Source organism: Ramlibacter sp. GS1-15 (assembly GCF_057785015.1).
In genome coordinates this window covers 169161-221616 of record NZ_JBYNTU010000002.1, presented here as the reverse complement: position 1 = coordinate 221616, position 52456 = coordinate 169161, and the positions used below count along the sequence as shown (strand labels likewise).

At 67.8% G+C, this 52456-nt stretch carries 61 protein-coding genes (1 of these 61 running past the window's edge); 36 read left to right on the top strand and 25 right to left on the bottom strand.

Annotation, left to right across the window (positions count from 1 at the left end; genetic code table 11):
- A protein-coding gene (locus AC3EF3_RS20075; protein WP_488534033.1) for a metallophosphoesterase crosses the window boundary here: on the top strand, positions 1-622 show its 3' portion. The gene continues 203 nt to the left of window position 1, outside the view; only the last 622 of its 825 coding nucleotides appear in the window; its start codon lies off the left edge, out of view; it ends in the stop codon at positions 620-622.
- Between the two features lie 138 nt (positions 623-760).
- The gene (locus tag AC3EF3_RS20070) at positions 761-1312 is read left to right on the top strand and encodes a hypothetical protein (protein ID WP_488534032.1); all 552 of its coding nucleotides are present in this window, start codon (positions 761-763) and stop codon (positions 1310-1312) included.
- A 2-nt stretch (positions 1313-1314) separates the two neighbouring features.
- Here the strand turns inward: AC3EF3_RS20070 and AC3EF3_RS20065 are convergent, their stop codons facing one another.
- Positions 1315-2226: a LysR family transcriptional regulator ArgP gene (locus AC3EF3_RS20065; protein ID WP_488534031.1), complete on the bottom strand. Its 912-nt coding sequence runs from the start codon at positions 2224-2226 to the stop codon at positions 1315-1317.
- Between the two features lie 87 nt (positions 2227-2313).
- Here AC3EF3_RS20065 and AC3EF3_RS20060 point away from each other — a divergent pair, with 87 nt between their 5' ends.
- Complete coding sequence (locus AC3EF3_RS20060) at positions 2314-3642, top strand: D-amino acid dehydrogenase (RefSeq protein WP_488534030.1); 1329 nt, start codon at positions 2314-2316, stop codon at positions 3640-3642.
- Here AC3EF3_RS20060 and AC3EF3_RS20055 read toward each other — a convergent pair.
- Genes AC3EF3_RS20055 through AC3EF3_RS20035 form a run of 5 tightly spaced genes read right to left on the bottom strand, consistent with a single transcriptional unit; the run spans position 3618 to position 8205 of the window.
- Positions 3618-4409, bottom strand: a complete 792-nt coding sequence (locus tag AC3EF3_RS20055) for a molybdopterin-binding protein (protein WP_488534029.1) — start codon at positions 4407-4409, stop codon at positions 3618-3620. The genes AC3EF3_RS20060 and AC3EF3_RS20055 overlap by 25 nt on opposite strands.
- The gene (locus AC3EF3_RS20050; protein ID WP_488534028.1) at positions 4406-5089 is read right to left on the bottom strand and encodes a cytochrome b/b6 domain-containing protein; all 684 of its coding nucleotides are present in this window, start codon (positions 5087-5089) and stop codon (positions 4406-4408) included. The genes AC3EF3_RS20055 and AC3EF3_RS20050 overlap by 4 nt, the downstream gene beginning before the upstream one ends.
- Before the next feature lie 29 nt (positions 5090-5118).
- Positions 5119-6378 (bottom strand): acyl-CoA dehydrogenase family protein, encoded by a 1260-nt coding sequence (locus AC3EF3_RS20045; RefSeq protein ID WP_488534027.1) that lies wholly within the window; start codon positions 6376-6378, stop codon positions 5119-5121.
- A 10-nt stretch (positions 6379-6388) separates the two neighbouring features.
- A complete protein-coding gene (locus AC3EF3_RS20040; RefSeq protein ID WP_488534026.1) occupies positions 6389-7174 on the bottom strand; it encodes an alpha/beta fold hydrolase in 786 nt (261 codons plus the stop codon).
- Positions 7171-8205, bottom strand: a complete 1035-nt coding sequence (locus AC3EF3_RS20035) for a 2,5-dihydroxypyridine 5,6-dioxygenase NicX family protein (RefSeq protein WP_488534025.1) — start codon at positions 8203-8205, stop codon at positions 7171-7173. Before AC3EF3_RS20035 ends, AC3EF3_RS20040 begins: the two co-directional genes overlap by 4 nt.
- A gap of 26 nt (positions 8206-8231) precedes the next feature.
- Here AC3EF3_RS20035 and AC3EF3_RS20030 point away from each other — a divergent pair, with 26 nt between their 5' ends.
- The 3 genes from AC3EF3_RS20030 to AC3EF3_RS20020 are packed head-to-tail and all read left to right on the top strand — an operon-like array spanning position 8232 to position 10127.
- Positions 8232-8765, top strand: a complete 534-nt coding sequence (locus tag AC3EF3_RS20030; RefSeq protein ID WP_488534024.1) for a flavin reductase family protein — start codon at positions 8232-8234, stop codon at positions 8763-8765.
- 2 nt (positions 8766-8767) lie between these two features.
- Positions 8768-9193 (top strand): MarR family winged helix-turn-helix transcriptional regulator, encoded by a 426-nt coding sequence (locus tag AC3EF3_RS20025; RefSeq protein WP_488534023.1) that lies wholly within the window; start codon positions 8768-8770, stop codon positions 9191-9193.
- Between the two features lie 31 nt (positions 9194-9224).
- Positions 9225-10127, top strand: a complete 903-nt coding sequence (locus AC3EF3_RS20020) for a DMT family transporter (protein ID WP_488534022.1) — start codon at positions 9225-9227, stop codon at positions 10125-10127.
- A gap of 4 nt (positions 10128-10131) precedes the next feature.
- On the opposite strand, the gene AC3EF3_RS20015 is transcribed toward AC3EF3_RS20020, so the two are convergent.
- The gene (locus AC3EF3_RS20015) at positions 10132-11235 is read right to left on the bottom strand and encodes a Rieske 2Fe-2S domain-containing protein (protein ID WP_488534021.1); all 1104 of its coding nucleotides are present in this window, start codon (positions 11233-11235) and stop codon (positions 10132-10134) included.
- A gap of 31 nt (positions 11236-11266) precedes the next feature.
- The gene (locus AC3EF3_RS20010) at positions 11267-13231 is read right to left on the bottom strand and encodes an acetoacetate--CoA ligase (protein WP_488534020.1); all 1965 of its coding nucleotides are present in this window, start codon (positions 13229-13231) and stop codon (positions 11267-11269) included.
- Positions 13232-13285: 54 nt separating this feature from the next.
- Here AC3EF3_RS20010 and AC3EF3_RS20005 point away from each other — a divergent pair, with 54 nt between their 5' ends.
- From AC3EF3_RS20005 to AC3EF3_RS19995, 3 genes are all read left to right on the top strand, one after another.
- Positions 13286-13888 carry a TetR/AcrR family transcriptional regulator gene (locus AC3EF3_RS20005; RefSeq protein WP_488534019.1) on the top strand — a complete coding sequence of 201 codons (603 nt, stop codon included), beginning with the start codon at positions 13286-13288 and terminating at the stop codon, positions 13886-13888.
- A 184-nt stretch (positions 13889-14072) separates the two neighbouring features.
- A complete protein-coding gene (locus AC3EF3_RS20000; protein ID WP_488534018.1) occupies positions 14073-14957 on the top strand; it encodes an alpha/beta fold hydrolase in 885 nt (294 codons plus the stop codon).
- A 69-nt stretch (positions 14958-15026) separates the two neighbouring features.
- Positions 15027-16355 (top strand): solute carrier family 23 protein, encoded by a 1329-nt coding sequence (locus AC3EF3_RS19995; RefSeq protein WP_488534017.1) that lies wholly within the window; start codon positions 15027-15029, stop codon positions 16353-16355.
- Positions 16356-16358: 3 nt separating this feature from the next.
- On the opposite strand, the gene AC3EF3_RS19990 is transcribed toward AC3EF3_RS19995, so the two are convergent.
- A complete protein-coding gene (locus AC3EF3_RS19990) occupies positions 16359-16925 on the bottom strand; it encodes a cob(I)yrinic acid a,c-diamide adenosyltransferase (protein ID WP_488534016.1) in 567 nt (188 codons plus the stop codon).
- Between the two features lie 130 nt (positions 16926-17055).
- Here AC3EF3_RS19990 and AC3EF3_RS19985 point away from each other — a divergent pair, with 130 nt between their 5' ends.
- Genes AC3EF3_RS19985 through AC3EF3_RS19975 form a run of 3 tightly spaced genes read left to right on the top strand, consistent with a single transcriptional unit; the run spans position 17056 to position 19384 of the window.
- A complete protein-coding gene (locus AC3EF3_RS19985) occupies positions 17056-17613 on the top strand; it encodes an EF-hand domain-containing protein (protein WP_488534015.1) in 558 nt (185 codons plus the stop codon).
- Positions 17610-17945 carry an EF-hand domain-containing protein gene (locus AC3EF3_RS19980; protein WP_488534014.1) on the top strand — a complete coding sequence of 112 codons (336 nt, stop codon included), beginning with the start codon at positions 17610-17612 and terminating at the stop codon, positions 17943-17945. Before AC3EF3_RS19985 ends, AC3EF3_RS19980 begins: the two co-directional genes overlap by 4 nt.
- 14 nt (positions 17946-17959) lie before the next feature.
- Positions 17960-19384 (top strand): FAD-binding oxidoreductase, encoded by a 1425-nt coding sequence (locus AC3EF3_RS19975; RefSeq protein WP_488534013.1) that lies wholly within the window; start codon positions 17960-17962, stop codon positions 19382-19384.
- Here AC3EF3_RS19975 and AC3EF3_RS19970 read toward each other — a convergent pair.
- Genes AC3EF3_RS19970 through mnmG form a run of 6 tightly spaced genes read right to left on the bottom strand, consistent with a single transcriptional unit; the run spans position 19374 to position 24879 of the window.
- Positions 19374-20291 (bottom strand): ParB/RepB/Spo0J family partition protein, encoded by a 918-nt coding sequence (locus AC3EF3_RS19970; protein ID WP_488534012.1) that lies wholly within the window; start codon positions 20289-20291, stop codon positions 19374-19376. The genes AC3EF3_RS19975 and AC3EF3_RS19970 overlap by 11 nt on opposite strands.
- Before the next feature lie 6 nt (positions 20292-20297).
- On the bottom strand, positions 20298-20837 hold the full coding sequence (locus AC3EF3_RS19965; protein WP_488534011.1) for an RBBP9/YdeN family alpha/beta hydrolase: 540 nt from the start codon (positions 20835-20837) through the stop codon (positions 20298-20300).
- A 31-nt stretch (positions 20838-20868) separates the two neighbouring features.
- Positions 20869-21636: a ParA family protein gene (locus AC3EF3_RS19960; protein ID WP_488534010.1), complete on the bottom strand. Its 768-nt coding sequence runs from the start codon at positions 21634-21636 to the stop codon at positions 20869-20871.
- Positions 21633-22247: a LysE family translocator gene (locus AC3EF3_RS19955; RefSeq protein ID WP_488534009.1), complete on the bottom strand. Its 615-nt coding sequence runs from the start codon at positions 22245-22247 to the stop codon at positions 21633-21635. The genes AC3EF3_RS19960 and AC3EF3_RS19955 overlap by 4 nt, the downstream gene beginning before the upstream one ends.
- 33 nt (positions 22248-22280) lie before the next feature.
- The gene (gene rsmG, locus AC3EF3_RS19950; RefSeq protein ID WP_488534008.1) at positions 22281-22925 is read right to left on the bottom strand and encodes a 16S rRNA (guanine(527)-N(7))-methyltransferase RsmG; all 645 of its coding nucleotides are present in this window, start codon (positions 22923-22925) and stop codon (positions 22281-22283) included.
- 1 nt (position 22926) lies between these two features.
- Complete coding sequence (gene mnmG, locus AC3EF3_RS19945) at positions 22927-24879, bottom strand: tRNA uridine-5-carboxymethylaminomethyl(34) synthesis enzyme MnmG (protein WP_488534007.1); 1953 nt, start codon at positions 24877-24879, stop codon at positions 22927-22929.
- Between the two features lie 146 nt (positions 24880-25025).
- Between mnmG and AC3EF3_RS19940 the strand changes: the two genes are divergently transcribed.
- A complete protein-coding gene (locus AC3EF3_RS19940) occupies positions 25026-25604 on the top strand; it encodes an NADPH-dependent FMN reductase (RefSeq protein ID WP_488534006.1) in 579 nt (192 codons plus the stop codon).
- Between the two features lie 42 nt (positions 25605-25646).
- Entirely contained in the window at positions 25647-26402 is a 756-nt protein-coding gene (locus AC3EF3_RS19935; RefSeq protein ID WP_488534005.1) for a class II aldolase/adducin family protein, read from the top strand.
- Between the two features lie 12 nt (positions 26403-26414).
- Here the strand turns inward: AC3EF3_RS19935 and AC3EF3_RS19930 are convergent, their stop codons facing one another.
- Positions 26415-27698 (bottom strand): AsmA family protein, encoded by a 1284-nt coding sequence (locus tag AC3EF3_RS19930; RefSeq protein ID WP_488534004.1) that lies wholly within the window; start codon positions 27696-27698, stop codon positions 26415-26417.
- A 92-nt stretch (positions 27699-27790) separates the two neighbouring features.
- On the opposite strand from AC3EF3_RS19930, the gene gstA reads away from it, so the two are divergent.
- A complete protein-coding gene (gene gstA / locus AC3EF3_RS19925; protein WP_488534003.1) occupies positions 27791-28399 on the top strand; it encodes a glutathione transferase GstA in 609 nt (202 codons plus the stop codon).
- 10 nt (positions 28400-28409) lie between these two features.
- Positions 28410-29543, top strand: a complete 1134-nt coding sequence (locus AC3EF3_RS19920; protein WP_488534002.1) for an alkene reductase — start codon at positions 28410-28412, stop codon at positions 29541-29543.
- Here the strand turns inward: AC3EF3_RS19920 and AC3EF3_RS19915 are convergent.
- Positions 29530-29898 carry a hypothetical protein gene (locus AC3EF3_RS19915; RefSeq protein ID WP_488534001.1) on the bottom strand — a complete coding sequence of 123 codons (369 nt, stop codon included), beginning with the start codon at positions 29896-29898 and terminating at the stop codon, positions 29530-29532. The genes AC3EF3_RS19920 and AC3EF3_RS19915 overlap by 14 nt on opposite strands.
- 179 nt (positions 29899-30077) lie before the next feature.
- Here AC3EF3_RS19915 and AC3EF3_RS19910 point away from each other — a divergent pair, with 179 nt between their 5' ends.
- From AC3EF3_RS19910 to AC3EF3_RS19900, 3 genes are read left to right on the top strand one after another with little or no spacing between them, the layout of a single operon-like run.
- Positions 30078-30572 carry a Spy/CpxP family protein refolding chaperone gene (locus tag AC3EF3_RS19910; RefSeq protein WP_488534000.1) on the top strand — a complete coding sequence of 165 codons (495 nt, stop codon included), beginning with the start codon at positions 30078-30080 and terminating at the stop codon, positions 30570-30572.
- 25 nt (positions 30573-30597) lie between these two features.
- The gene (locus AC3EF3_RS19905) at positions 30598-31122 is read left to right on the top strand and encodes a DUF1697 domain-containing protein (protein ID WP_488533999.1); all 525 of its coding nucleotides are present in this window, start codon (positions 30598-30600) and stop codon (positions 31120-31122) included.
- Between the two features lie 15 nt (positions 31123-31137).
- Positions 31138-32205, top strand: a complete 1068-nt coding sequence (locus AC3EF3_RS19900) for a flavodoxin family protein (RefSeq protein WP_488533998.1) — start codon at positions 31138-31140, stop codon at positions 32203-32205.
- Between the two features lie 7 nt (positions 32206-32212).
- On the opposite strand, the gene AC3EF3_RS19895 is transcribed toward AC3EF3_RS19900, so the two are convergent.
- A complete protein-coding gene (locus AC3EF3_RS19895; protein ID WP_488533997.1) occupies positions 32213-32755 on the bottom strand; it encodes an acyloxyacyl hydrolase in 543 nt (180 codons plus the stop codon).
- A gap of 232 nt (positions 32756-32987) precedes the next feature.
- Between AC3EF3_RS19895 and AC3EF3_RS19890 the strand changes: the two genes are divergently transcribed.
- The 5 genes from AC3EF3_RS19890 (at position 32988) to AC3EF3_RS19870 (ending at position 37443) form a co-directional block, all read left to right on the top strand.
- Positions 32988-33746, top strand: coding sequence for an endonuclease/exonuclease/phosphatase family protein (locus AC3EF3_RS19890; RefSeq protein WP_488533996.1), 759 nt, complete (start codon positions 32988-32990; stop codon positions 33744-33746).
- Positions 33747-33768: 22 nt separating this feature from the next.
- A complete protein-coding gene (gene clsB / locus AC3EF3_RS19885; RefSeq protein ID WP_488533995.1) occupies positions 33769-35007 on the top strand; it encodes a cardiolipin synthase ClsB in 1239 nt (412 codons plus the stop codon).
- A gap of 4 nt (positions 35008-35011) precedes the next feature.
- A complete protein-coding gene (locus tag AC3EF3_RS19880; RefSeq protein ID WP_488533994.1) occupies positions 35012-36055 on the top strand; it encodes a lysylphosphatidylglycerol synthase domain-containing protein in 1044 nt (347 codons plus the stop codon).
- A gap of 90 nt (positions 36056-36145) precedes the next feature.
- Positions 36146-36838, top strand: coding sequence for a TIGR03915 family putative DNA repair protein (locus tag AC3EF3_RS19875; protein ID WP_488533993.1), 693 nt, complete (start codon positions 36146-36148; stop codon positions 36836-36838).
- Positions 36835-37443, top strand: coding sequence for a UdgX family uracil-DNA binding protein (locus tag AC3EF3_RS19870; protein ID WP_488533992.1), 609 nt, complete (start codon positions 36835-36837; stop codon positions 37441-37443). The genes AC3EF3_RS19875 and AC3EF3_RS19870 overlap by 4 nt, the downstream gene beginning before the upstream one ends.
- Before the next feature lie 3 nt (positions 37444-37446).
- Here AC3EF3_RS19870 and AC3EF3_RS19865 read toward each other — a convergent pair whose 3' ends face one another.
- Positions 37447-37905 (bottom strand): hypothetical protein, encoded by a 459-nt coding sequence (locus AC3EF3_RS19865; protein WP_488533991.1) that lies wholly within the window; start codon positions 37903-37905, stop codon positions 37447-37449.
- Between the two features lie 143 nt (positions 37906-38048).
- Here AC3EF3_RS19865 and minC point away from each other — a divergent pair, with 143 nt between their 5' ends.
- The 5 genes from minC (at position 38049) to AC3EF3_RS19840 (ending at position 40882) form a co-directional block, all read left to right on the top strand.
- Positions 38049-38783 (top strand): septum site-determining protein MinC, encoded by a 735-nt coding sequence (gene minC, locus AC3EF3_RS19860; RefSeq protein ID WP_488533990.1) that lies wholly within the window; start codon positions 38049-38051, stop codon positions 38781-38783.
- 14 nt (positions 38784-38797) lie between these two features.
- Entirely contained in the window at positions 38798-39613 is an 816-nt protein-coding gene (minD, locus tag AC3EF3_RS19855) for a septum site-determining protein MinD (RefSeq protein ID WP_488533989.1), read from the top strand.
- Between the two features lie 4 nt (positions 39614-39617).
- Positions 39618-39881, top strand: coding sequence for a cell division topological specificity factor MinE (gene minE / locus AC3EF3_RS19850; RefSeq protein WP_488533988.1), 264 nt, complete (start codon positions 39618-39620; stop codon positions 39879-39881).
- Positions 39882-39948: 67 nt separating this feature from the next.
- On the top strand, positions 39949-40434 hold the full coding sequence (locus AC3EF3_RS19845) for an SRPBCC family protein (protein ID WP_488533987.1): 486 nt from the start codon (positions 39949-39951) through the stop codon (positions 40432-40434).
- Positions 40435-40519: 85 nt separating this feature from the next.
- The gene (locus AC3EF3_RS19840; RefSeq protein ID WP_488533986.1) at positions 40520-40882 is read left to right on the top strand and encodes a hypothetical protein; all 363 of its coding nucleotides are present in this window, start codon (positions 40520-40522) and stop codon (positions 40880-40882) included.
- Here the strand turns inward: AC3EF3_RS19840 and AC3EF3_RS19835 are convergent.
- Together AC3EF3_RS19835 and AC3EF3_RS19830 are read right to left on the bottom strand one after the other, a co-directional pair.
- Positions 40879-41460, bottom strand: a complete 582-nt coding sequence (locus tag AC3EF3_RS19835; protein ID WP_488533985.1) for an NnrU family protein — start codon at positions 41458-41460, stop codon at positions 40879-40881. The two genes, AC3EF3_RS19840 and AC3EF3_RS19835, sit on opposite strands and share 4 nt — an antisense overlap.
- A gap of 33 nt (positions 41461-41493) precedes the next feature.
- Positions 41494-42486 (bottom strand): Bug family tripartite tricarboxylate transporter substrate binding protein, encoded by a 993-nt coding sequence (locus AC3EF3_RS19830; RefSeq protein ID WP_488533984.1) that lies wholly within the window; start codon positions 42484-42486, stop codon positions 41494-41496.
- 106 nt (positions 42487-42592) lie between these two features.
- On the opposite strand from AC3EF3_RS19830, the gene AC3EF3_RS19825 reads away from it, so the two are divergent.
- From AC3EF3_RS19825 to AC3EF3_RS19815, 3 genes are all read left to right on the top strand, one after another.
- Positions 42593-42994 carry a DUF3175 domain-containing protein gene (locus AC3EF3_RS19825; RefSeq protein WP_488533983.1) on the top strand — a complete coding sequence of 134 codons (402 nt, stop codon included), beginning with the start codon at positions 42593-42595 and terminating at the stop codon, positions 42992-42994.
- A gap of 61 nt (positions 42995-43055) precedes the next feature.
- On the top strand, positions 43056-44519 hold the full coding sequence (locus AC3EF3_RS19820) for a S8 family peptidase (protein WP_488533982.1): 1464 nt from the start codon (positions 43056-43058) through the stop codon (positions 44517-44519).
- On the top strand, positions 44500-44745 hold the full coding sequence (locus AC3EF3_RS19815; RefSeq protein ID WP_488533981.1) for a hypothetical protein: 246 nt from the start codon (positions 44500-44502) through the stop codon (positions 44743-44745). The genes AC3EF3_RS19820 and AC3EF3_RS19815 overlap by 20 nt, the downstream gene beginning before the upstream one ends.
- Here the strand turns inward: AC3EF3_RS19815 and AC3EF3_RS19810 are convergent.
- Positions 44742-45041 (bottom strand): hypothetical protein, encoded by a 300-nt coding sequence (locus AC3EF3_RS19810; RefSeq protein ID WP_488533980.1) that lies wholly within the window; start codon positions 45039-45041, stop codon positions 44742-44744. The genes AC3EF3_RS19815 and AC3EF3_RS19810 overlap by 4 nt on opposite strands.
- 25 nt (positions 45042-45066) lie before the next feature.
- Complete coding sequence (locus AC3EF3_RS19805) at positions 45067-46455, bottom strand: DHA2 family efflux MFS transporter permease subunit (RefSeq protein ID WP_488533979.1); 1389 nt, start codon at positions 46453-46455, stop codon at positions 45067-45069.
- A gap of 149 nt (positions 46456-46604) precedes the next feature.
- Between AC3EF3_RS19805 and AC3EF3_RS19800 the strand changes: the two genes are divergently transcribed.
- Complete coding sequence (locus AC3EF3_RS19800) at positions 46605-47507, top strand: sigma-70 family RNA polymerase sigma factor (RefSeq protein ID WP_488533978.1); 903 nt, start codon at positions 46605-46607, stop codon at positions 47505-47507.
- A gap of 2 nt (positions 47508-47509) precedes the next feature.
- Here the strand turns inward: AC3EF3_RS19800 and AC3EF3_RS19795 are convergent, their stop codons facing one another.
- Positions 47510-48127 (bottom strand): hypothetical protein, encoded by a 618-nt coding sequence (locus AC3EF3_RS19795; protein ID WP_488533977.1) that lies wholly within the window; start codon positions 48125-48127, stop codon positions 47510-47512.
- Here AC3EF3_RS19795 and AC3EF3_RS19790 point away from each other — a divergent pair.
- The 3 genes from AC3EF3_RS19790 (at position 48087) to AC3EF3_RS19780 (ending at position 50507) form a co-directional block, all read left to right on the top strand.
- Positions 48087-48734 carry a 7-cyano-7-deazaguanine synthase gene (locus AC3EF3_RS19790; RefSeq protein WP_488533976.1) on the top strand — a complete coding sequence of 216 codons (648 nt, stop codon included), beginning with the start codon at positions 48087-48089 and terminating at the stop codon, positions 48732-48734. The genes AC3EF3_RS19795 and AC3EF3_RS19790 overlap by 41 nt on opposite strands.
- Positions 48735-48865: 131 nt before the next feature.
- Positions 48866-49801, top strand: a complete 936-nt coding sequence (locus AC3EF3_RS19785) for an HNH endonuclease (RefSeq protein ID WP_488533975.1) — start codon at positions 48866-48868, stop codon at positions 49799-49801.
- A gap of 175 nt (positions 49802-49976) precedes the next feature.
- Entirely contained in the window at positions 49977-50507 is a 531-nt protein-coding gene (locus AC3EF3_RS19780) for a very short patch repair endonuclease (protein WP_488534116.1), read from the top strand.
- Between the two features lie 389 nt (positions 50508-50896).
- Here AC3EF3_RS19780 and AC3EF3_RS19775 read toward each other — a convergent pair whose 3' ends face one another.
- Complete coding sequence (locus AC3EF3_RS19775) at positions 50897-52039, bottom strand: DNA cytosine methyltransferase (protein WP_488533974.1); 1143 nt, start codon at positions 52037-52039, stop codon at positions 50897-50899.
- Positions 52040-52456: the final 417 nt, after the last annotated feature.

Here is a 52456-nt window from a genome sequence, read left to right as displayed (position 1 = left end):
CAACCACGAATACGACAACCTCGATTTCGACGAGGCGCACGCCCGCCTGCGCGACGCGTGCGAGCGGCTGGACATCGTGTGGCTCGAACGCGAGGTCGCCGTGTTCGGCGACACGCGCTTCGTCGGCACGACGCTGTGGGCGGACTTCGACGCGCTGGTCACCGATGCCGATCGCCAGGACCCCGAGCGGCTGGAACACCAACGGGGCAAGGCCTATCGCGCGGCGAACTTCTACCTGCAGAAGACGCTCGCGACCCGCGGCGGCACGCCATGGCTCGCGGAGGGTTGGCGTGAGCAGGCGCTGGTGTGCGGCGCGTGGTTGCGTGAAGCACTCGCCACACCGTTCGAGGGCACGACGGTCGTGGTGACGCATTTCGCACCGAGCTTGCGCAGCGCCGACCCGCGTTACGGCATCACGCCCGCGGCGGCGGGCTTCTGCAACTCGATGGATGAGCTGCTGCGCCGTGCCCATTGGTGGCTGCACGGCCACCTGCATTGTCAGCACGACTACGTTCTGAACGGCTGCCGTGTCGTCGCGAACACCCTGGGCTATGCGTCGAAAGGCGAACAGGCCGGATTTCGCGAACAACTCGTGATCGACCTCTCACAACGCGCGATGTGAGGCGGGGAACCGGCGCGTATCTTGCGTGACGGAACGCAGGCAGCGTTACGTCCACCAACATCTGCCCTGCGGTCTTTACACGCGCGACGTATCGGGCCCATGACCCCTGTGGAACACTGAATGCGCATGGAGGCCACGATGAAAAGAACAATCTGGACCCCGACCTTTTTGTGGCTGGCGGCCGCCAGCGCGGCGCTGCTGTTCGCGTTCGCGGCGCCGGACGAGTCCAGCCTCATGGGGCGCTTGCCGACCATCAGCGCCAAGCGCCTCGACCAGCAGCCCGTCCTGCTGCCGCACCAGTTGCCGGCGGAGCGCACGCTGGCCCTGGTCGCCTACACCAAGCACCAGCGCGAAGAAGTCCAGAGCTGGATTCGCGGCATGGGCCTGAACGACGACACCTCGATCGCATGGTTCCGCCTTTCCGTCGTGAACGATCCCGGCAGCGAGAGCGCGCGCAGCGCCGTCGAGCAGAAGCTGCTGGCCAAGCACGCGCTCGACACCGACCGTTCGCGCCTGGTCCCCGTGTTCACCAACCGCGAAGCCTTCGCGCGCGCCGCCGGCGTGTCGGGCACCCAGCATGCAGCCGTGCTCGTGCTGGATCGCAACGGCCACGTGCTCGCGCGTGCCGAGGGGCCGTACGACGCGGACAAGGCCGACGCGTTGCGGGAGACACTCGCCGGTCGCGACTGAGTTCAGCTCGCGAGTGCGGCGCCGGCCGCATGCGTCAGTGCCGCGGTGAGCGCGTCCAGCACTTCGCTCTCGAGGTTCCAGCAATGCCAGTAAAGCTGCACCGGCACGGCATGACCCGAGCTGACATCCACCAGCTGCCGCTGCTGCACGAGGCCGCGCACCAGCAGCTCGGGCACGATGCCCACGCCCCAGCCGGCCAGCACGGCGCGCACCTGGCCCTCTGAACTCGGCACGAACAACTGGTTGAGGCCGACCCGGCGCAGGCCGAAGGCCCGGCCGACGAATTCGCTCTGCATGTCGTCCTTGCGGTTGAAGGCGACGAACGCATGCTCGCGGAAGTTGTGCGGCGTGAGGCCATGAGGCAGGCGCTCGCGCGCATAACGGGCCTGTGCCACCGCGATGTAGCGCATCGCGCCGAGCGGCACCACCTTGCAGCCGCGCAGGGCCTGCTTGAGCGTGGTCACGCAGCCGAGCACCTGGCCTTCGCGCAGCCACTCCTGCGTGAAATCCTGGTCGTCCGCGATGATCTCCAGCGGCAGGCCTTCGCGCGCCAGTTCGTCGAGCGCGGGCAGCGCCCAGGTGGCGATGCTGTCGGCGTTGACGGCGATCGAGATGCGCTCCTCCTCGCGCATGCCGCCGGTGGAGCTCGGCGCGAGTTCCTTCAGGTCGCGCTCGAGGTCGGCGCGCAGCAGCCGCAACTGCTTGGTGTGTTTCAGCAGCAAGTGACCCGCCGAGGTGGGGCGCAGGGGCCGGCTGCGCACGATGAGCACCGTGCCGACCTGGGCTTCCAGGGCCCGCAAGCGCTGGGATACCGCCGACTGCGTGATCGACAGCCGCTGGGCCGCCCGCTCGAACCCGCCCTCCTCGACGATGGCGGCCAGGCACTCCAGGGCGTCGGGGTCGAAGGTGCTCATGGGCGATTCATTAGCTGAAGTGATGTTTTCCGCTACAGTTTAATTTTGCTTTTGTTACGCGGCAAGCGGCGCGACACTGGCGGGATCATGAAAGTCCTCATCCTCGGCGCCGGAATCATCGGAACCAGCACGGCCTGGCACCTGCTCGATCGCGGCCACGATGTCACCGTGGTGGATCGCCAGGACGCGGCCGCGCGCGAGACCAGCTTCGCCAACGCCGGCCAGATCTCCGTCAGCTATTGCGAGCCCTGGGCCAACCGGCAGGCGCCCGCCAAGCTGCTCAAATGGATGTTCCGCCACGACGCGCCGCTCCTGTTCCGCCCGCAACTGGACTGGCAGCAATGGCGCTGGGGCCTGGAGTTTCTCGCGCAGTGCAACGACGCCGCCTTCGAGCGCAACGTGCGGCAGCTGGTCGCCCTGGGCGCGTACAGCCACGCCGCGTTGAAGGACGTGCTACGCGCCACCGGCATCGAGTACCGGCGGCTCGAGCGCGGCATCGCCCATTACTTCACCGACGCCAGGTCGTTCGAGGATGCGGCGCAGGCCGCCGAACTGATGCAGCGCTACGGCGTCGAGCGCAAGGTGGTCTCGCGCGAGGAGCTGCTGCAGATCGAACCGGCGTTCAAGCCCTTCGCGCATGCGATCGCCGGCGGCACCTACACCGCCAGCGACGAGAGCGGCGATGCGCGCGCATTCACCGAGCAGCTCGCGCTGCGCAGCGCCGATCGCGGTGCCGCGTTCCTGTATGGGCACGACGTCGTTCGGCTCGAGGAGAGCGGCGGCGAGGTCGCGGCCGTGCACGTGCGCGATCGCGCCTCGGGCGAACTGCGGCGCCTGCGGGCCGACGCCGTCGTCGTGGCGTGCGGCTCGTACACGGCGCCGCTGTTGCGCACCGTGGGTGTGGACCTGCCGATCTACCCGGGCAAGGGCTACAGCGCCACGTTCGCCATCAGGCAGCCCGAGCGCGCGCCTTTCGTCAGCACGATCGACGACGAAGTGAAGATCGCGATGAGCCGCTTTGGCAACGAGCTGCGCGTGGCCGGCACCATCGAGCTGGCGGGCTTCGACCTGTCGCTGGACACGCCGGTCGCCCGCGCGCGCTGCCGCATGCTGTGCGAGCGTATCGAGAAAGTGCTGCCCGGCGTGTGCGACACGCGCACTGACGAGGAAGGCGGCAACCCGCGCTTCTGGACCGGGCTGCGCCCGGCCACGCCCACCAACATCCCCTACATCGGCCGCACCCGCGTCGGCAAGCTGTGGGTCAACGCCGGCCACGGCACGCTCGGCTGGACGCATGGCGCCGGCTCGGGCAAGGCGATGGCGGAGCTGATCAGCGGCGAGCAGCCGCAGACGCCGTTCGATTTCTACGGCTACCCGGCGCACGAGCGCCGTCAGATGCCCGCGTACCAGTTGTAGCCTTGGTCTTCCCAGTAGCCGCCCCGGCCGCCCGCGATGCGGCCGAAGTCGGACACCACCTCGATGCGCTGGATGTACTTGGGTTGCTTGTAGCCGAGTTGCCGCTCGATGCGTGCCCGCAGCGGCGCGCCGTTCTCGACCGGCACGGGCTTGCCATTGAGCTCGTACGCGAGGATGGTCTGTTCGTGGAAGGCGTCGTCGAGGTCGACGCTCTCGTAATACATGCTGTCTTCGTCGTCCTCTTCCATCTGGTCGAGGCAGTGGAACACGACGAACTTCGCCCCGGGCTGCAGCTGCGCCAGGCCAAGGACGTGGGACAGGCGCACGCCCTTCCACTGGCCGATGCAGCTCCAGCCCTCGACGCAATCGTGGCGCGTGACCTGCGTGCGCGAAGGCATCTCGCGCAACTGCGCCAGCGTGAACTCCAGCGGCGTCCGGACGAGGCCTTCGACCCTCAGGCGCCAGTCGGCAAAGCCGTTGGCCACCATCGCCGCGTACTCGTCGCCCATCGGCATCAGCGTGCCGTTGGCGCGGAACACCGGCGCGGCCTCGGACGGCGAAAACTCCTGCGCCATCGCGCGGCGGCCCAGCGCCCGGTGCACGCTGTTCGACAGCTTCTCGGCGCTGCGCAACACGTCGACGGCCGTGTCGTTGTGGCTCAGCGCATCGCAGCCGGACAGGGCACTGCCCGCCGCGGCCGCGAGCCCCGCGCGCAACAGCCCGCGGCGTTCGCGCCGGTGCTGGAACGGGGGAACGGGTCGGTTCATTTCGGTACCCTCCAGTAGCCCGTGACCATCGAGCGCAGGTTGTTGACGAGACCCGTCACGATCACCTCGAACACGTGCACCAGCACGAAGACGACGAGCAGCGTCGCCGCGATGAAGTGCAAGGTGCGCAGCGCCTGGCGGCCGCCGAACCAGTCCACCCAGCCGGGCGCGAACGCATCCATCATCGGCGACAAGGCCCAGCCGCCGACCACGATCAGCGGCAGGACGATGAAGATGATGCTGAGGTAGGCCGTGTTCTGCAGCACGTTGTAGCGCCGCGCCTCCTCGCCGTGCGGGTGCTTGAGCTTGAGGTGGTCGAGGATGGAGCGGCCGATGCCCCGCCATTCGCTGCGGGTCGGCACCAGGTCGCGCCGCAAGTGCCCGCTGAAGATCGTCCACAGCACATAGGCGATCCCGTTGATGACGAATATCCACGCGAAGAAGAAGTGCCACAGGCGCCCCATCGACAGCCATTGCGTCCCGGGAATCGTCGCCCAGCCCGGGAATTTCGCGAGCTGCAGCAGCAGCGTGGAGTCGCGCGAATCGGCGCCCCAGTACAGCGCCGGGTGGGCGTTGAAGATCTGCAGCCCGCTGCCGAGCAGCATGAACAGGCACACGACATTGATCCAGTGCATGATGCGCACCGGCAGGCGATGGCGGTAGATGACGTCTCGGTCCATGCCGTCAGTCTGGCGGCAGGGCGCGGACCTTACAAGTCGTCCTTCTCGCCCGGCTCGTACAGTGCTTCCCGGCCCATGCGGTCGAGCACGAGCTCCGCGGTCCAGGGCAGCATGAGCGAGCCGCAGCGGCTGTCGCGGTACAGGCGCTCCAGCGGCAGGTGCTTCATCATGCTCTGGCCGCCGCAGGTGCGGATAGCGAGCCGGCAGATGTCGTTCGCGCCTTCCATCACGGCGTATTGCGCGGCGTACAGGCGCATCCGCACATCCTTCGACGGGTTCGGCGCCGCCTCCTGGATCGCCCGCACGAACAGGCTCTTCATCGACTCGAGCTGGATGCGCATCTGCGCGACGGCGACCTGCTTGGTCGGGTACATGCGCCGCAACACCTTCGGCTCGCCGGGCACCTCGCCGCGCAGGTAGCTCACGGTGAAGTCGTAGGCGGCGTTCGCGAGGCCCAGGTAGGTCGGCGCGAGCGTGAAGAACATCGCCGGCCAGGTCTGCGCGCCCTTGAAGTACACGCCGCGCGGCATGAGCTGCTCGTCGTCGGGGACGAACACGTCCTTGAACGTGAGGTTGCGGCTGACGGTGCCGCGCATGCCGAGCGGGTCCCACTCGCCCGTGATCGCGAAGCCCTCGCTGGTGGCCGGCACGGCCAGGTACAGCGTGTCGCGCGCGTCGGGATGGTGGTCGCCCTTGTCCTCGGTGCACAGCACGCCGTAGTAGTCGGCCGCGCCCGAGAGCGACGCGAAGATCTTGCGGCCGTTCACCAACCAGCCGCCCTCGACCTTGCGCGCCGTGGTGCCGAAAGGTGCGCGGCCGGCGGCGGCGGCGCTGCCTTCGGAGAACGGCTGCGCGTAGATCGCGCCGTCTTTCACCACGCGGGCGAAATGCAGCTCGCGCCGGCGCTCGTGCTCGGCCCGCTGCTCGGGCGTCATCGGGATGCCGTCGGCCAGCACCCCCGTCCACATCGTCGAGCAGATGTGCATGTTCCAGGTAAGCGCCGTGGCGCCACAGAAGCGGCCGATCTCCGCCGCCACCATCATGTAGGTCGTGTAGTCGGCGCCCCGCCCGCCGCTCGCCTTCGGCACGCACAGCGCGAGCAGGCCGGCTTCGCGCAGGTCGTCGTAGTTCGCGAACGGGAAACTCGCCTCGCGATCCCACTGTGCGGCGCGCGGCGCGAACTTCGTGCGCCCGAGTTCATTCGCGAGCGACAGCAACGAGCGCTGCTGCGGGGTGAACGGCAGGTCGCCCACGGCGGGCGTGAAGCTCAGGGCGGGGACGGCATCCATCGGGCGGACCTCAGTGCAGCAGCTCGCGCGGGAGGGCGAGGAAATTGAGCAGGAACCCGTCGAAGTCGTCGGGCGCCTCCAGGTTCTGCAGGTGCCCGATGCCTTTCATCTCGATGTAGCTGCTGCGCGGGATGGCCTCGGCCATCTTCTTCATCACCGCCGGGGGCGCGTTGCGGTCGTGCTCGCCGGCGACCAGCAGCGTCGGCACCTCGATGCGTTCCAGGTTGGCGCGCCGGTCGAACGTCACCAGGGCTTCCAGCGCGCGCCGGTACGTCGCCGGTGGAACCAGCGACATGCAATGGGTCGCGAGCTTCACGCCCTCGGGCAGCGAGCCGGGTCCCACCATTTGCGGCACCAGCACTTCGGCCAGCTGCGCCATCGTCTTGCCGGCGTCGAGCGGCGCGGTGCGCTGCGCGATGAACTCGCGCTGCCACTCGCCGTCCGGCTTGCCGAAGGATGCGCTGGTGCCGCACAGCACCAGCTTGTTGACCAGGTCGGGCCGGCGCGCGACCACTTCCTGCGCCACCATGCCGCCCATGCTGTGGCCGACGAGCGCCACGTTGTCGCACTTCAGGCCCTCTATCAGCCGGATGCAGCTTTCGGCCAGGCCCTTGAACGTGTAGGGCTCGATCGGCGCGCTGTGCCCGTAGCCCGGCATGTCCCAGGCGATCGCGCGGTAGCCGGACGACGCGAGCGTCTCGACCTGCGGCGCGAAGAAAAGGTGGCCACCGCCGATGCCGTGCAGCATCAGCACGGTAGGCCCGCCGCCTAGCGCCGTGAAATTGGGTGCGTTCATGCGAGCAGCCGGCCGGCCTCGATGACGACGCGATCGTCCAGCGCCACGGTGCAGCCCTTGAGCGGCAGGTCGAAATGCCCGCGCGTGTGGCGGCCCGCGACTTCGTTCGCGCCAGTGCTGTAGAGAAAGTTGCCGGCAAACGCGCGCAGCTCGGTGCCGTTGAAATCGCGCCGGTCGTACAGCGCCATGCTGTCCCAGCGCGCTGCGTCGTTCAGCCCGTAACCGACATGGCTCACGGCATAGGCCTCCCGGTCACCCCAGGCCGCGACGTAGCTGCGCATCAGGTCGGCATCGACGCCCTCGCCTTCGATGCCCGTGACGTAGTCGTCTTCGATGCGCAGCAGCACGGGCCGTTCGATGTAGCGTTTGAACGTGAGGTTGACGTCGCCGGGTGCGAGAACGAGCGTGCCGTTGACCGTGCGCGCGGCGGGAAAGGCGAGCGCCAGACCGCCCGGCCAGTGCGTCATGGTGCCGGGCCGGGTCGTGTAGCCCCAGTTGCCGCCGCAGGTAGCTCCTTCGAGCCGGATGGCGAGATCGGTGCCCGCAGAAGAGGTAACGTGGAGCTTCTTTGCGGCACGCAGGCGTTTGACGTGATCCTTGACCCGTGGCTCCAGTCCTTCCTGCGGCACCAGGCGTGCCAGCGCTTCGGGATGCTCGTTGCTCACGTAGAGCACGCGGGCGCCGCCCTTCAGGATCGCGGGCAGCTCGGGAGCGTGCATCAATCCTTCGACAGTGCAATCGACCACCAGCGTCGATGCCGCGAGCGCGGACACCACGGGCGCGAGCTGCTGCAGCGCCGTGCACGCGCCGGTGGAGCGCACCGGCGGGCCGGGCTCGCAAGGCGTCGGCAGCTCGATCGAGAACACGCGGCAGCCCTGCCGTGCGGCGGCCAGGCGCGCCAGCTGCGGCAGCACCGGACGGCTCTGGCTTTCGCTGAGCACGGCCACGATCTCGCCCGCGCCCACCGCGCAGCGCGACAGCACGGCCTCGAACGCGGCGAGCCACGCGGGCTCTGGCTTCTCTTGCAACATGGTCTTGGCGTTCCGGACCATAATACATGAAATTTCATGCAATTGGTCCCGTGAGCCCGCCCACCCAAGCCCGGCCGCCCAGCTTTTCGCCGCAGGAGTTCCGCTCGGCCCTGGCCATGTTCGCCACCGGCGTGACGATCGTGACGGCGCGGGCGGCCGACGGCACCGTGATCGGCCTGACGGCGAACTCGTTCAATTCCGTCTCGCTCGATCCGCCGCTGGTGCTGTGGAGCCTTTCGCAGGCCGCGGGGTCCCTGCCCGTGTTCCGCACCGGCTCGCATTACGCGATCAACGTGCTCGCCAAGGACCAGAAGGAGCTGGCCGAGCGCTTCGCGCTGAAGGGCGCCGACCGCTGGAGCGGCGTGCACTTCGTCGAGGGCGCGGGCGGCGCGCCGCTGCTGGAAGGATCGGCCGCGACCTTCGAATGCTTCAACCGCAGCCGCTATGAGGAAGGCGACCACGTGATCTTCGTCGGCGAGGTGGAGCGCTGCAGCTGGCGCGTGGGCGCCTCGCCGCTGCTGTTCCATGGCGGCCGCTATTACACCGAACATCCGTTCTAGCCGTGCCTGCGCAAAGGTTCGTGGACCACTACCTCGGCTATCTCCTGGGCCAGGCGAACCACGCCCTGTACAAGGAGTTCGACGCGCACGTGCGCGCCGCCGGCCTGAGTTCGATCGAGTGGCGCGTGCTGGCGACATTGCACGACGGGGAGCCGCTCACCGTCAGCCAGCTGGCGCATGAAGTGCTGTCCAAGCAGCCCACCGTGACCAAGCTCGTGCAGCGCATGAGCGAGCAGGGCTGGGTCACGCTGCAGGCCGACCCCGCCGACCAGCGGCGCACGCTGGTGGCGGCGACGGCCGCGGGACGGCGCCTGGTGCGACCGCTCGTGTCCCAGGCCCGCGCGCACGAGAGCGCGATGCTCAGCACGCTCGCGGCCTCCGAGAAGGCCGCGCTCAAGAAGCTGCTGGGGAAAATCGCGGGACGATAGCGGCTTTCGTGTGCAAGCTAACATCGCTTGCATGGTCGTCGAAAGAAAAGCGCATCTGGACTCGCTCGCCGTTTCGCTGCTGCTGGCGTGCTGCCTGTTCTGGGGGCTGCAGCAGCTCCTGATCAAGACCACCGTCGGGGAAGTGCCGCCCCTGTGGCAGGCTTCGCTGCGATTCGTCGGCGCCACGGCGCTGCTGTGGACCTGGTGCGCGGTCAAGGGCGTGAAGCTGTTCGGCCGGGACGGAACGCTGGGCGCGGGCCTGCTCGCCGGCGCGCTGTTCGCGGCCGAGTTCACCTGCATCTATCTCGGGCTGCGCGAGACGACGGCGTCGCGCCTGACGGTGTTCCTCTACACCTCGCCGTTTTTCGTGGCGCTGCTCTTGCCTCGCTTCGTGCCGGCCGAGCGGTTGCGCTCCCTGCAGTGGGTGGGTCTGGTGATCGCCTTCGTCGCCGTCGCGATCGCGTTCAGCGAAGGCTTCACCAGTGCCCGCCAGGCGAGCCATTTGCGCGGCGACGCGCTCGCGCTGGCGGCAGGCATCCTGTGGGGACTGACGACCGTGGTGATCCGGGCCAGCGCGATGGCGACCGCGAGCGCCGAGAAGACGCTGTTCTACCAGGTGGCCGTGACGGCGGTCGTCGCGCCCTTGCTGTCGCTGGCCCTGGGCGAGCCCTGGTCCTTCGCCTATTCCACTTACGCGTGGGGATCGATTGCCGCGCAGACGGCGATCGGCGCGTTCGCGAGCTACCTCACCTGGATGTGGCTGTTGCGGCACTACCCGGCGACGCAGATGTCGTCCTTCACCTTCCTCACGCCGGTGTTCGCGCTGGTGTTCGGCGTCGCGCTGCTCAAGGAGCCGCTCACGCTGCAGCTCGTGCTGGCGCTGTGCGGCGTGGCTGCCGGAATCGTGCTGGTGAACCGGCGCAGGCCGGCATGAAGGGCTAGAACCGCAACAGCAGTTCGTGCGGGCGCACCGGCTCCTTTTCCGCCGGTACGCGCTTCGCCTCGTCTTCCTGCTCCGCGGCGATCAGCTTCGACAGCGTCAGGCGGAAGTGCGACAGCGCCGCGTCGGCCGCGATCGCCTGCATGCGGAAATCGGCATCGGTGTCGAGCAGGTGCTGCTGGTGCTCGATGATGTGCTTGTCTTCCATGAAGCCTTCGATCAGGCTGTCGCGCAGCGAGCGCGACACGTTGCTGTCGCTGCCTTCGAAGTTGTTCAGGTAGACGAAGAAGAAGTGCGTCGTGCGCCGCGTCTCCGGCGTCATGAACTGGCAGTTGCGGTATTCGCGCGTGCCTTCGCGGTTGCCCCTTTCCGAGCCGCTGCCGGCCGGCGAGAACATCGATTCGAGAAAGAAGATGCCGGGGATCAGCATGCGGCCGATGTTGCGGCGGTCCACATGGCAGTCCTTCTCCGCCGCCGGCAGCACCTTGCGGTGGAAGGGCGGCGGCGGCGCGTCCATGTGCCAGCGCTCCACGCGGAAGCCGTCGGTGAGGCGCTCGATCGCCACCGGCTTGGTCTTGTACGCGTACTCCTCCGAGCCGCCCAGCGTATGCGTGTGCACGAACGCCAGGTGCGCGAAGTCGGACAGGTTGTCGACGATCAGCAGCCAGTTGGCGTCGTAGTGCATGTACTCGGGGATGCCCTTCCACTGCGGATCGCGCAGATAGGGATAGTCCACGATCAGCGCGGGATCGGCTTTGTCGGCGTCGCCCATCCAGATCCAGATGAGGTGGTCCTTCTCCACGACCGGGAAGCTGCGCACGCCCAGCTTGGGCGGGATGTTCTCCTGGCCCGGAATCTGGATGCATTTGCCCGACGGGTCGAACTTCAGGCCGTGGTACATGCAGCGCACGCATTCGCCTTCGCGCCGGCCGATGTGCAGCGGTGCGCCGCGGTGGCAGCAGCGGTCCTTCAGTGCGACGACGCGGCCGGTCTCGGCCTTGTACAGCAGCACCGGTTCCTCGAGAAGGGTGCGCGCCAGCATCCTGCCGTCGATCAGTTCGTGGTCCCAGGCGGCCACGTACCAGCAGTTTTTCAGGAACATGGGCCCATGCTCGGCCAGTGCCTGCGCAAGGTCAATGCGGGGCGCCCCTGTAGCGCGCAAGTTCCACGAACCAGTCGAGCGAGGCCGGGTTGGCCATCGCGTCCTTGTTCACCACCTTCTCCACGGGTTGGCCCAGCAGCAGCTTCTTGACCGGCAGCTCCTGCTTCTTGCCGGTGAGCGTGCGCGGGATTTCGGGCACCTGGTAGATCTGGTCGGGCACGAAGCGCGGCGACAAGGCATCGCGGATCGCGCCGTTGATGCGCGACTTGAGCGCATCGTCGAGCTTGTGCCCTTCCCGCAGCGCGACGAACAGCGGCATCCAGCTCTCCCGGCCCAGGTATTCGAGATCGACGATCAGCGAGTCCAGCACTTCGGGCAGCGCTTCCACGGCGCGGTAGATCTCGCTCGTGCCCATGCGCAGGCCGTGGCGGTTGATGGTCGCGTCGCTGCGGCCGTAGATGATGCAGCTGCCGCGCGGCGTGACCTTCAGCCAGTCGCCGTGGCGCCACACGCCCGGGTACGTGTCGAAGTAGCTGGCGAGATAGCGCTGGTTGCCTGGGTCGCCCCAGAAGAACAGGGGCATCGAGGGGATCGGCTTGGTGCAGACCAGCTCGCCCACTTCGTCGATCACCGGCTGGCCCTGCTCGTTCCACGCCTCGACGGCGCAGCCGAGCAGGCGGCACTGCATCTCGCCCGGCACCTGGGGCAGTTCGCGATTGCCGCCGATGAAAGCCCCCGCGAAGTCGGTGCCTCCCGAGATGTTGCACCACCAGATGTCCTCGGTGCCGATGCGGCGGAACTGCCCGGTGCCCCAGGCCTGCACGTCGGCGGAGAGCGGCGAGCCCGTCGTGCCGAGCGCGCGCACCCGCGTGAGGTCACCGCATTGCGCGGCTTCGACGCCCGCTTTCATGCAGTTGGCGAAGAACGCGGCTCCCGCGCCGAAGAAGGTCGCGCCGACCTCGGCGGCGAATCGCCACAGCACCGTCCAGTCCGGGTTCTCCTTGGAGCCCGCCGGGCTGCCGTCGAAGATGCATATCGTCGTGCCGTTGAGCAGGCCCGCCACCTGCGCGTTCCACATCACCCAGCCGGTGGAGCTGTACCAGTGGTAGCGCTCGCCGGCGGTGTTCGGGTGGTAGCTGCAACCGATGTCGTCATGCAGCACCGTCAGCTCGAGGCCGACCAGCACCGTGCCGCCGTGGCCGTGCACGATCGGCTTGGGCAGGCCGGTCGTCCCGCTCGAATACACGATCCACAGCGGATGGTCGAACGGCAGCCACAGCGGCTCGAAAGCCTTGACCGCCGCGGCCGGCGCCGTGGCCGCTTGCGCGAAGTCCTTCAGCCGCAGGACGTGCGTGACGCTGGTCAACGCATCGCGCAGCTGCTTGACCACATCCGTGCGGTCGATGTGCTTGCCGGCGTAGCGCACACCGTCGCAGGCGATCAGCACCTTGGGGGTGATCTGCTTGAAGCGGTCGAGCACGGCGTTCGTGCCCATGTCGGGCGCGCACAGGCTCCACACCCCGCCGATGCTGATCGTGGCCAGGAACGCGACGACAGTTTCGGGGACATTGGGCAGGTAGGCCGCCACGCGATCGCCCGGCTGCACGCCCTGCGCCTGCAGGTGGATCGCCAGCGCCGCGACCTGCGCTTTCAATTCGCGCCAGCCGATCTCGCGCTGCTCGCCCGCCTCGTTGCGCGCGACGATGGCCGGCAGCCCCGCGGCATGCGCGGGCTCGACGTGCCGGAACACCTGGTTCACGTAATTGAACTGCGCGCCTTCGAACCAGCGGGTGCCGGGCATCTTCTCTTCGGCCAGCACCGCGCGCGCGGGCGTGGGCGACTGCAGGTCGAAGTAGTCCCACACGGATTGCCAGAAGGCCGGCAGGTCATCGACCGACCAGCGCCACAGCTCGTCGTAGTTCGCAAAGCTCAGGCCGCGCTGGTCGCGCAGCCAGTCCTGGTACAGCCGGATCTGGGGAATGCAGGGGGCGTTCATGCGCCAAGGATAGGGTCGCTTGTGATTTCGCACGACCGTGCTAATATCTGCGGCATGGACGCCCGGACCCAGAAGAGCGAACTGACGCGCGCCGCGATCGTCGGCGCGGCGCTGGACCTCGCCTCGGCCGAAGGGCTGGAGGCGATCACGCTGCAGGCGGTCGCCGACCGGATCGGCCTGTCCAAGAGCGGCGTGTTCTCGCGCGTGGGTTCGCGCGAAGCCCTGCAGAAGGCGGTGGTCGAGGAGTTCGGGCGGCGCTTCCTGGCGGATGTGTTCGTCCCCGCGATGCAATTGCCCAAGGGCCTGCCGCGGCTGGACGCGATCATGCAGCGCTGGATCGTGCGCACGCGCGACATCGAGGCGAAGAACGGCTGCATCTTCTCTGCGGGCGCGTTCGAACTCGACGACCGCGAGGGGCCGCTGCGCGACCTGCTGCACTCCGAGGTCACACGCTGGCGCGCCGCACTGCGGCGCACGGTCATGCAGGCGATCGAGCAGGGGCACCTGAAGCCCGGCACCGACCCGGAGCAGCTGGTCGGCGAAGCCTGCTCGCTGGTGCTCGGGCTCGTGCACGACGCCCGCTTCCTGCGCGACCCGCGTGCGGCCGAGCGCACGCAGGCGAGCTGGCAGCGGCTGCTTTCCACCTACCGGCAATAACCTCCCACGTCATGGCATGTCGTGATCGCCCGTCTATATTTCGCACGATCGTGCGAAGAAAGGATGTTCCATGCTCTCGCTCTTGATCCTCGCAGCGGCCTACCTCGGCATCCGCGCGCTGACCGGCGCCCTGCGCAACCTGCCGCGCTCCAACGACGACATGATCTTCTACTGAAGGACCGCCATGACCCGCACCGCCTTGCAGGCCACCTCCACCTTCTACCAGGCCAGCCCGGGGATCCGGCTGTTCCGTGCGGCGCTCGCGGCGTCGGAGCGGCTGTGGCCCGCGCTCGCCGTGCGACTGGCCTATCGCCTCTTCCTCACGCCGCTGCCCCCCAAGTGGCTGCACCGGCGCCATGGCTGGCACCGGGCCTGGCACACGGAGCAGTGGGCCTTCGAAGACGCCAGCGTCACGGTCTATTCGCCGGCGGCCGCCCCGCACGCGCCGATCGCGCTGCTGGTGCACGGCTGGGGCGGGAACGCGGCGCAAATGCTGCCGCTGGCCGAAGCGCTCGCCGCGCAGGGCCTGCGTCCCGTGCTGGTCGACATGCCTGCGCACGGGCGCAGTCGCGGCAGCATGAGTGCGCTGCCGCAGTTCGCGCGGGCCATCGACTACGTCGCGGCGCGCCTGCAGCAGCAGGGGTTCGAGCTGCACGCGCTCGTCGCGCATTCGCTCGGCGCCAGCGCCGGGGCTTACGCGGCGAGCCGGGGCTTGAACATCCAGCGCCTGGTGCTGCTCGCGCCGCCCGCCTCGCCGCCCGAGTACACGCGGCTGTTCGCGCAGGTGTTCGGCCTGTCGGAGGCGACGCGCGCCGCGATGCAGAAGCGCATCGAGGCCCGGCAGGGGCTGCCGATGCCGCTGTTCGAGCCCCAGGCGGTGGGTCCGCGCATCCGCGTGCCCACGCTGGTCGTGCATGACCGTGGCGATGCCGTGAACCGCTTCGCCGACGGCCAGTCCTATGCTCACGCGATCCGTGGTGCGCGCTTCGTTCCGACCGAAGGCCTGGGCCACCGCAAGATGCTCAAGGACGCCCAGGTGCTGGGGGAAGTCGCGATCTTCCTCGGCTGACGGCGCGCTTGCGCCGCAGGGACGCAACGCCTAGCATCGCTCCGGTTCTCTCAACACAAGGAGCGAGGAATGCCGATGTTCGACTGGACGCAGCGGTCCCACGACGTGCTGCAGCAAGGCGGGGTGATCGCCCCCGACGAGCGACTGCCCTGGCCGCAGACCGCGGCGATGGGCGTGCAGCACGTGATCGCGATGTTCGGCGCGACGGTGCTCGCGCCCATCCTCATGGGTTTCGATCCCAACATCGCGATCCTCATGAGCGGCATCGGCACGCTGGTGTTCTTCCTGGTCACCGGCGGCAAGGTGCCGAGCTACCTCGGCTCGAGCTTCGCCTTCATCGGCGTCGTGATCGCCGCCAGCGCCTATGCCGGCAAGGGCCCGAACACGAACATCGGCGTGGCCCTCGGCGGCATCATCGTGTGCGGCATCGTGTACGCCGTCATCGGCGGCATCGTCCACGCGATCGGCACGGCATGGATCGAGAAGCTGATGCCGCCGGTCGTCACCGGCGCGGTCGTCGCGGTGATCGGCCTGAACCTCGCCGGCATCCCCGTCAAGAACATGGCCGCCAGCAACTTCGACTCGTGGATGCAGGCCGTGACCTTCGTGTGCGTCGGGCTGGTCGCCGTGTTCACGCGCGGCATGGTGCAGCGCCTGCTGATTCTCGTGGGCCTGGTGATCGCGAGCATCGTGTACGCCATCCTCGCCAACGGGCTCGGGCTGGGCAAGCCGCTGGACGTGTCCGGCATCGCGAACGCCGCCTGGATCGGCGCGCCCTCGTTCGCCGCGCCGGTGTTCGACGGCGGCGCGATCCTGCTGATCGCGCCGGTGGCCGTGATCCTCGTCGCCGAAAACCTCGGCCACATCAAGGCCGTGACGGCGATGACCGGCCGCAACCTCGACCAGTACATGGGGCGCGCGTTCATGGGCGACGGCCTCGCCACCATCATCAGCGGCTCGGTCGGCGGCACCGGCGTCACCACCTACGCCGAGAACATCGGCGTGATGGCCGCGACCAAGATCTATTCCACGGCGGTGTTCGTCTTTGCCGCCGCGATCGCCATCGTGCTCGGCTTCTCGCCGAAGTTCGGTGCCGTGATCCAGGCGATCCCGCTACCGGTGATGGGTGGCGTGTCGATCGTGGTGTTCGGCCTGATCGCCGCGGCCGGCGCGAAGATCTGGGTCGACAACCGCGTGGACTTCTCGCAAAACCGCAACCTGATCGTCGCCGCGATCACGCTGGTGCTCGGCACCGGCGACTTCACGCTCGCGTTCGGCGGCTTCAAGCTGGGCGGCATCGGCACCGCCACCTTCGGCGCCATCGTCCTGTACGCGCTGCTCAATCGCGGCCACATCAACACCGCGCCGCTCGTTGCGGGCGCCGACCGGCCGACCTGATCGTTACTCGCTGGAAGCGCGGGCCAGGCGCTCGCTCTTCCAGTAGACGTCGTCGCCGCCCTGCGCGCGATTGAGCACGCGCGCCAGCACGAACATCAGGTCGCTCAGCCGGTTGAGGTACTGGCGTGGCGTTTCACGCAGCGGCTCGGCGCGGCCGAGTGCGACCACGGCGCGCTCGGCACGGCGCGCGACCGTGCGGCACACGTGCGCTTGCGCGGCCGGGCGATTGCCTGCGGGCAGGATGAACTCTTCCAGCCTCGGCAGCCGCGCGTTGTGCGTGGCGAGCGCGTCGTCGAGCGCGGCCACCGCATCGGTCTTGAGCAATTCGAAGCCGGGGATGGACAGCTCGCCCCCGAGGTTGAACAGCTGGTGCTGAATGTCGACCAGCAGTTCGCGCACCTCGGGCGGCAGCGTCTCGCACAGCAGCAGGCCGAGGTGCGAGTTGAGCTCGTCCACCTCGCCCATCGCGTGCACGCGCAGGCTGTCCTTGGGCACGCGCGTGTTGTCGCCGAGGCCGGTGGTGCCGTCGTCGCCGGTGCGCGTGGCGATCTGCGTGAGGCGCTTGCCCATGGAACGAGTCTCCTGAAGAACGTCCTCACGATTGTGCGCCAGCGCAGGGGAAGGGGTCCTACAGCAACTGGCGGCGTTGGCTCCGCCGCAAGCGATGCGCCCGGAGCAAGCATCCGGCCAGGAGCCGTCCATGAAACCACGCCACCTCAGCGGCATCGCGCTCGCCTGCGCAGTTGCTTTCAGCGTGCCGGTCGCCGACGCGCAGCAGAGAAAGGTCGCGCCGGCGACCCAACCGGCACGCCAGGCTCCGGCACCGGGTGTCAGCACGTTCGGCCTGCCGAATCCCGCCGGCCTGAGGTCGCCCGTCCCCGCCGGCCTGACACCGCCGGGCTCGCCCAGCCTGGCCCCGCCGGGCGCGCCGAACCTGTCCTCCCCCGGCACCGCGCCGGGCAGTCCCGCGATCGACGCCGGCATCGCCGCGCCCACCACGACTGGCGGCGGTGCCGCGGTGATCTTCATCCAGCAGTCGCAGACCGGGGCCAATGCGATGGGCGGCCCGCCGGCGCCGCGTGGCCCGTATTCCGCCGTGGACATCGCGCGGGCGTTTCTTGAGGCGGACACGAATCACGATGGCGAGCTGTCGCGCGCCGAAGCGCAGCGCATCGCCCTCCCGGTGCCCTTCGACGAACTGGACCGCAACCATGATGGCTTGCTGTCCCGCTTCGAATACGAGGATGCGTTCCGATGATGCGATCGCGTCCTGCATTCCTCTTCGCGACGGCCTTCTGCGTGATGGCGGCCCACGCGCAGACGCCGGGCACCGCGGCCGCCGTGCCGCCCGCACCAGCCGCTTCGCAGCCGGTGGCTCCGGCGCCCATGTCGCAACCGCTGCCGCCGAGCCGCTGGACACCGGCGCAGATCCGCGAGGCCTTCGAGCTCGCCGACGTCAACAGCGACGGCCAGGTCACGCGGGCCGAGGCCCAGCGATTGCCCATCCTGCCCCGCAGCTTCGAGGAGGCCGACGCCAACAAGGACGGCGTGCTCACGCTCGACGAGTACGAGGCCTCGTTCTCGCCCTGACTTAAACTGGGCGGATGAACGCTCCCACTGCCCTCACGCATCTCGTGCCCGAAATCCACCCGCGCGAGGTGCCGCCCGCGCTGCTGCAGGCGCTGGCCCGGCGATTCGGCGCGAATTGCTCGACGGCGATGGCGGTGCGCGAGCAGCACGGCCGCGACGAATCGTCGTTCGAAGCCCCGCCCCCGGCCGCCGTCGTGTTCGCCGAAAGCACGCAGGACGTCGCCGACGCGGTGAAGCTCGCGGCGCAGTACGAGACGCCGGTGATCCCCTTCGGTGTCGGCTCCTCGCTCGAGGGCCACCTGCTCGCCGTGCAGGGCGGCATCAGCATCGACGTGAGCCGCATGAACCAGGTGCTGTCGGTCAACGCGGAGGACCTCACGGTCACCGTGCAGCCCGGCGTCACGCGCAAGCAGCTCAACGAGGAGATCAAGAGCACGGGCCTGTTCTTTCCGATCGACCCGGGCGCCGATGCGACCATCGGCGGCATGAGCGCGACGCGCGCCAGCGGCACCAACGCCGTGCGCTACGGCACGATGCGCGAGAACGTGCTGGCGCTGGAAGTGGTGACGGCCAGCGGCGAGGCGATCCGCACCGGCACGCGCGCCAAGAAGTCGAGCGCGGGCTACGACCTCACGCGCCTGTTCGTCGGCAGCGAAGGCACGCTGGGGGTGATCACCGAAGTGACGGTGCGCCTGTACCCGCTGCCGGAGGCGGTGTCGGCCGCCATCTGCTCGTTCCCCAGCATCGAGGCCGCCGTGCGCACGGTGATCCAGACCATCCAGCTCGGCGTGCCGATCGCGCGGGTGGAACTGATCGACCACAACACGGTGCGCATGGTCAACGCGCACAGCAAGCTGAACCTGCGCGAAGAGCCGATGCTGCTGATGGAGTTCCACGGCTCGCCCGCGGGCGTGAAGGAGCAGGCCGAGATCGTGCAGGAGATCGCCTCCGAGCACGGCGGCCAGGCCTTCGAGTGGGCGACGACGCCCGAAGAGCGCACCCGCCTGTGGACCGCGCGGCACAACGCGTACTTCGCGGCCATCCAGTCGCGTCCCGGCTGCCGCGCGATTTCCACCGACACCTGCGTGCCGATCTCGCGCCTGGCGGACTGCCTGCTCGACTCGGTGAAGGAAGCCGACGACAGCGGCCTGCCCTATTTCCTCGTCGGCCATGTCGGCGACGGCAACTTCCACTTCGGCTACCTGCTCGACCCGCACGACCCGAAGGAGCGCGAGACCGCCGAGCGGCTCAATCATCAGCTGGTCACGCGCGCCTTGAGCCTGGGCGGCACCTGCACCGGCGAACACGGCGTCGGGCTGCACAAGATGGATTTTCTGGTCGCCGAAACCGGCGCCGGCGCGATCGAGACGATGCGCGCGATCAAGCGCGCGCTCGACCCGAAGAACATCATGAACCCCGGGAAGATCTTCAGCCTCTGAGCCGGTCGATCAGCCCGTTCAGTTCTTCCAGCGAGGCGAACTGGATCGCGACTTCGCCCATCTCCTCGCTGCGGCCGTTGCGCTTGACGCGCTTCTTCACGCGCACTTCCACTTCGGCCGTGAGCAGGTCCGACAGTTCCTCCTCGACCCGGCGCAGGTCGCGCGACTTCTCGGGCTTGGGCTTCGGCGAGGTCAACGCGAACTCGGCGCCGAGCTTCTTGACGAGCGCCTCGGCCTCGCGCACCGACAACTTCTTCGCGGCGATCTGATTCGCCGCCGTGACCTGGGCGGCGCGCTCGAGCGCGAGCAGCGCGCGCGCGTGGCCCATGTCGATGTCGCCCGCCATCAGCATGGTCTGCACCTGGTCCGTGAGGTTCAGCAATCGCAGCAGGTTGCTGGCGGCGCTGCGTGAGCGACCCACCGCCTGCGCAGCCTGCTCGTGCGTCAGGCCGAACTCCTTCACGAGGCGCTGCAGGCCGTGGGCCTCTTCCAGCGGATTGAGGTCCTCGCGCTGGATGTTCTCGATCAGCGCCATCGCGGCGGCCGACTCGTCCGGCACGTCGCGCACGAGCACCGGCACGCTGTCCAGGCCCGCGATCCGGGCGGCGCGGAAACGCCGCTCGCCGGCGATGATTTCGTACTTGCCCGCGTGGGCGCCGGTCCCGAGCTTGCGCACGAGGATCGGCTGCATGATGCCCTGGGCCTTGATCGATTCGGCCAGCTCGTAGAGCGCGCCCTCGTCCATGCGCGTGCGCGGCTGGTACTGGCCCGGCACCATGTCGTCCAGCAGCAGGGACGCCGGCAGGCCGGGGTTGGTGCCTGGTGCGTCGGCCGCGCTTTCGTTCACCGTGGGGCCGAGCAATGCCTCGAGCCCGCGCCCGAGTCCCTTGGGTTTCTTGGTCACCATCTTCGTTCAGTCTTTCATCAGGTCCTGCAGCAGGACGTGGCCTTCGGGCCAGCTCGCCAGCCCGGACTCGGCATTGAGGTGTCCCGCCGCGCCGTATTCCATGAATTGCGACGCCCAGGCATGCGCGAACAGGCGCGCACGCTCCAGGGCGCAGAAGGGGTCATTGCTGCTGGCGACGGTCACGGTGGGGAAGGCCAGCGGCGCCAGGTCGATCGGCGACCAGGTCGGCAACCGCTCGCGCCACTGGGGTTGCTCGACATCCGCCGGCGCGACCAGCAAGGCCGCCTTCACCCGGTGCGTGTTGAGCGAGCGCGCCGACCACGCCGCTGCGAGGATACAGCCGAGGCTGTGCGCGACCAGCACGCAGGGCTCGTCGCGCGTGAGCACAGCGTCTTCCAGGCGCGCCAGCCAGTCGCCGCGCAACGGCCGCGACCAGTCGTGCTGCTCGACACGGGCGTAACCATGGCGTTGCTCCCACAGCGTCTGCCAGTGGTCCGCACCGCTGTTCTCCCAGCCCGGGAGAAGCAGGACGTTGGAGGATTTCATGCTCTCTTTTTTATAGCAAAGCGCTGGCAGCTCACATCTTCTTGATGCGCTCGACCATCTCGCGCGCGAAGTCCACATAGGACTGGCTGCCGCGCGCGGCCGCATCGAACACCACGCCCGGCAGGCCGTAGCTCGGCGCCTCGGCCAGGCGCACGTTGCGCGGGATCACCGTGTCGAACACCTTGTCGCCGAAATGCGCCTTGAGCTGGTCGCTCACCTGCTGCTGCAGGGTGATGCGCGGGTCGAACATCACGCGCAGCAGGCCGATGATCTGCAGGTCCTTGTTCAGGTTGGCGTGCACCTGCTTGATGGTGTTGACCAGGTCCGTCAGGCCCTCGAGCGCGAAGTACTCGCACTGCATCGGCACGATCACGCCGTGCGCCGAGCACAATCCGTTGAGCGTCAGCATCGACAGCGACGGGGGGCAGTCGATCAGGACGAAGTCGTAGTCCTGCGCGACGGCGGCCAGCGCGGACTTCAGCCGCTGGTCGCGCCGTTCCACTTCGACCAGTTCGACCTCGGCGCCGGCCAGATCGCGGTTGGCACCGAGCACGTCGAAGCCGCATTTCTCGCTGCGCACGCGCGCTTCGGCGACCGAGGCGGATTCCAGCAGCACGTCATAGATGGACAGCGCCAGGCTGCGCTTGTCCACGCCCGAACCCATGGTCGCATTGCCCTGCGGATCGAGATCGACCATGAGCACACGCTGGCCGACCTTGGCCAGCCCGGCGGCCAGGTTCACGGTCGTGGTGGTCTTGCCGACCCCGCCCTTCTGGTTGGCGATGCAGAAGATCTTCACTTGCTGATCGCCAATTTGATGCCGAAGCCGAGCAGGAAGGTGCCGGCGACCTTCTCCAGCACGCGGCCGATCAGCGGATTGGCCCGCATGCGTTCGGCGAGATGGTGCGTCAGCAGCACGACGATCAACCCGTAGAGGAACGTGAGCGTGGCGATGGTCAGGGCCATCGCTGCAAAGGTAGCCAGGCCTTGGTGCCGGGCCGGATCGACGAACAGCGGAAAGAACGCCATGTAGAAGACGATCGCCTTGGGGTTGAGCAGTGTGATCAGCGCGGCCTGCCGGAAGTAGTGGCGCGGCTGGATATTCAAGATCGGCTTGGCACCGGGCTTGGCCAGCAGCATCTTCGCGCCGAGCCATGCAAGATAGGCGGCGCCCAGCCATTGCACGGCGTGAAAGGCCGTGGGATAGGCGATCAGTAGAGCGGCCACGCCGGCCACGGCCGCCCACATCAGCACCTGGTCGCCGGCGATCACGCCCAGCGTCGCCGCCAAGCCACCACGGATCCCTCCCTTGCCGGTCGAGGTGATCAAGGCCAAGTTCCCCGGCCCCGGGATCGCCAGAAAAACGATGATCGCGACGACGAAAGCGCCGTAGTCCGCAACGCCAAACATGAATCCCCCCGAAAGTGTCCGGCCGAGTTTACGTTAGGCAGTGCGGCGCCTGAGCCACAACAGGCAGCGTTCGGCATCCAGGCCGGGCACCTCTAGCTGTTCCACGTGAAACAGTTCCACTCCGGTCGGCAAAGCGGCCACTTCGTCGGCGGGATATTTGCCCTTCATCGCCAGCCAGACGCCGTCACTTGCCAGCGCGCCGTCCGACCAACGTACGAAATCGGGCAAGGAGGCGAAGGCCCGCGAAGTCACCAGGTCGTACGGCGACGCCAGTTGCTCGACCCGGGCATGGATGCCACGCAGGTTCGGCAGCCGCAGGGTCGCCGCAGCCTGCTGGATGAAGGCCGCCTTTTTCGCCACCGCATCGACGCAGTCGACCGCGATTTCAGGACAGGCGATCGCGATCACCACGCCGGGCAGCCCACCACCCGAGCCGACATCCAGCAAGCGCCGAGGCTCGCCGCCGGTGGCCCTGCGCAGCGGCGGCAACACCGCAGCGGAATCCAGGATGTGGTGGCTCAGCACGTCCTCGGGCCGACGAAGCGCCGTGAGGTTGTAGACCCGCGTCCATTTCAGGAGCAACTGGGCGAACTCGAGCAACTGTCCGACCTGACTGCCGGCAAGTTCGACTCCCAGCGCGGCCAGACCGGCCCGCAGCTCGCCTTCCAGCGGCGCCATGTCAGGCCGTAGCGCGGCCGCCCTGATGGGCCGGCTCGGCAAAGCCCCTGAAGCGGCCCTTCTTCAGGTGGATCAGCAGCAGCGAGATCGCCGCCGGCGTCACCCCGGAGATCCGGGAAGCCTGGCCCAGCGTTTCGGGCCGGTGGCGGCTCAGCTTCTGCCGCACCTCGATCGATAGCGCCGTGACCTGCATGTAGTCCAACTCGGGCGGCAGCTTCAGGTGCTCATACTGGGCGGCCCGCTCGACCTCATCCTTCTGGCGCTCGATGTAGCCGGCGTACTTTGACGCGATCTCCACCTGCTCGACCACCGTGCCGTAGGCGTCACCCAGCGTTTCACGTGAAACATCGCGGGTCGCGACGGCACCCCCGCGCAACGTCATCAGCGCTTCGTAACGCACGTCGGGCCGGCGCAGCAGGTCGGCCAGGCTGTGCTCGTGCTCGATCACCTTGCCTAGCACCCGCTCCGATTCGGCCGCGGCGATCACGCGCGGGTTCACCCAGACCGAACGCAGCCGCTGCAGCTCGCGTTCGATCGCGTCCCGCTTGCGGCCGAAGGCGTCCCAGCGCGCGTCATCGACCAGCCCGAGCCGGCGACCGGTCTCGGTCAGCCGCAAGTCGGCGTTGTCCTCCCGCAGTTGCAGCCGGAACTCGGCCCGGCTGGTGAACATCCGGTAGGGCTCGGTCACGCCCTTGGTGACCAGGTCGTCGGCCAGCACGCCGAGGTAAGCCTCATCGCGCCGCGGCACCCAGCTTTCCTGGCCGAGGCACTGCAGCGCCGCGTTCGCGCCGGCGAACAAGCCTTGCGCCGCGGCCTCCTCGTAGCCCGTCGTGCCGTTGATCTGGCCGGCGAAGAACAGGCCGCGGATGGCCTTAGTCTCGAAGCTCGCGCTCAGTCCGCGCGGATCGAAATAGTCGTACTCGATCGCATAGCCGGGCCGCAGGATGTGGGCGTTCTCCAGCCCGGGAATGGAGCGCACCAGCGCGTACTGGATGTCGAACGGCAGGCTGGTCGAGATCCCGTTCGGGTAGATCTCGTTGGTGGTCAACCCTTCCGGCTCCAGGAAGATCTGGTGGCTGTCCTTACCGGCGAAGCGGTTGATCTTGTCCTCGACGCTCGGGCAGTAGCGCGGCCCCACCCCTTCGATCTTGCCGGTGAACATCGGGCTGCGATCGAAGCCGGAGCGGATGATCTCGTGCGTGCGCTCGTTGGTGTGCGTGATCCAGCAGGGCACCTGGCGCGGATGCATGTCGGCGCGGCCCATGAAGCTGAACACCGGCACCGGGTCCAGGTCACCGGGCTGCTCCTCGCATTTCGTGAAGTCGATGGTGCGGCCATCGATACGCGGCGGCGTCCCGGTCTTCAGGCGCCCTTGCGGCAGCTTCAGCTCCTTCAGGCGCGCCGACAGGCTCACGGCAGGCGGGTCGCCCGCCCGCCCGGCCTGGTAGTTGTTCAGCCCGACGTGGATGCGGCCGTCGAGGAAGGTCCCGGCCGTGAGGACCACCGCGCGACCGCGAAAGCGAATGCCCACTTGCGTGACGGCACCCACCACCCGGTCACCTTCGAGCATCAGGTCATCGACCGCCTGCTGGAACAAGGTGAGGTTCGGCTGGTTCTCGAGCCGGCGCCGGATCGCCGCCTTGTAGAGCACCCGGTCGGCCTGCGCGCGGGTGGCCCGAACGGCCGGCCCCTTGGAGCTGTTGAGTATGCGGAACTGGATGCCGCCTTCATCGGTGGCCAGCGCCATCGCGCCGCCGAGCGCGTCCACTTCCTTGACCAGGTGCCCCTTGCCGATCCCGCCGATCGAGGGGTTGCAGCTCATTTGCCCGAGCGTCTCGATGTTGTGCGTGAGCAGCAGGGTCTTGCACCCCATGCGCGCGGACGCGAGCGCAGCCTCGGTCCCGGCGTGGCCGCCGCCGACTACGATGACGTCGAATTCCTCGGGATAGAGCATGGGGGTCGCGCGCAGGGAACCCGTGATTTTACCGGCGGGGGCATTTCCGCGCCGGGTAAGATGGCTCGGCCCATGCGTGTCTACAACCCACCTGCACGGCCACCCGTACATCGAGGTCGACCAGCTCCTCAAGGGCGCCTGAGCCGATGAAGCTCCTCGTCTTCGCCGGCAGCACGCGCGCCGGCTCCTGGAACCGCAAGCTCGCGCACGTGGTCGCGCGCATGGCCGTCGCCTCCGGCGCCGAGGTCACGCACATCGAGCTCGCGGATTTCGACGTGCCGATGTACAACGCCGACCTCGAGGCGCGCGGCACGCCGCCCGACGTGATGCGCCTCAAGCGGATCTTCCACGAGCACCCGGCCTGGATCGTCTGCACGCCCGAATACAACGCCAGCTACCCGGCGCTGCTCAAGAACACGCTCGACTGGATCTCCAGCCCCGTCAAGTCCGACCCGGTGTGGAACGACGATTTCCGCTCGACGCGCGGCAAGGTCGTGGGCGTGCTCAGTGCCTCCCCCGGCGCGCTCGGCGGCCTGCGCTCGCAAAGTCACCTCGTGCCGCTGCTCTTCAACCTGCATTGCTGGGTCTGCCCCAAGGTCTACGGGCTCAGCCGCGCAGGCGATGCGTTCGACGCGCAGGGCGAACTCGTCGCCGAATCGGCCAGGAAGAACGTGCAGGCCGTGATCGACCAGGTGATGTGGGCCGCCGCGCGATTGGCGCCCTGACCAGGCCGGTCCACAATGGCATCCCGTCCCGAGGAGAACATCATGGAAATCGCATCGCTGAAGCAGGTCGTCAGTGCCGAAGAATGGCAGTTGCGCGTCCAGCTCGCCGCCTGCTACCGGCTGGTCGCGCTGTATGGCTGGAGCGACCTGGTGTTCACGCACATCAGTGCGCGCATTCCCGGGCCCGAGCATCACTTCCTCATCAACCCGTACGGGCTGATGTTCGACGAGATCACCGCGTCGTCCCTCGTGAAAGTGGACCAGGACTGCAACAAGGTGATCGACTCGCCCTTCCCCGTGAACCCGGCGGGCTTCACGATCCACAGCTGCATCCACCAGGTGCGCGAGGACGCGGGCTGCGTGCTGCACACGCACAGCCGCGCCGGCGTCGCGGTGAGCGCGCAAAAGGGCGGCGTGCTGCCCATCAGCCAGCAAAGCACCTTCGTGCTGGCCTCGCTGGCGTACCACGACTACGAAGGCGTGGCGCTGCGCGACGATGAGAAGCCGCGGTTGCAGCGCGACCTCGGCGACAGGAACTTCCTCATGCTGCGCAACCACGGGCTGCTCGTGGTGGGCAAGACCATTCCCGACGCGTTCCTCAACATGTACGTCTTCGAGAACACCTGCCGCATCCAGATCGATGCGCAGGGCGGCGGCGAGCTGGTGTACGTGAACCCGAAAATCCTAGATGGCATGGCGCAGGTCCTGAAGACCGTCACCGCGGGCCAGGGCGCGAACATCGCGTGGCCGGCCCTCTTGCGCAGGCTCGAACGCAGCGACCCGAGCTACAAGACCTGAGCGCGCGGGACGCTACTTCCCGAACAGGCCTTTCAGCGCGTCGCCCAGCTTGTCGCCGGCCTTGGCGCCCCCGGCGGTGCCGACGCCGGGCGCGATCGCGGTGCCGATCGCCGCGCCCAGCAGCGCGCTGCGGCTCAAGCTGACCTCGGGCGCGTCGAGGGTGCCCCCGACCATCAAGGGCACGCCGAGCGCCGTGCCCGCCACCTTCTCCGCGAGATTGACGTTGACGCTGCCGGACAAGTGCTTGTCGGCGGCCATTGCCACATTGCCCGTGGCCGACAGCGCGCCCGAGGAGGCGACCAGGTTGTGCAGCTCCGCCGCGCGCCCGCGCGTCACCAGCTGGCCGGCCAGCGTATCGAGGCGCGTCTCGCCACTGCGGTTGATGCCCACGGTCTTGACCGCCTGCGCGAGGTCGATGCCGTGCACCACGGCATCCCGCACGGTGAACCGGGTCTGTGTCTGCAGCACGTCGGCAACGGCGCCGAGGTCGCGCAGGTTGGCCTGCAGGCTGGTGTGCGCCTCCAGCAAGCCGGTCATCGTGCGGCTCGGTGCGGTGAAGTAGCCGACCTCCACGTTCGCCGTGTCGAACTCGCCCTCGAGCAGCGGGTCGCCCCGGGTTGTCTTGCCGGCCCTGAACCTGCCCTTGATGGTGCCGCCGCCGATACGTCCGTCCAATAGCCACTGGTTGGTACCGCGATCGAGTTTGGCCTTGACGCCCTGCCAGCGGCCCTGCGTCACCGCGAAGTCGACGTGCTCCGGCAGGCCATCGTCGTCGTCCATGTTGGCGGTCGCATTCACGACGTTGCGCGCGCCCTTGCTGTCGACCCAGGTGACCTGCTCCAGCACGACGCGCCGCGGCAGCATGACGCTGCCCGAATCCGCCGCCCCGGACGGCTTCTTCCCCTTCGCGTCCTGTGGATGCGCCTTCCGATAGGCCGCCGATACCGCCGCGATCGCGTCCTGCGGCACCACGGCGTTGCGCACGTACAGCGTCGCGATCTCCAGCCTCTTCTGCAGCAAGGCCGACCACACGGGCCGCGCCTCGATGCGCTCGAAGGTCAGCGCCGGCTTGCTCCTGACCTGCACCCGGTCGACGGCCACGCCGGGCAACGGAAACACGTCGACCGACAGCGCGCCCAGTTCGACCGGCACGCCGGCCGCCGCCGAGATCTCGCGCGAGACGCGCACGCGGAAATTCTCGCTGCCGACCCAGGTGTGCAGCGCGAAGGCGATTGCAGCGATCAGGACAACGACCAGGGCGACGACCGCCAGCAACCCCTTGAGCACACGATTCATGCCGACGATTGTCGCGATTCCCGCCGACGGCAGGAATCGGTACGCGCCGCTAGCATCGCAGAATCGCCACACGCGAAAGTATCAACTCTGCCATGAAGCTTTACCACTCTCCCGGCGCCTGCTCGCTGTCGGCGCACATCGCCTTGCGCGAAGCCGGGCTGGCGTTCGAGCCGGTGCGCGTGCCCACCAAGACACACCAGCTCCCCGACGGCACCGACTACTACAGCATCAACCCGCTCGGTTACGTGCCGCTGCTCGAACTCGACGACGGCACCCGATTGCGCGAAGTGCCGGTGATCCTGCAATACATCGCCGACCTCGTGCCCACGAGCAACCTGGCGCCGGCGGCCGGCACGCTGCAGCGCTACCGCCTGCAGGAGTGGCTCGCCTTCACCAGCAGCGAGCTGCACAAGAGCTATTCGCCGGTGTTCAACCCGAACCTGCCGGAGGAAACGCGGAGATTCTTCCGTGACAAGCTCGCCGCCCGCTACCGCTGGGTGGACGGCGAACTCGCCGGCCGCGAGTTCCTGCTCGCGGAACACTTCACCGTCGCCGACGCTTACCTCTTCGTGGTGACGCGCTGGGCCTCGTCAGCGAACATCGACCTCGCAGGCCTGTCGAACGTGCAGGCGCACCACGAGCGCATTCGCATGCGCCCCGCCGTGCAGGAGGCGATGCGCGCCGAAGGACTGATCAAGTAGGTCGCCCGCGATGCCCACGCTTTTCGATCCGATCCAGGTCGGCCCCTGGCGGCTGCCGAACCGTATCGTGATGGCGCCGCTCACCCGCAACCGTGCGCCCGTCGACGCGATCCCGACAGCGCTGATGGCCGAGTACTACGCACAGCGCGCCAGCGCGGGCCTCATCATCAGCGAAGCGACGGCGATCAGTGCGCAGGGCCAGGGTTACGCGCATGTGCCGGGGCTGTACAGCACCGAGCAGCTCGACGGCTGGCGGCGCGTGACCGATGCGGTGCACGAGCGCGGCGGGCGCATCGTCTGCCAGCTCTGGCATGTGGGCCGCATCTCGCACGTCGACCTGCAGCCCGAGCACCAGAAGCCGGTCGCACCGTCACCGATCACGGCCAAGGCCAAGACCTTCCTCATTTCGGCCGACGGCGGCGGCCGCTTCGTGCCGGTGTCCGAGCCGCGCGAACTCGATGCCTCCGAGATCCCGGGCATCGTGCACGACTTCCGTCACGCGGCCCGCCACGCCCTGACCAGCGCCGGCTTCGACGGCATCGAGGTGCATGGCGCGAACGGTTACCTGCTCGACCAGTTCCTCAAGAGCGGCACCAACCAGCGCAGCGACGACTACGGGGGCTCGATCGAGAACCGCGCGCGGCTGCTGCTCGAAGTGATGCGCACGATCGCCGAGGAAATCGGCGGCGAGCGTGCCGCGCTGCGCGTCGCGCCCGTCACGCCGGCCAACGACATCGTCGACGACGACCCGCAGCGCCTGTTCGACCACGTCATGAAGGAGCTGGCGCCGTTGAAGCTGGCATACGTGCACGTGATCGAGGGCGCGACCAGCGGCCCGCGCCAGGTGGAAGGGCGCCCCTTCGATTACCGAGCGATGCGCTGGGCCTACCAGGAGGCCGGCGGCGAAGGCGCGTGGATGGTCAACAACGGCTACGACCGCGAGATGGCCGAACGCGCCGTGGCCCAGGGCGATGCGGACCTCGTCGCCTTCGGCAAGCTCTACATCGCGAACCCGGACCTGGTCGAACGCTTGCGCGCGAATGCGCCGCTCAACGAAGCCGACCGCGCGACGTACTACGGTGGCGACGCGAAGGGGTATACCGACTATCCGTTCCTGCCAAAGGCCAGCTTCAGCGCCACGTGAGCGGGCCCGCGCCCATCTCGCGCGCGCGCATTTCTTCCTCGTCACGGATCTGGCGCAGGTCTTCCTTCGTGCGCGATGTGCGCAACGTGCGGTTCACGCCGCGGCCCACCGAGCTGACCTGCGTGGGCGTATAGCGGGCGCCGAAGGCTTCGCGCTGGGCACGCACCATGGAGTTCTCGAGCACGATGGCGCCGCTGCTCTCGCGCTCCTCGGCCGGCAGCGGGCTGACGTCCGTCATCACCGCCGGCGTCGATTGCGCGATCGGGCTCGAATGCGATTGCGATTGCGCGAACGCACCCGTCGCGGCCAGCAAGGCGGCAACGAGAACGGTGCGCTGGATGGAAGAGCTTTTCATGTCGGACTGGTCCTTTGATCCATGCTGCGCCCGCCCCACCCCATCCGCGATGGCCGCAACCGCCCTCCTGCGGTAGGAAGGCTCCCACAGTCGCGTTCTTTACACATCGGCTACGCAGGCTCAATCGCGGCGATACACACCGCCGCCACAGTTGCATCATGGAAAGGAAAGGACTTGCCATGACATTCACCCCCAGAACAATCGCCCTCGCCGCGGTGCTCGCCGCTTGCGGCATGGCCGCGCAGGCGCAGACGCTGCCCGCGCCGACCGCGGGCGGACAGCCCCCGGCGGGCATGCACGAGCGCCACGGCCAACCCGATCCCGCCCGCATGCAGGAACGCATGCAAAAGCACATGGAGAGCCTCAAGCGCATCCTGCAGATCACCCCGGCCCAGGAGGGCGCGTGGAACGCCTGGACCGCCGCGATGACGCCGTCCCCGCAAGCGATGCAGCAGCGCCGCGCCGCCCGCCAGGAACTCGCGCGCCTCACGACACCGGAGCGCATCGACCGCATGCGACAGCTGCGCGCCCAACGCAGCGCTGAGATGGACAGGCGCGCCGACGCCACCAAGACCTTCTACGCGCAACTGACGCCGCCGCAGCAGAAGGCCTTCGACGAGGTGTCGCTGCGCTTCATGGGCGGCCGCGGCGGACACCGCCATCACGGCATGTGACAGCGCTGCCGTATAGTGCGGCGCGATGCAGCGCTATGCGGCCTTCCTGCGGGGCGTGAGCCCCATGAACCTCAAGATGCCCGAGCTCGCGAAAGCCTTCGAGAGCGCGGGCTTCTCGCAGGTGAAGACACTGCTGTCCAGCGGCAATGCCGTGTTCTCGGCGCCGCGCGCATCGGAAGCGACGCTGCAGCGCCGGGCCGAAGCCGCCCTGCACGCGCAGCTCGGCAAGAGCTTCATGACCTTCGTGCGCAGCATCGAGCACCTGCAGGAGCTGATCGATGCCGATCCCTTCGCCGCCTTCCGCCTGACCGCCGGCAGCAAGCGCGTCGTGACCTTCCTGCACGAGGCACCGGCGGACTTCCCGAAACTCCCGGTCCAGCTCGACGACGCGCGACTGCTCGCCCTCCATGGGCGCGAACTCTTCAGCGCCTACGTCCCCGGCCCGAAGGGTCCGGTGTTCATGCAGCTCATCGAGAAACATTGCGGCAAGGCGCAGACCACGCGCACCTGGGACACGGTGCGCAAGACCTGCACCGCGGGCGCGGGCTGACCTAAACTCAAGCGCATGGACGTGCGCAAGGGCCAGGCGCCCCCGTTGATCGAGCGTGACGAGTTCCACCGCCGCTTCGTGCAGGTGTTCCACGACCCCGCGTTCCAGGCCGAATCGGCAACGCTGGCGCGACTGGAAGACATCGCGTGGCAGGCCTACCACGAGGAGCGCAAGTCGCCGATCAAGCGCAAGGCCGGCCCCGGCTTTGCCGATCCCGATTTCGAGCTGTCCGTCGAGTGGCTGGAAACCCGCGAGCGCCTGATCGCAGCGCAGGCGCGCTGGTCGCTTCCCGAGACGCCCCCGCGCGTGCTGCTGGTGTGCGGCGCCTCGCGCAACGACGGCACCTGCCCCGGCGAGATGTCCAAGACCTGGCGACTGACGCAGCTCGCGCGCGAGGTGCTCGAGGCGCAGTCGCTCGAGGTGGACCTGCTGGACCTGAGCCTGCTCGCCTCCGACTACGACCGCCACATCCATCCGTGCAAGGCCTGCGTCTCCACGGCGATGCCCCTGTGCCACTGGCCGTGCAGCTGCTATCCCAATCACGGCCTGCGCCAGACCGGGGACTGGATGGCGGAGATCTACGAGAAGTGGGTCAGCGCGCACGGCGTGCTGCTCGTCACGCCGGTGTACTGGTACCAGGTGGCGAGCCCGCTCAAGCTGATGATGGACCGCCTCGTCTGCGCCGACGGCGGCAATCCCGACCCGACCAGCACCCACGGCAAGCATGCGGACCAGGCGAAGGCGCTCGAACTGGCGGGCTGGCCTTATCCGCAGCACCTCAAGGGCCGCGTCTACGGCGTGGTGGTGCATGGGGACGTCGGCGGCATCGACGGCACGCGGCGCGCGCTCACCGACTGGCTGGACTGGATGGGGCTGATCGACGCGGGTTTCAGCGCCCGGCTCGAGCGCTACATCGGCTATTACGAGCCTTACGCCACGAGCCACGAGGCACTGGATCGCGACACCGCCGTGCAGGACGAAGTGCGCAACGCGGCGCGTGCCGTCGCGATCGGCGTCGCCGAGATGCGCGCCGGCCGATTGAAATCGCCCGACCGCCGCCTGGAGCGGCCACGCAAGAAGTGAAGATGCCTCAGAACTGCCTGGCGTAACGCAGCTGCAGGAAGTTCTCGCCCGGGTTGGGCTCCTTGATGCCGGCGTTCGAGACGTGCACCGCCCGCAGGCCCAGTTCATGTTCGCGATGCGCCCCGAAGCTGAGGCCGACGCCGATCACGTCGTGGAAATTGAAGCGCGTCGAGAACTGCTTGTCATCGCGCCGGTACAGCCGGTCCAGGTAGGACGCGCCTATGCCGCCTTCGACGAACCAGTTGGAGCGGCCGTGCTCGAAGCGATAACGCACCACGGGCAGCACGCCGACCTGCGTGAGGCTCTGGCGCTCGCCGCCGGCGACTTTCGAGCTCCAGGGACTCACGAAGACTTCGGTCATCCCGGTCCATTCGCCGCTGTGACTCGCGCGCTGCCACGCCCAGGGCCACGCCACGCCGGCGCTGACACTGTGGGTTGCGTGCGCGCTGCCAGCTCCCGCAACGAAGACCGTGGACGGCGCATCGAAGGCCTGCGCACCCCCTGCGACCAGTACGCTGGCAAACACCACGAGGCACGGCAGTTTCTTCATCGTGGGCACAGTGTGGCGAACCTGTGCAAGCCCGTGGGGCCGTGGGGATAAAAAAATGAAGCCGGCGGCAGCGCCGTGCGGGCGCGCCTGCACCAAAAAGCGGCGGCGTCCTACGCCCGAGAGGCCCCTCCTGTCCACGACGGCCAGCGACACCAAGACAGCTTGGCGTCCTACACCCCCCGATCCAGCCCGGCAGTAAAAGAAATACTCTTGCCGTCCGAGAGATTCGAGCATGACCGAGACCGTACCCACGGCCCCGGCGTTGACCGTGATGACAGTCAACATCCACAAGGGGTTCACCGCCTTCAACCGCAAGTTCATCCTGCCTGAGCTGCGGGATGCCGTGCGCAAGGTCGGCGCGGATGTGGTGTTCCTGCAGGAAGTGCTGGGCCACGTGGGCCAGCACAAGCGCGGGTCCTGGGACGAGCCGCACTACGAGTTCCTTGCCGATGAGATCTGGCCGCAGTACGCGTACGGCCGCAACATGGTGTACCCCAAGGGGCATCACGGCAACGCCGTGATGTCGAAGTTCCCGATCGTGCAGTACCAGAACCACGACGTCTCGGTGGCCGGGCCGGAAAAGCGCGGCATGCTCCATTGCGTGCTGCGCGTGCCGGGCCATGCGCTGGACGTGCACGCGATCTGCGTGCACCTGGGCCTGGCGGAATCGCATCGGCAGCAGCAGATCGATTTGCTGTGCGACATCGTGCGCAGCGAAGTGCCGCAGGACGCGCCGCTGGTGGTGGCGGGCGACTTCAACGACTGGCGCCGCCGCGTGCACGAGATCCTGGAGCGCGAGGTCGGCCTGAAGGAAGTGTTCGTCAGCGCCTATGGCGAGGCAGCCAAGACCTTTCCCTCGCGCTTTCCCCTGCTGTCGCTGGACCGCATCTATGTGCGCAACGCCTCGGTGCACCTGCCGGTCGTGCTGCCGCGCAAGCCCTGGTCGCACCTGTCGGACCACGCGCCACTGGCCGCCGAGATCCACCTCTGAATGAACGAAAGGCGGGCCCCGAATGAAGTCCAGGTGGATCGACGGCAACGACATCCGCCTCCTCGAGAACGGTGAGGAGTTCTTTCCGCGCGTGTTCGCCTGCATCGCGAACGCGCGCAAGGAGGTCGTGCTCGAGACCTTCATCCTGTTCGAGGACACCGTCGGCCGGCAGCTGCACCAGGTGCTGGTGGCAGCCGCCCGGCGCGGCGTGCAGGTCGACGTCACCGTCGACGGCTTCGGCTCGCCCGACCTGTCCGACGACTTCATCCATGAGCTCACGGCCGCGGGCGTGCGTGTGCACGTGTTCGACCCGGGCAAGCGCCTGCTCGGCTGGCGCATGAACATGCTGCGCCGCATGCACCGCAAGATCGTGGTGGTGGACGGCCAGCTCGCCTTCGTCGGTGGCATCAATTTCTCGGCCGACCACCTGATGGAACACGGCCCGGAGGCCAAGCAGGACTATGCCGTGGAGATCCGCGGCCCGCTGGTGGCGGAGATCCAGCGCTTCACGCACGCCGCATTGGCGCAAGGCCAGCGCTACCAGCGCGTGCGCCACTGGCTGCGCTGGCGCCGCCGCCTGCGCGTGCATGCCCATGACCTGGCGCCCCAGGGCTCGGCCACGGCGATGTTCGTCGTGCGCGACAACGGCGAGCATCGCAGCGACATCGAACGCCACTACCGCGTGGCGATCCGCACCGCGCGCAGGCGCATCGTCATCGCCAATGCCTATTTCTTCCCGGGCTACCGCTTCATCCGCGACCTGCGGCACGCCGCCCGGCGCGGCGTGGACGTGCGCCTCATCCTGCAGGGCCAGCCCGACATGCCGATCGTCAAGACCGCGGCCAGCATGCTCTACCACCGCCTGCTGGCGGCGGGCGTGCGCATCTACGAATACTGCGAGCGGCCGCTGCACGGGAAGATCGCCCTGATGGACGACCACTGGGCGACCGTGGGCTCGAGCAACCTCGATCCGCTGAGCCTGGCGCTGAACCTCGAGGCCAACGTCATCATCCGGGACCGCATGTTCAACCACCACATGCACCAGAGGCTGCTGGACATGATGCGCTGCAGTTGCAACGAGATCACGCTGGAGCAGCTGGGCGAGCTCAAGGGGTGGGCGCTCATCCGCAGCTTCTTCGCCTACCACTTCGCCCGCCGGTACCCGGGCTGGGCTTCGTGGCTGCCGCGGCATGTGCCGCGCCTGCTGCCGGCGCGCGCCGACCACCTCGATCCCGTGTACGAACACGGGCCCAAGGAGTGATCCCATGCCGATGCGCGACCTGCCCCGCAATGCGCTGGTCAAGCCCCGGCCCAAGCGTGCGCGGCCGGCGCACGGCCATCCCGACCACTGGATGTCCAGCCGCTGGTGGCCGTGGACCAAGCACGCGCTCACGGGCCTGTTCTTCGTGGCCGTCGCGTACCTGCTGGCGCGCTACGCCAGCCATCTCCACTGGGACGAGGTGCTCGACTCCGTGCAGGAAACGCCGCCACCGGTGCTGGCCCAGGCCTTGGCACTCGCGGGCGCCAGCCATCTGCTTTACAGCTGCTTCGACCTGATCGGGCGGCGCTACACCGGCCACGCGCTGCCCACCGGCACGGTGATGCTGGTGAACTTCGTCAGCTACGCCTTCAACCTGTGCATCGGCTCCATCGTCGGCGGCGTGGGCTTCCGCTATCGCCTCTATTCGCGACTCGGCCTGAAGAACGGCGTGATCACGCGCATCGTGTCGATGAGCATGTTGACCAACTGGCTGGGCTACAAACTGCTCGCCGGGTTGCTGTTCATCATCCACCCGCTGCAGTTGCCGCCGTCGTGGCACATGGGCAACCATGGCCTGCAGTGGGTGGGCGCGCTGCTGGTGGCGATCTCCGCCGGCTATCTCGCCGCCTGCGTGTACTGGGGCGACCATGTGTGGAACTGGCGTGGCCACGAGCTGTACCTGCCGCCCTGGCGCATGGCGCTGGTGCAGTACGTCATCTCGTGCGTCAACTGGTGCCTGATGGCCGCGATCATCTGGGTGCTGCTGGGCGAGCGCATCCACTACGCCGACGTCCTCACGGTGCTGCTGATCGGCGCGATCGCCGGCGTGATCGCGCACGTGCCGGCGGGCCTGGGCGTGTTCGAGTTCGTGTTCGTCGCGCTGCTGTCGCACGTGGTGAGCGAGGAGCGCCTGATCGGCGCGCTGCTCGGCTACCGGGCGATCTACTACATCCTGCCGCTGCTCGTCGCGTCGCTCGTCTACCTGTACATGGAAGTGCACGCGAAGCACAGGCGGCGCATCTTGCGCCTCAGGGAAGGCGAGGCCTAGAAAATGTTCGCCCCCACGCTTCTCAGTTCGTGTAGTGCGCTGCCCCCCAAGGGGGCCTCAGCCTCCTTCGGGCGGCCGTGCGGAGGCTGAATGGAAGCGCGGCTCGCGGGCGAAACCGACCTGGCGGGATTCCGCGAGGAGGCCCGGGCGCTGCTCGCGCACCAGGTGCCGCCCGAGGCCGTGCAGTGGGAGACCGCGCAGGCGCAGAACGCCGACTACTACGCCGACCCGCTGTCGCCCGCCGAGCGCGCCCATGGCGCGCCGAAAGCGGCATCGGCCATCGTGCCCGCCTCGTTCCTGCGCCTGTGCGAAGTGGTGGTGCTGCACCACGACCCGGACCGTTTCGCGCTGCTGTACCGGCTGCTGTGGCGCCTGGTGCACGAGCCCTCGCTGCGCAACGACGCGATCGACCCCGACATGCTGCACGCCCACCAGATGGGCCAGTCGGTGCGGCGCGACATCCACAAGATGAAGGCCTTCGTGCGCTTCCGCGAGATCGACATCGGCGCGGCGCAGCCGCTGCAGGTCGCGTGGTACGAGCCGACGCACCACATCCTGCAGGCCGTCGCGCCCTGGTTCGCCAAGCGCGTGCCGCAGGGGCGCTGGGCGCTCTTCACGCCGCAGGGCTCGGTCGAATGCGACGGGCAGAAATTGCACTTCGGCCCCGGCCTGCCCAGAAGCGACGCGCCCTTGCCCGACGCGCCGGGCAGCGACTGGCTCGCGGCCTACCGCCGCGTCTTCGGCGAGCGGGCGATCGCCGTCAACGATGCCACCCTCGGATGAGCGAAGCGGACGTCATCGCGATCACGTCGCTGGACGAGCTGAAGGCCGCGACGATGCGCTGCCGCGAGTGCCCGATCGGCGAATTCGCCACGCAGTCGGTGATCGGCGAAGGCGGCACGCGCGCGAAGCTGATGCTGGTGGGCGAGCAGCCCGGCGACCAGGAAGACCTGCAGGGCCATCCCTTCGTCGGGCCGGCCGGCAAGCTGCTGGCGCGCGCGCTCGAGGCGGCCGGCATCCCGCGCGACAAGGTGTTCGTCTCCAACGCCGTGAAGCACTTCAAGTTCGAGCTGCGCGGCAAGCGGCGCATCCACAAGACGCCGACGCAGCGCGAGGTCGCGGCCTGCCATCACTGGCTCGAGGACGAGGTCGCGATCGTGAAGCCGCAAGCCTTCGTCGCGCTCGGCGCCACCGCGGCGATGTCGCTGATGGGCCGGCGCGTGCCGGTGATGGCCGAGCGCGGCCACTGGCTGGAACGCGAGGACGGCCGCAAGGTGCTGGTGACGCTGCACCCGTCGGCGCTCCTGCGCGTGTTGCCGGACGAGCGCGACGCGGCGTTCGCGGCTTTCGTGAAGGACCTGTCGAAGGCCAGAAGCCTCTTCAAGTGACGGTCACTGGTTCGCCGTCTGCACGTCGTCCACGCCGTGGCGCGTGCGGTTCACCAGGCGCTTGATCGCATCCTTCAGCTTGCGCGCGGCGCTGCGCTGGTCCTTCTTGATGCCGCTGTCACGATCGCGCCTCACGACGTCCTTGTCGTCGCGCACGGCGCGCTGGTCGGCGGCGGCGTTGCTGGTCGCGCCCACCTGCGGCGGCGGCATCTCGGCGCCCTGCGCGGTGGAGCGAGGCTGCACGCTGATTTGCGGACGGTCCTGCCCTTGCGGTGCGATGCCACCCTGGGGCGGTCCGGCCATCGCACCGGTGCCAGCCTGCGCGCCCGCCAGCGCGGGACGGCCCTGGAACATGGCGCTCGAATCGGTGCGCTGGCCATGCGCGTTCGACAGCGTCAGCAAGGCGATCGCCAGCACGATGGCGACGGGTATCCAGTGATGCGGCGAGTGATAGCTTTTCATCGTGCGCTCCCGATGGTTCTCATGGCGAGTGTGGGGTTCGCAGCGAGCGTGTTCCATGTGCATTTCGCAACAGAATCTGTAGGACGCCACCGGCCGTGCGCTGCTAAGATGCGCCGCCTTGCGCCTCAGCTGTAGAAGTTTTGATGACCGTTGCCCTCGCAGGGCGTGCCCCTGCCACGTTCGAGATCAAGAGCGCGAACCTTCCGCTGGTCGCATTGCTCCTGAAATCCACAGACCTCGCCGCGCTCGCGGATGAATTGAAGGCGCGCTTCGCCGACATTCCCGATTTCTTCGACAACGACCCGCTGGTCGTCGACCTGTCGCCGCTGGGCGGCCAGGGCGAGGTCGACTTCGGCGAGCTGCTGCACCTGCTGCGTGGTTACCGCGTGATGCCGGTCGCGGTGCGCGGCGGCAGCGAGGCCCAGATGCAGGCGGCCGTGCTCAAGGGGCTCGCGGTCGCGAACGAGTTGCGGGTGATCGCGCCCAAGCCGGAAAGCAAGCCGTCCCTTCCCCAGCGAGGGAAGGAGGAAGAGGCGAAGCCCGCGTTGATCGTCGACAAGCCCCTGCGCTCGGGCCAGCAGGTTTACGCGCGCGGGCGCGACCTCGTCGTGATGAGCATGGTGAACGCCGGTGCGGAAGTCATCGCCGACGGCAACATCCATGTGTACGCGCCGCTGCGCGGCAAGGCCATTGCCGGCGCGAAAGGCAACACCGACGCCCGCATCTTCGCGCTCGCCCTCGAACCCGAACTCCTCTCCATCGCCGGCGTCTATCGCACCAGCGAGGTGCCCCTGCCCCTGGACGTGCGCGGCAAAGCCGGCCAGGTGCGCCTGGCGGGCGGCGCCGACGGCAAGCTGGTGATGGACCCCATCAAATAAACGCAAGGACTCCCATGGCAAGAATCATCGTCGTCACTTCCGGCAAGGGCGGGGTCGGCAAGACCACGACCAGCGCCAGCTTCGCCTCGGGCCTGGCGCTCGCGGGCCACAAGACGGCGGTCATCGACTTCGACGTCGGCCTGCGCAACCTGGACCTGATCATGGGTTGCGAGCGGCGCGTGGTGTACGACCTCATCAACGTGATCCACGGCGAGGCCAACCTGCACCAGGCGCTGATCAAGGACAAGCAGTGCGACAACCTGTTCGTGCTGGCCGCCTCGCAGACCCGCGACAAGGAGGCGCTGACCCGCGAAGGCGTCGAGAAGATCCTGCACGACCTCGCCGGCATGGGTTTCGAGTACATCGTGTGCGACTCGCCCGCCGGCATCGAGACCGGCGCGCTGATGGCGATGCACTTCGCCGACGAGGCGCTGGTGGTGACCAATCCCGAGGTGTCGTCGGTGCGCGACTCGGACCGCATCCTGGGCATGCTGTCGTCCAAGACCAAGCGCGCGATCGAGGCCAAGGAGCCGATCAAGGAGCACCTGCTGATCACGCGCTACAACCCGAACCGCGTCGACCAGGGCCAGATGTTGTCGCTGGAAGACATCCAGGACATCCTGCGCATCAAGCTGATCGGCGTCGTCCCCGAGAGCGAGGCGGTGCTGCAGGCCTCCAACCAGGGCCTGCCCGCGATCCACCTCAAGGGATCCGACGTCAGCGAGGCCTACAAGGACGTGATCGACCGCTTCCTCGGCGCGGACAAGCCGATGCGCTTCGTCGACCCGCAGAAGAACGGCTTCCTCAAGCGCCTGTTCGGGACGAAGTGACGCGATGGCATCGTTCCTCTCCTTCCTGCTCGGCGAAAAGAAGAAGACGGCCAGCGTCGCCAAGGAGCGGCTGCAGATCATCCTGGCGCACGAGCGCAACGGCCGCAATGCCGGCCAGCCCGATTACCTGCCCGCCCTGCAGCGCGACCTGGTGGCGGTGATCGGCAAGTACGTCAAGATCGACCCGCACGACATCAAGGTGCACCTGGACAAGCACGACAACCTCGAGGTCCTGGAGGTCAAGATCGAGCTGCCCGACGCGAAGTGAACTGACACCTCCGTTTTACGCAACGTCCGCCTTGACAGGGCATGCTCTACCGGAGGATAAACGGAGGATGCCCCAGACTGTCACCGTGCGCGTGACCCACCGGTACAACGTGCCGATCGAACGCGTTTTCGACGCATGGCTCACGCCGGCGCAGGCGGCGCGCTTCCTGTTCGCCACCCGCACGGGCAACGTTCTGCATTGCGAAATCGACCCGGCCATCGGCGGCGGCTTCACCGTCACGGACAGGCGGCCGGTCGCCGACGGGGACGAAAGCTTCTTCGAGGCGCAGCACCGGGGGACTTACATCGAGATCGAGCGGCCGAACCGCCTCGTGTTCGACTTCACGGTCGAACCCTCCACCAGCGAGCCGACGCGCGTGACGATCGACTTCGTGCCCATGGGCGTGAGCATCTGCGAGGTGGTGCTGACGCACGAGCTGGGCGAGGGCCCGGACGCCCAGGCCAACGAAAAGCGTACCGAGCAGGGCTGGGACCGCATGCTCGGCCAGCTCGACAAGATCCTCACCGTCCGCAGCTGGGGGCTGGTGCGTTAGATCGATTGCCACTGAATGTCAGCAAGCGAGGCCTGGAACATACCCTGTTACCAAGCTCAAGCTCATGTTTGGTACGGTGGTCTCGATGCACAAGAGATACCTGCTGCAAGCAACGTCCACGGCCACGCGGGTGATCGCTTTCGCCACGCTGTTCACCGTCAGTGCCCTCCTGCCGCTGGCCAACGAGTCCGGGCCCGCCCCGGTCGACGCACCCCGGGCGCAACGCGACGAGATCGTCGCGATGGCCGGCCCGGATGCGACGGAGAGCCTTCCCCTGCCTAGCCAGCAGGCCGGTGCCGCGGATGGGGATCCGCAGTGCCTCGCGCTGGACGGCCTGGTGCAGACCATCGACGAGCAGCTGCGGCAACCCTGGCCCGCCGCCAGGCGCGAGGAACTGCAGGCCATGCGCCAGCGGGCGCGCGACGAGCAGCTGCGGCTGCTTTGCTAATACCCCAGGGGCCGCACGCCGATCAGCGGCCCGTGCAACAGCAGCGCAAAGATGGACCACGCGATCAGGCCGAGGGCGATGGTGAGCGTCGTGCCCACCGCATTGCCCGGCGGGTACACGGTGTTGTTCGCGCGATCGCGCCGGCGCGCGGCCGAGAAGCTCATCACCGCCCAGGCGAGAAACGCCCCGAACAGCACCACGTCCGCCAGCACGCCGACCGACAACAGGTGCGCGACGGCCCAGGTCTTCACCGACAGCACCTGCGGATGGTGCAGCCTCGCCTTGAACGAGTTCTTCGGCACGTAGGCGGCGACGAACAGGATCATCGCCACCATCATCAGCACCGCCGTCACGTGCTTCATCCAGTCCGGCGTGACGTACAGCACCGCCGATTCCTGGCGCGCATGGCGAAAGCCGATCACCAGGATGATGAAGCCCGCGATCGAGATGAGCGAGTAGATGCCCTTCCACGGCATCGGCCCCAGCCGCTGGATCATCGATGCGCGCCAGCCCTCGGCGAAGATGCGCGTGGAGTGCACGCCGAGGAAGATCACGAGACCGAGGATCAGCAGCGCCATGGATCGCCCTTTCGCGGAACTGGCGCGATTACATCACGAGGCCGGCGCGAAACCCTTGGCCTTGATGATCTGCGCCCAGGCCTGCGTGTACGCGCGCTCGCGCTCACCGAGCTTTTGCGCCGTCATGAATTCGGGCGCCAGGCCCATCGCCTGCATGCGCTCGCGCACCACCGGCAGCGCGAGCACCTTGGCCATCGCGCTGTCGAACTCGACGATGAGGGAGTTGCCCAGTCCCTTGGGGCCGAACACGCCGTAGTACGGCACGTCCTCGAAGCCGGCCAGGCCCATCTCGCGGAAGGTCGGCACGTCCGGCAGCAGCGGCTGGCGCTCGCGCCCCAGCACGCCGACGATGCGCAGCTTGCCGGCGCGGTGGTTCTCGATGAAGTCCGGCACCGAGCCCGTGCCAGCGGCGATCTGGTTGCCCAGCATGTCCTGCATCATCGGCGCGCTGCCGCGATAGGGGGCGGGCACGAGATCGAGCTTGTACTTCTCGCCAATGAGCTTGACCAGGAACTCCGGCGTCGAAGCCGGCGCCGGCACGCCCACCGTGCCGCGGCCCGCCCGGGCGTTGCCGCCCGCCTTGTCGCCGCCCTCCTGGATCCACTTCAGGTAGTCGGGGAAGGACTTGGCCGGCGTCCCGCCCGACAGCGCGAAGGCGTTGACGAAGGTGGCGAAGCCGGCGACCGGCACGAAGTCCGTGGCCGGGTCGAACCCCGGGTTCTTCGTCACCTGCGGCAGGATCGAGATCGTGTGGTCGTGCGTGAGGAACAGCGTGCTGCCGTCGGCCGGCGCCGCCTTGAGCGTCTGCGCCGCGATCTGCCCGCCGGCGCCGGCGCGGTTGTCGACGATCACATTGGCGCCCAGCGGCTCCTTCAGGTGCTCGGCCAGCAGGCGCGCCACCGCGTCGGTGCCGCCGCCGGGCGGAAAGCCGACCAGCAGGCGGATGGTGCGCGTGGCCTGCGCGAACGAGGGAAAGGCGACGGCCGCTGCGGCGGCGACGGCGAAGGTGCGGCGATTGAGCTTCATGCTGCGTAATTTACCGGACAGCCCATCCTTCAACACATCGGGAACCCGGCCTACATCCGGGCCCTGCACCTCAGGCGCACAGTGGGCGCTTCATCCGGAGCAAGGAATGGCCCGAGCGAGCGCCCGCCAGTGGTCGAAGGAAGTCACCCAAAAGAGCAACGCGCTCGACCTGGAGCGCGACGTCTTCAAGAAGCGCAGCCCACGCGCGATCGCGAAGTCGCTCAAGGACTCGGCCGACCACAGCGAGCGCCGCAAGGCCGACCCGTACAGGAGCGCAATGTCCATGCTGACCTTCTACATCAACCGCGCCGGCTCGAACCTGCCGCAAGACGAGCGCGCGAAGCTCGAAAGGAGCAAGGACGAACTGCGCCAGCTCTACGGCAAGCCGACCACCGGCAAGACGACCCAGCTCGGTCGCAAGGTGGAAAAACCCGCCGAGCCCAAGGGCGGCGGCCCCAGCGGCCAGCACGACGCCGCCAAACACGACAAGCGGCACACCAACAAGTGAGGATGCGCTTTCGGCCGAACAGGCCTAGGCTGTCCCTCCCTGTCACACAAGGAGGATTGCCATGGCCAAACAGGCTGCCCAACGCTTCATCCTGCTGCCCCCGCGCGGGCTGACCACCGACTCGGTCGGCGGCAACGTGCACGTCGACGCCTTCATGGCCTCGCTGCGCCCGCGCGCGGCGCATGCGCACATGAAGGTGATCGACTCCACCCACGACAACGGCATCAAGCTGGTGGAGATGACGCCCGAGGGCATCACCGCCCTGCGCGCGCAGGCGCCCGGCGTGCGCATCGTGCCCGAGGTGTTCTACAAGGTCGCCCGTGCGCCGCAGCCGCGCATCCAGTCCGCTGTCAAGACCCGATCGGGCGCGAAGCCCGGCAAGGCCACCCTGCAGGTCGTGGCCGAAGGCTCGAACGCGCCGGTCGCCGGCGCCACCGTCGTCGCCTTCACGGATTTCAGGAACGGCGTCGGCGCGCAGGGCAAGACGAAGAAGAACGGCAGCGTGAGCCTGGCGCTCGGCTCGGCGAAGAAGCTGGAGCGCATCTACGTCTACCCGGTCGACGCGTACTGGCCCCTGCTGAAAAAGAACGTCGCGCTGCCGCTAGCCAAGCCGCTCGCCCTGCACGCGATCGACCTCGGCGCCACCGACGTGCTGCAGTACTACCGCGCCAAGGCGCCGGGCGCCGACGGCGCGGGCGTCACGGTGGGCATCATCGACACCGGCAGCGGCCCGCACCAGGACGTGCCCATCGCCGGCGGCCAGAACACCGTGGTCGGCGAGAACCCGGGCGACTTCGCGGACAACGGCGACCAGCACGGCACGCACGTCGCGGGCATCGTCGGCGCGCGCGGGCCGGCCTCGCGCATGAGCGGCTACGCGCCCAAGTGCACGCTGCGCGCCTACCGCGTGTTCGGCAAGGGCAAGGAGGGCGCGTCCAACTATTCGATCGCCAAGGCCATCGACGCCGCGGTCGCCGACGGCTGCGACCTCATCAACATGAGCCTGGGCAGCCAGGGCGCGGCCGATCCGGCCACGGCCTCGGCCATCGCCGACGCGCGCGCCAAGGGCACGGTGGTGATCGTCGCCTCGGGCAACGACGGCCTGCACAGCGTGGGCCAGCCTGCCGCCGACCCGCGCGCCGTCGCCGTCGGCGCCTTCGGCCGCAAGGGCCTGTACCCGAGCGACAGCGCATCGGCCGACGATGTCGGCAAGGCGAGCACGAAGGACAAGCAGCTGTTCATGGCCAACTTCAGCAACTGGGGCATGCAGATCGACCTGGCGGGCACCGGCGTGGCCGTCGTCTCCACCGTGCCCGGCGACCAGTGGGCGGTGATGGACGGCACCTCGATGGCCTGCCCGTCCGTCACCGGCGCGATCGCGCGGCTGCTCTCGGCGCACACCAGCGTGCTGCACATGCCGCGCAACCAGGCCAGAAGCGACGCCATCCTGCAGCTGGCCTACGCCGCCGCGAAGCCCCTGGGCTTCGGCGCACAATTCGAAGGCAATGGCTGGTTCACCCAATAAGCGCTGGGTGCTGCGGCGCACGGGCGGCGACGCCGCGCCCGATGCGCTGCACGCGCACCTGCAGACGCTCGCGCAGGTGAAGGTGCTCGACGCCTCGCCGCGCATGATGCTGGTCGACGCGCCGCGCGAGGTGCTCGAGCAGGCGGTGGCCGCGCACGCGGGCTGGGAGATCGCGCCCGAGACCTTCACCCCGCTGCCGGACACGCGGGCGAAGGTCAGGCGCTAGGTCCCGGCAACGTACGTCCCCACCACTTCCACCTCCGTCGTCACCGGCTGCTCCACACACCTGTCCTTGATCCCGCTCACGAAGGTCTTGAACGCCTCCAGTTGCGTGAGCGGATTGCTCGCGCCTTCGTGCGTCGCCACGTGCATGAAGCTCACGCCGTCGGGCAGCTTCATCGACTGGTAACGCAGGCCCTGCGGCTTTTCGCGCGCGAGCTGCTCGAACACCTGCCGGATCAGGCGCTCGTTCTCGGCCGCCGCTTCCGGGCGGACCTGGTAGCGCACCACCACCGTTCTCATGATTTCGCTCCTTCGACGTTGGCCATCAACACAGCATGCGCCGGCCGGCGCGCAGGCGCAATCCCATCGCCGCGCCGGCGAGGGAGAGCAACGCGCACGCCACCAGCGCCGCCGCGAAGCCGTCGCTGAACTGGCGCGCGCTGCCGTAGCCGCCCGTGCGCACGAACACCGCCACCGTCGCTGCCACGCCGAGCACGCCACCCAGCTGGCGCAAGGTGTTGAACAGGCCCGAGGCCTTGCCGATGTCCTGGGGCTCCACCGCACCCAAAACCGCGCTCTGCGCCGCCGGCATCGCCATCGAGATGCCCGCACCGGCGACCGCCAGCGGCAGCACCCACGCGATGTAGGCCGCATCGCCGCGCGCGAGCAGCGCCAGCCACAGCATCCCGCCCGCCTGCAGCGTGAGGCCCGCGACCACCAGCGTGCGTTCGCCGACCTTGCGCACCATGGAACCCGCGATCGGCGCTACCACGAACAGCGTCGCCGTCCACGGCAGCATGCTCGCGCCCGCGGCCAGCGGCGAGGCGCCGCGCGTCAGCTGGAAGAACTGCGCCATGAAGAACAGCGTGCCCAGCAGCGACGCCGACAGCAGCAGTGCCACGATGAGGCCGGCTCCGAGCACCGGCGAGCGGAACAGCCGCGGCGGGATCATCGCGTCCCACGCGCGCAGGCGCTGCGAGGCGATGAAGACGAAGCCGAAGACCACGCCCGCGCCCAGTGCGGCCACCACATCCGGGCTGGTCCAGCCGGCGGTGTTGCCGTGCACCAGGCCCCACACCAGCGGCACCAGCGAGACCGTCATCAGCACCACGCCCATCACGTCCAACGGCGCCGCCGCGCCCTTGCCTTCCGGCACCTTGGCGCGCACCCCCCACGCGACGACCAGCGCCACCGGCAGGTTGATCCAGAAGATCCATTGCCAGGCCAGCCCGTGCACGATCGCCCCGCCCACCACCGGCCCCGATAGCACCGCCAGCCCCGTGATCCCGCTGAACATCCCCAGCGCCCTGGGCCGCTGCGCCGGCGGGAACGCGGCGCCCAGCATCGCCATCGCGATCGGCATCACCAACGCCGCGCCCACGCCTTGCACCGCGCGCGCCGCGATCAGCCAGACCGTGTTGGGCGCCACCGCGCAGGCGGCCGACGCCGCCGCGAACAGCAGCAGCCCCGCGACGTACATGCGCCGTCGTCCGAAGCGGTCGCCCAGCGCCGCGCCCGTCATCAGCAGGGCCGCGAAGCTCAGGCTGTAGGCGTTGACCGTCCACTCCAGCGCCGTCACCGACGCCGCCAGGTCGTGCCGCAGCGTCTCGAGCGCCGTGGTCACCACCATCGCGTCCAGCACTGCCATGAACGAGCCGGCCGCCGCCAGCGCCAGCACCCAGCGCTGGGTGCTCGTGAATTTGAGGTCTTCCATGGGATCGTCCTTTCGTCGACGAAAGACGACCCGGCCCGCGCCGACGATGCGCAAATCCTTTTGCGCGCGACCGCATCCTTTGCGCCGCGCCAAACGTCTCACAATGACTTGTCACCCCGGCGCAGGCCGGGGTCGTTGGCGCCTCCACCATGACCTACTCCATCACCTACCCCTCCGACCTGCCCGACCCCGACTTCCCCCAGCTCATGGGTCAGCTGCGCGCGCGCCTGCACCGCTACTGCGCGCGCATGGTCGGCTCCATCCTCGACGGCGAGGACATCGTGCAGGAGACGCTGATCAAGGCCAACGAGAGCTACGACGCGCGCACCGTGCAGAACGTGGAGGGCTGGCTGTTCCGCATCGCGCACAACACGGCGATGGACCACCTGCGCAAACGCGCGCGCGAGCAGGCCGTCTTCGACGAGAGCGACGACGCAGCAGAAGCCGCCGCCGACCCGAACGAGCAGGCCGACCGCCGCATCGTCGCCGGCGCGGCGCTGCGCACCTTCATGCGCCTGGCGCCCGCGCAGCGCAGCGCGGTGATCCTGGCCGACGTGCTGGGCTACGAAGCGGAAGAAGCGGCGAAGGTGATGGAGACCACCGTGCCCGCCGTGAAGGCGGCGCTGCATCGCGGACGCGCGCGCCTGCACGAGCTCGCGGCGCAACCCGACGACGCCGCGCCGCCGCCCGCCCTTTCACCCGCGGACCAGGTCCTGCTCACCGCCTACGCCGACCGCTTCAACGCGCGCGACTGGGACGGCCTGCGCGACCTGCTCGCATCGAACATGCGGCTGGACCTGGTCGGACGCCGCAAGCCACGACAGGTCGAGCGCGGCGGCGAGTACTTCACCAACTACGCGAAGACGCAGGGCCTGGTCATGACACCGCTGAATGTCGAGGGCCACCCGGCGCTGTGGGTGCGCACCGAGGCTGGCGAGGGTGCCGGTGCACCGCCCTACCTGGTCGTGCTGCGCGTCGACGGCGGCCAGGTCACGTCGATCCGCGACTTCCGCTACGGCCGCTACGCCGCGGAGCTGTCGCCGCGGCCCTGAGGCTACCAGCCCTGCGCCGGCTCCGCCTCGCCGAAGCGCCAGCGCTGGTAGCGATAGAACACCCACGTGAGCGCTGCCGCGACGGCGACGCCGAGCAACGCACAGACCCAGGTCGACACCTGCGGCCACGTCGAGCCAACCAGCAGTGCGACACCCGCGCCGGCCACGACGTGGTTCGTCACGGCGACCATGCTCGCCGTGGTGCCGAAGAAGGCGAACGCGGGGCCGAGGCGCAAGGCGTGCGACGTGACCTCGGGCCAGCGGCCGTGCTCCGCGCTGAACTGCTCGGCCGCCTCCGGCCCCAACGTGCGGTAGTAGGCGCGGATGCGCGCGATGCCGCGCAGGTACTGCATGCTTTCGAGGCCGGTCTCGACGAGGCGCACCACCGTGAACAGCCCGAGCAGGAACAAGGCGGGCAGGATGGTCGCGGCGAACGGCAGGAAAAGCTGCCGGGACGACGAGACGAAGCCCAGGGCCACCAGCGAACTCGACAGCGCCATCACGTACAGCGAGCTGCGCGCCGAGGCTTCCGCGTAGGTGGAGCCATTGGCGCTTTGCAGCACGAAGTGCTCCGTCGTCATGGCGGAAAGCAACCGGGTGTCCATCGGGCGATCGTCCATCGCCGCATTCTGCCAACTTGCCGCGCCGGCCAACGTGCACACCACTTCCATACCCCACACCCTCGTCCTCTTCTCCGGCGGCCAGGACTCCGCGACCTGCCTTGGCCTGGGCCCTGATCTGCGCTCGCTCGGCCAGGTGAGCGACACGGCCCTCACCGCCGACAAGGCGATCGCGTACGAGCAAAGCGGCCTGCCCAACACCTTCGTTCCCGGGCGCAACATCGTCTTCTTCACCTACGCCGCCGCCGTCGCGTACCGGCGCGGCATCAGCGTGCTGGTGGGCGGCATGTGCGAGACCGACTACAGCGGCTACCCCGATTGCCGCGACGACACCTTGAAGAGCCTGCAGGTGACGCTCGGCCTCGCGCTGGACGCGCGGCTGGTGATCGAGACGCCGCTGATGTGGGTGGATAAGGCGGGGACGTGGGAGATGGCGCGCCGACTTGGTGGCGACACGCTAGTCAGGGCGATATGCGACGAGACGCATACGTGCTACCTTGGCGACCGCACCGCGCGTCACACATGGGGCTTTGGATGCGGAACGTGCCCAGCGTGCGCGCTACGAGCAAAAGGCTACGCCTGTTTCGCAGGCGCTCCGCCTGCGTAGCTGGCGCTGTCGTGGCCGCTCGGCGCGCACCTAGCCCGGTCACTTGAACTCGGATACCGATGGCGTGTCGCACGCATCGACTAGCCGAACGAAGACTTGTATGCTGCTCGGCAGTGGAGGTCGGGGTAGGCATGAAGTTTTGGTGGGTCAATCACAAACAGACGTCCGAACAGGAAATAGCTGGTGGCTATTTGTGGTCGCCCGTCGTAGAGCGTGATGGGAAGTTCAGCCAGTACTACTACAACATGCGGCTCGCACGAGCTGGTGATTCCGTCGTGTCCTACTCGCACGGGGCATTAGGTGCGCTCGGAACAGTTACCGACGGTGCAATTCTCGCCCCGAGACCTGAAGAGTTTGGCACCGTCGGCGCAAATTGGGCCGACATTGGCTGGCTTCTCCCAACTAAATGGGTGGCGATCCCACAATTACGCCCCAAAGACTTTCTGAGTGAAATCGCTCACCTGCTGCCTTCCAAGTACTCCCCAATTCGTGCCAAGGACGGCAACGGGAATCAAAAGGCTTATCTTTCAGAAATTTCGGCCTCACTGTTCAACGCAATACGGTTTCGAGCTGGCGGCACTGTGCCGCCTCAGCTCGATGCAACGATTACTGATCAGTCGCTTCGTGATGCGCTTGAGAATGCGACCGAACAGCGAATCATGGAAGACACGTCACTTTCCGCCACTGAGAAAGAGCAGCTTTGCAAGGCGCGGAGAGGACAAGGACTGTTCAGGCAGAACCTGTTCGGCATCGAGAACTCTTGCAAGGTAACTGGAATAAAGTCTCCTACTCTCCTGATTGCGAGTCACATTAAGCCATGGCGATCCTGCGCAGATTCGACAGAGCGGCTTGACGGCAGCAATGGATTGCTTCTGGCCCCTCACGCTGACTTTCTGTTTGATCGCGGATTGATTTCATTTAGTCATGAAGGTGACTTGTTGGTGTCGCCGATATTGACCGAAGACAACCGCGACCGGCTACACCTGCCTTCTACCCTGACGTGCACATTTAGCTCCAAGCAGCTCAACTACTTGGAGTACCACCGAGACGTGATATTTCAGTCTTAGCACGTCGAGAGTTGAAGGGACTCAACGCACAGTGCTACTGGACACCATTCGCGTAGCGTCACAAGTGCGCGCTGGCCACGCGGCCTGAGTCCTTTGCAGCATCTGTGCGCCATTGACGGCGCAGCGTACGGCTTTTCAACATCTTCATTTTTACTTGGATCCGTGGCGGTTAAAAATGCGCTTGTCCAGATTGCGGAACACCGATCACCAACCCTACAGACATCCAATGACGAACAAAGATTGCGCGGCTCGAGTCGGCAGGCGGACCGACCCCGCAGTCAGCAAGCGCATGGCTGCTACGCCAGGACGAGACAATCCGCGCGAAGTCGAGATACGGGCCATGCTCCACCGACAAGGGCTGCGGTTTCGCAAACATCTGCCAGTCCCTGGGATGACTCGGCGTAGCATCGATATCGCGTTCCCCGCGATTCGTCTCGCGGTCTTCCTCGACGGCTGCTTCTGGCATGGCTGCCCGCAGCATGCGACAACGCCTCGCTCAAATACCGAGTGGTGGTCTCAGAAAATCAAGTCGAACCGGCGGCGCGACGCAGAGACCGAACTACTGCTCACCAGGGCGGGCTGGGAGGTTCTTCGGATCTGGGAACATGTGGCTATTGGTGGGGCAGTGGAGCAGATCGCGCAGCACGTTCGGCGTTGTCGCTGCGAACTAGCAATGGCGAGAGAGCATTACGCAGAAGCACCTTGATGCAGGTCGAATTTCCCGGGTGCGGCTCAGCCTTCGCTGAGCGGGTGCTTGAGACCATCACCGGCGCCTCTTACCCCCTGCCAAAGCTCCGGGTTCACGACGTGCACCCGTCCGTTGCCTTGAGCCTGCAACTGCGCCATCTAGGTTGCCGGACAACACACGCGTGTCGACAACGCCGAAGTCCTCATCGAGCAGATCGCGTTGCCCGACCCAATGAACGCGTCTCTGGAGTGCACACGATTCGCGCTCGTCCGCAGGCATTGGCGGCGCTCGCCAGAGATGACTGGGACCACGATAGTTGGCTTTGCGTAATTGCATCCAGCGATTCGTCGACTCCGTCGCGCATGCCCCTGCGGCGAAGCGGAGCCGCCGGCTGGTTCTGGCTTCTGCTATGGCACCAGCGCCATTACTTGGGCGTGAAAAGCGACGTCGTCCAGAAAACCACTCTCGAATCGCAAGTTGCTGGCCAGGGCCCTCTTCAAGAATCCCTGCGTGGCTCGCTGCGAGAGCGGTCGTGATTGGTAGCGCAGAAACGCGTTGATCGTCTCGCGCGGAATGAAGCAGGGCCACTCCGACACGGCACTTGCATAGCGCTTACCGCGACCACCCCACGCGGCGGTGGGCCACCTGGGCACGTCCCAATCCCATGCAAGATTCAAACTGGAGTCGTAGGTCTCGTTCGTCTCAAGTCGGTATCCCACCCACTCAAGCATCGGCACGCACACCGCATTTCCGACAAGCCTCCACCGTTGCGACACGCCGTGATCCCGCTCCACCACTTCGGTCCAATCCGCGTCGAAGCCCTGAAGGCGCTCTGCGTCGCGAATGGAGGGAATCTCGATCGACCGCTTACTTGGGAACCAGACAGCGGGCGGAGATGCCAACCCGATCCCGGATCCGCCTTTGAGCGTCGGAACATCACCTGGCGCCCAGCCTAGCCCCGTGTTCCCCTCCGTCCAGTAGAAGCCACGCCCTGTATCTCGACGCACGTTATTGGGCGGCTCACCCCAATCAGGCGCGAGAAGCGCGTCTTCGGGATCCTCGGCCCTGCTGGCGAGAATGATCACCCTTCGGCGTCGCTGAGGGATGCCAAAAGCGCGGGCATCTACGACTCGATACGCCCACCGATAGCCGAGTTCCTCAAGCTGATCGACCACGTGTTCCATTGCTCGGCCCCGGCGCAGCGCCAACATGAAAGGAACATTCTCAAGTACCAGCCACGAGGGCTTCCGCTTGGCTCGGCTGACAAGGCGAAAGATCTCGTTCACGAGGCCGGAGTTTTCGCCCGCGATTCCAGCGCCGCGCCCAGCTTGGCTGAGGTCTTGGCAGGGGAAACCGGCCGCCAGAATGTCCACTTCCGGCAGCGACTGGACCTTCCGGATGTCGCTGTCCAGCGGAATGCCTCCGAACCGCTGCGTCAAAACTGCCTGCGCCGCGGGGGAGATTTCGCAAAGGTACTCGAGTTCGTGCCCGGCGGCCGCCAAGCCCAACTCCATCCCGCCGATCCCGGCGAACAACCCCGCGCATTTCATGACTTGCCCTTGAACTGGGCCTGCATGCTACCGAAAAGCAGGGAAAAGCTCGAGGGGGCGGTCGCGGCATGCTGCGAAACAGCGCGGTGAACGTATGACTCCACGTGCGCGGGCTCAGGGTCTCGAACAGGATCCGGCCAGCTACGTCAAGGGTGTCGAACTGCCATGGAGCAAATCGGCAACCGGCTGGGAACATCTATCTCTGCGAAGTTCGCCAAAATCGCCGCTCGCCGTCCTGAAAACATCGGCTCGCCCGAGGGGAAGCCCTGTTGTAGCGCTCCTTCTTCTGGAACATTCTCGCTTGTCGCCTGCATTGTCGAAAGCAACGCTTTCGGGTGATTGGCGAGCACGCACCGAGCGGCAACAATCCCGTGGCGGAGGATGCGACCGACCGGCGTGATCCGGCGGCAGGACGAT

Excerpts from the sequence above, each read along its gene's own strand:
- AC3EF3_RS19840 (WP_488533986.1), top strand. The coding sequence starts at position 40,520 with ATGCACAAGAGATACCTGCTGCAAGCAACGTCCACGGCCACGCGGGTG.
- AC3EF3_RS20040 (WP_488534026.1), bottom strand. The coding sequence starts at position 7,174 with ATGAACGCACCCAATTTCACGGCGCTAGGCGGCGGGCCTACCGTGCTG.
- AC3EF3_RS19920 (WP_488534002.1), top strand. The coding sequence starts at position 28,410 with ATGCCCACGCTTTTCGATCCGATCCAGGTCGGCCCCTGGCGGCTGCCG.
- AC3EF3_RS20065 (WP_488534031.1), bottom strand. The coding sequence starts at position 2,226 with ATGAGCACCTTCGACCCCGACGCCCTGGAGTGCCTGGCCGCCATCGTC.
- AC3EF3_RS19805 (WP_488533979.1), bottom strand. The coding sequence starts at position 46,455 with ATGGAAGACCTCAAATTCACGAGCACCCAGCGCTGGGTGCTGGCGCTG.
- AC3EF3_RS20010 (WP_488534020.1), bottom strand. The coding sequence starts at position 13,231 with ATGAACGCCCCCTGCATTCCCCAGATCCGGCTGTACCAGGACTGGCTG.
- AC3EF3_RS19995 (WP_488534017.1), top strand. The coding sequence starts at position 15,027 with ATGCCGATGTTCGACTGGACGCAGCGGTCCCACGACGTGCTGCAGCAA.
- AC3EF3_RS19930 (WP_488534004.1), bottom strand. The coding sequence starts at position 27,698 with ATGAATCGTGTGCTCAAGGGGTTGCTGGCGGTCGTCGCCCTGGTCGTT.
- minE (WP_488533988.1), top strand. The coding sequence starts at position 39,618 with ATGGCATCGTTCCTCTCCTTCCTGCTCGGCGAAAAGAAGAAGACGGCC.
- AC3EF3_RS20015 (WP_488534021.1), bottom strand. The coding sequence starts at position 11,235 with ATGTTCCTGAAAAACTGCTGGTACGTGGCCGCCTGGGACCACGAACTG.
- AC3EF3_RS19785 (WP_488533975.1), top strand. The coding sequence starts at position 48,866 with ATGAAGTTTTGGTGGGTCAATCACAAACAGACGTCCGAACAGGAAATA.
- AC3EF3_RS19820 (WP_488533982.1), top strand. The coding sequence starts at position 43,056 with ATGGCCAAACAGGCTGCCCAACGCTTCATCCTGCTGCCCCCGCGCGGG.
- AC3EF3_RS19795 (WP_488533977.1), bottom strand. The coding sequence starts at position 48,127 with ATGGACGATCGCCCGATGGACACCCGGTTGCTTTCCGCCATGACGACG.
- minD (WP_488533989.1), top strand. The coding sequence starts at position 38,798 with ATGGCAAGAATCATCGTCGTCACTTCCGGCAAGGGCGGGGTCGGCAAG.
- AC3EF3_RS19975 (WP_488534013.1), top strand. The coding sequence starts at position 17,960 with ATGAACGCTCCCACTGCCCTCACGCATCTCGTGCCCGAAATCCACCCG.
- AC3EF3_RS19780 (WP_488534116.1), top strand. The coding sequence starts at position 49,977 with ATGCGCTTGTCCAGATTGCGGAACACCGATCACCAACCCTACAGACAT.
- AC3EF3_RS19895 (WP_488533997.1), bottom strand. The coding sequence starts at position 32,755 with ATGAAGAAACTGCCGTGCCTCGTGGTGTTTGCCAGCGTACTGGTCGCA.
- AC3EF3_RS19775 (WP_488533974.1), bottom strand. The coding sequence starts at position 52,039 with ATGAAATGCGCGGGGTTGTTCGCCGGGATCGGCGGGATGGAGTTGGGC.
- AC3EF3_RS19865 (WP_488533991.1), bottom strand. The coding sequence starts at position 37,905 with ATGAAAAGCTATCACTCGCCGCATCACTGGATACCCGTCGCCATCGTG.
- AC3EF3_RS19875 (WP_488533993.1), top strand. The coding sequence starts at position 36,146 with ATGGAAGCGCGGCTCGCGGGCGAAACCGACCTGGCGGGATTCCGCGAG.
- AC3EF3_RS20035 (WP_488534025.1), bottom strand. The coding sequence starts at position 8,205 with ATGTTGCAAGAGAAGCCAGAGCCCGCGTGGCTCGCCGCGTTCGAGGCC.
- AC3EF3_RS19825 (WP_488533983.1), top strand. The coding sequence starts at position 42,593 with ATGGCCCGAGCGAGCGCCCGCCAGTGGTCGAAGGAAGTCACCCAAAAG.
- AC3EF3_RS19880 (WP_488533994.1), top strand. The coding sequence starts at position 35,012 with ATGCCGATGCGCGACCTGCCCCGCAATGCGCTGGTCAAGCCCCGGCCC.
- rsmG (WP_488534008.1), bottom strand. The coding sequence starts at position 22,925 with ATGGCGCCGCTGGAAGGCGAGCTGCGGGCCGGTCTGGCCGCGCTGGGA.
- AC3EF3_RS20030 (WP_488534024.1), top strand. The coding sequence starts at position 8,232 with ATGAAATTTCATGCAATTGGTCCCGTGAGCCCGCCCACCCAAGCCCGG.
- AC3EF3_RS19970 (WP_488534012.1), bottom strand. The coding sequence starts at position 20,291 with ATGGTGACCAAGAAACCCAAGGGACTCGGGCGCGGGCTCGAGGCATTG.
- AC3EF3_RS19985 (WP_488534015.1), top strand. The coding sequence starts at position 17,056 with ATGAAACCACGCCACCTCAGCGGCATCGCGCTCGCCTGCGCAGTTGCT.
- AC3EF3_RS20050 (WP_488534028.1), bottom strand. The coding sequence starts at position 5,089 with ATGGACCGAGACGTCATCTACCGCCATCGCCTGCCGGTGCGCATCATG.
- AC3EF3_RS19900 (WP_488533998.1), top strand. The coding sequence starts at position 31,138 with ATGGACGTGCGCAAGGGCCAGGCGCCCCCGTTGATCGAGCGTGACGAG.
- AC3EF3_RS19870 (WP_488533992.1), top strand. The coding sequence starts at position 36,835 with ATGAGCGAAGCGGACGTCATCGCGATCACGTCGCTGGACGAGCTGAAG.
- AC3EF3_RS20070 (WP_488534032.1), top strand. The coding sequence starts at position 761 with ATGAAAAGAACAATCTGGACCCCGACCTTTTTGTGGCTGGCGGCCGCC.
- mnmG (WP_488534007.1), bottom strand. The coding sequence starts at position 24,879 with ATGCTCTATCCCGAGGAATTCGACGTCATCGTAGTCGGCGGCGGCCAC.
- minC (WP_488533990.1), top strand. The coding sequence starts at position 38,049 with ATGACCGTTGCCCTCGCAGGGCGTGCCCCTGCCACGTTCGAGATCAAG.
- AC3EF3_RS19830 (WP_488533984.1), bottom strand. The coding sequence starts at position 42,486 with ATGAAGCTCAATCGCCGCACCTTCGCCGTCGCCGCCGCAGCGGCCGTC.
- AC3EF3_RS19815 (WP_488533981.1), top strand. The coding sequence starts at position 44,500 with ATGGCTGGTTCACCCAATAAGCGCTGGGTGCTGCGGCGCACGGGCGGC.
- AC3EF3_RS19835 (WP_488533985.1), bottom strand. The coding sequence starts at position 41,460 with ATGGCGCTGCTGATCCTCGGTCTCGTGATCTTCCTCGGCGTGCACTCC.
- AC3EF3_RS19800 (WP_488533978.1), top strand. The coding sequence starts at position 46,605 with ATGACCTACTCCATCACCTACCCCTCCGACCTGCCCGACCCCGACTTC.
- AC3EF3_RS20000 (WP_488534018.1), top strand. The coding sequence starts at position 14,073 with ATGACCCGCACCGCCTTGCAGGCCACCTCCACCTTCTACCAGGCCAGC.
- AC3EF3_RS19845 (WP_488533987.1), top strand. The coding sequence starts at position 39,949 with ATGCCCCAGACTGTCACCGTGCGCGTGACCCACCGGTACAACGTGCCG.
- AC3EF3_RS20055 (WP_488534029.1), bottom strand. The coding sequence starts at position 4,409 with ATGAACCGACCCGTTCCCCCGTTCCAGCACCGGCGCGAACGCCGCGGG.
- AC3EF3_RS19905 (WP_488533999.1), top strand. The coding sequence starts at position 30,598 with ATGCAGCGCTATGCGGCCTTCCTGCGGGGCGTGAGCCCCATGAACCTC.
- AC3EF3_RS19915 (WP_488534001.1), bottom strand. The coding sequence starts at position 29,898 with ATGAAAAGCTCTTCCATCCAGCGCACCGTTCTCGTTGCCGCCTTGCTG.
- AC3EF3_RS19940 (WP_488534006.1), top strand. The coding sequence starts at position 25,026 with ATGAAGCTCCTCGTCTTCGCCGGCAGCACGCGCGCCGGCTCCTGGAAC.
- AC3EF3_RS20060 (WP_488534030.1), top strand. The coding sequence starts at position 2,314 with ATGAAAGTCCTCATCCTCGGCGCCGGAATCATCGGAACCAGCACGGCC.
- AC3EF3_RS19810 (WP_488533980.1), bottom strand. The coding sequence starts at position 45,041 with ATGAGAACGGTGGTGGTGCGCTACCAGGTCCGCCCGGAAGCGGCGGCC.
- AC3EF3_RS20045 (WP_488534027.1), bottom strand. The coding sequence starts at position 6,378 with ATGGATGCCGTCCCCGCCCTGAGCTTCACGCCCGCCGTGGGCGACCTG.
- AC3EF3_RS19890 (WP_488533996.1), top strand. The coding sequence starts at position 32,988 with ATGACCGAGACCGTACCCACGGCCCCGGCGTTGACCGTGATGACAGTC.
- AC3EF3_RS19980 (WP_488534014.1), top strand. The coding sequence starts at position 17,610 with ATGATGCGATCGCGTCCTGCATTCCTCTTCGCGACGGCCTTCTGCGTG.
- AC3EF3_RS19955 (WP_488534009.1), bottom strand. The coding sequence starts at position 22,247 with ATGTTTGGCGTTGCGGACTACGGCGCTTTCGTCGTCGCGATCATCGTT.
- gstA (WP_488534003.1), top strand. The coding sequence starts at position 27,791 with ATGAAGCTTTACCACTCTCCCGGCGCCTGCTCGCTGTCGGCGCACATC.
- AC3EF3_RS19965 (WP_488534011.1), bottom strand. The coding sequence starts at position 20,837 with ATGAAATCCTCCAACGTCCTGCTTCTCCCGGGCTGGGAGAACAGCGGT.
- AC3EF3_RS19790 (WP_488533976.1), top strand. The coding sequence starts at position 48,087 with ATGGCGGAAAGCAACCGGGTGTCCATCGGGCGATCGTCCATCGCCGCA.
- clsB (WP_488533995.1), top strand. The coding sequence starts at position 33,769 with ATGAAGTCCAGGTGGATCGACGGCAACGACATCCGCCTCCTCGAGAAC.
- AC3EF3_RS19910 (WP_488534000.1), top strand. The coding sequence starts at position 30,078 with ATGACATTCACCCCCAGAACAATCGCCCTCGCCGCGGTGCTCGCCGCT.
- AC3EF3_RS19935 (WP_488534005.1), top strand. The coding sequence starts at position 25,647 with ATGGAAATCGCATCGCTGAAGCAGGTCGTCAGTGCCGAAGAATGGCAG.
- AC3EF3_RS20005 (WP_488534019.1), top strand. The coding sequence starts at position 13,286 with ATGGACGCCCGGACCCAGAAGAGCGAACTGACGCGCGCCGCGATCGTC.
- AC3EF3_RS20020 (WP_488534022.1), top strand. The coding sequence starts at position 9,225 with ATGGTCGTCGAAAGAAAAGCGCATCTGGACTCGCTCGCCGTTTCGCTG.
- AC3EF3_RS19990 (WP_488534016.1), bottom strand. The coding sequence starts at position 16,925 with ATGGGCAAGCGCCTCACGCAGATCGCCACGCGCACCGGCGACGACGGC.